Annotated in this window: 57 protein-coding genes, 1 other RNA gene and 9 pseudogenes (1 of these 67 only partly in view); 16 read left to right on the top strand and 51 right to left on the bottom strand. The window is 36.0% G+C overall.

The genetic code is table 11. The annotated features are described in order from the left end of the window. The first annotated feature begins 174 nt into the window (after positions 1-174). Positions 175-1,260, top strand: a complete 1,086-nt coding sequence (locus tag ACYP5M_RS03275; RefSeq protein WP_459734633.1) for an MBL fold metallo-hydrolase — start codon at positions 175-177, stop codon at positions 1,258-1,260. Positions 1,261-1,300: 40 nt separating this feature from the next. Here ACYP5M_RS03275 and ACYP5M_RS03270 read toward each other — a convergent pair whose 3' ends face one another. Then, on the bottom strand, positions 1,301-2,248 hold the full coding sequence (locus ACYP5M_RS03270; RefSeq protein WP_459734632.1) for a DMT family transporter: 948 nt from the start codon (positions 2,246-2,248) through the stop codon (positions 1,301-1,303). A 291-nt stretch (positions 2,249-2,539) separates the two neighbouring features. On the opposite strand from ACYP5M_RS03270, the gene ACYP5M_RS03265 reads away from it, so the two are divergent. After that, positions 2,540-2,866: a YnfA family protein gene (locus tag ACYP5M_RS03265; protein WP_459734631.1), complete on the top strand. Its 327-nt coding sequence runs from the start codon at positions 2,540-2,542 to the stop codon at positions 2,864-2,866. A 263-nt stretch (positions 2,867-3,129) separates the two neighbouring features. After that, the gene (locus tag ACYP5M_RS03260) at positions 3,130-3,642 is read left to right on the top strand and encodes a recombinase family protein (protein WP_459734894.1); all 513 of its coding nucleotides are present in this window, start codon (positions 3,130-3,132) and stop codon (positions 3,640-3,642) included. 139 nt (positions 3,643-3,781) lie between these two features. Here the strand turns inward: ACYP5M_RS03260 and ACYP5M_RS03255 are convergent, their stop codons facing one another. The 8 genes and pseudogenes from ACYP5M_RS03255 to ACYP5M_RS03220 all read right to left on the bottom strand — a co-directional run bounded on the left by ACYP5M_RS03255 (position 3,782) and on the right by ACYP5M_RS03220 (position 12,428). Continuing rightward, a complete protein-coding gene (locus tag ACYP5M_RS03255) occupies positions 3,782-4,288 on the bottom strand; it encodes a hypothetical protein (RefSeq protein ID WP_459734630.1) in 507 nt (168 codons plus the stop codon). 787 nt (positions 4,289-5,075) lie between these two features. After that, positions 5,076-5,399: a hypothetical protein gene (locus ACYP5M_RS03250; protein WP_459734629.1), complete on the bottom strand. Its 324-nt coding sequence runs from the start codon at positions 5,397-5,399 to the stop codon at positions 5,076-5,078. Positions 5,400-5,524: 125 nt separating this feature from the next. After that, positions 5,525-6,289 (bottom strand): hypothetical protein, encoded by a 765-nt coding sequence (locus ACYP5M_RS03245; protein ID WP_459734628.1) that lies wholly within the window; start codon positions 6,287-6,289, stop codon positions 5,525-5,527. 125 nt (positions 6,290-6,414) lie between these two features. After that, complete coding sequence (locus ACYP5M_RS03240; RefSeq protein WP_459734627.1) at positions 6,415-7,782, bottom strand: PIN-like domain-containing protein; 1,368 nt, start codon at positions 7,780-7,782, stop codon at positions 6,415-6,417. A gap of 125 nt (positions 7,783-7,907) precedes the next feature. Next, entirely contained in the window at positions 7,908-8,342 is a 435-nt protein-coding gene (dut, locus tag ACYP5M_RS03235) for a dUTP diphosphatase (RefSeq protein WP_459734626.1), read from the bottom strand. A 563-nt stretch (positions 8,343-8,905) separates the two neighbouring features. Beyond that, a pseudogene (gene comGC, locus ACYP5M_RS03230) lies at positions 8,906-9,049 on the bottom strand (competence type IV pilus major pilin ComGC); the annotation flags it as partial. Positions 9,050-9,140: 91 nt separating this feature from the next. Continuing rightward, on the bottom strand, positions 9,141-9,413 hold the full coding sequence (locus tag ACYP5M_RS03225) for a type II secretion system F family protein (RefSeq protein ID WP_459734625.1): 273 nt from the start codon (positions 9,411-9,413) through the stop codon (positions 9,141-9,143). A gap of 612 nt (positions 9,414-10,025) precedes the next feature. Next, positions 10,026-12,428 carry a zinc-ribbon domain-containing protein gene (locus ACYP5M_RS03220; RefSeq protein ID WP_459734624.1) on the bottom strand — a complete coding sequence of 801 codons (2,403 nt, stop codon included), beginning with the start codon at positions 12,426-12,428 and terminating at the stop codon, positions 10,026-10,028. A gap of 263 nt (positions 12,429-12,691) precedes the next feature. Between ACYP5M_RS03220 and ACYP5M_RS03215 the strand changes: the two genes are divergently transcribed. Together ACYP5M_RS03215 and ACYP5M_RS03210 are read left to right on the top strand one after the other, a co-directional pair. Then, the gene (locus ACYP5M_RS03215) at positions 12,692-14,032 is read left to right on the top strand and encodes a hypothetical protein (protein WP_459734623.1); all 1,341 of its coding nucleotides are present in this window, start codon (positions 12,692-12,694) and stop codon (positions 14,030-14,032) included. Further along, positions 13,980-15,209 carry an SIR2 family protein gene (locus ACYP5M_RS03210; RefSeq protein ID WP_459734622.1) on the top strand — a complete coding sequence of 410 codons (1,230 nt, stop codon included), beginning with the start codon at positions 13,980-13,982 and terminating at the stop codon, positions 15,207-15,209. Before ACYP5M_RS03215 ends, ACYP5M_RS03210 begins: the two co-directional genes overlap by 53 nt. Positions 15,210-15,693: 484 nt before the next feature. Here ACYP5M_RS03210 and ACYP5M_RS03205 read toward each other — a convergent pair. From ACYP5M_RS03205 to ssrS, 5 genes and pseudogenes are all read right to left on the bottom strand, one after another. Further along, positions 15,694-16,255, bottom strand: a pseudogene (locus ACYP5M_RS03205) (class I SAM-dependent methyltransferase). Next, positions 16,252-16,545 (bottom strand): annotated as a pseudogene (locus tag ACYP5M_RS03200) (IS1595 family transposase); the annotation flags it as partial. The pseudogenes ACYP5M_RS03200 and ACYP5M_RS03205, both read right to left, overlap by 4 nt. Before the next feature lie 129 nt (positions 16,546-16,674). Continuing rightward, a complete protein-coding gene (locus tag ACYP5M_RS03195; protein ID WP_063233876.1) occupies positions 16,675-16,863 on the bottom strand; it encodes a hypothetical protein in 189 nt (62 codons plus the stop codon). 311 nt (positions 16,864-17,174) lie between these two features. Further along, positions 17,175-18,542, bottom strand: coding sequence for an MFS transporter (locus ACYP5M_RS03190; RefSeq protein WP_459734621.1), 1,368 nt, complete (start codon positions 18,540-18,542; stop codon positions 17,175-17,177). A 284-nt stretch (positions 18,543-18,826) separates the two neighbouring features. After that, a non-coding RNA gene (ssrS, locus tag ACYP5M_RS03185) (6S RNA) lies at positions 18,827-19,014 on the bottom strand. A gap of 361 nt (positions 19,015-19,375) precedes the next feature. On the opposite strand from ssrS, the gene tatA reads away from it, so the two are divergent. Next, positions 19,376-19,582 carry a twin-arginine translocase TatA/TatE family subunit gene (tatA, locus tag ACYP5M_RS03180; protein ID WP_101222064.1) on the top strand — a complete coding sequence of 69 codons (207 nt, stop codon included), beginning with the start codon at positions 19,376-19,378 and terminating at the stop codon, positions 19,580-19,582. 296 nt (positions 19,583-19,878) lie between these two features. Here tatA and ACYP5M_RS03175 read toward each other — a convergent pair whose 3' ends face one another. Continuing rightward, positions 19,879-21,177, bottom strand: coding sequence for a protoglobin domain-containing protein (locus tag ACYP5M_RS03175; RefSeq protein ID WP_459734620.1), 1,299 nt, complete (start codon positions 21,175-21,177; stop codon positions 19,879-19,881). Between the two features lie 375 nt (positions 21,178-21,552). After that, on the bottom strand, positions 21,553-22,968 hold the full coding sequence (locus ACYP5M_RS03170) for an amino acid permease (protein WP_459734619.1): 1,416 nt from the start codon (positions 22,966-22,968) through the stop codon (positions 21,553-21,555). A 508-nt stretch (positions 22,969-23,476) separates the two neighbouring features. On the opposite strand from ACYP5M_RS03170, the gene ACYP5M_RS03165 reads away from it, so the two are divergent. Continuing rightward, positions 23,477-24,538: a DUF3900 domain-containing protein gene (locus ACYP5M_RS03165; protein WP_452445318.1), complete on the top strand. Its 1,062-nt coding sequence runs from the start codon at positions 23,477-23,479 to the stop codon at positions 24,536-24,538. A 418-nt stretch (positions 24,539-24,956) separates the two neighbouring features. On the opposite strand, the gene ACYP5M_RS03160 is transcribed toward ACYP5M_RS03165, so the two are convergent. The 3 genes from ACYP5M_RS03160 to ACYP5M_RS03150 form a co-directional block, all read right to left on the bottom strand. Beyond that, entirely contained in the window at positions 24,957-25,199 is a 243-nt protein-coding gene (locus ACYP5M_RS03160) for a PepSY domain-containing protein (protein WP_230176337.1), read from the bottom strand. 181 nt (positions 25,200-25,380) lie between these two features. Then, complete coding sequence (locus ACYP5M_RS03155) at positions 25,381-26,259, bottom strand: YitT family protein (RefSeq protein WP_434169660.1); 879 nt, start codon at positions 26,257-26,259, stop codon at positions 25,381-25,383. A gap of 519 nt (positions 26,260-26,778) precedes the next feature. Further along, positions 26,779-27,678 carry a R2-like ligand-binding oxidase gene (locus tag ACYP5M_RS03150; RefSeq protein ID WP_434169520.1) on the bottom strand — a complete coding sequence of 300 codons (900 nt, stop codon included), beginning with the start codon at positions 27,676-27,678 and terminating at the stop codon, positions 26,779-26,781. A gap of 259 nt (positions 27,679-27,937) precedes the next feature. Between ACYP5M_RS03150 and ACYP5M_RS03145 the strand changes: the two are divergent. The 3 genes and pseudogenes from ACYP5M_RS03145 to ACYP5M_RS03135 all read left to right on the top strand — a co-directional run. Then, positions 27,938-28,027 (top strand): annotated as a pseudogene (locus tag ACYP5M_RS03145) (DUF3898 domain-containing protein); the annotation flags it as partial. 306 nt (positions 28,028-28,333) lie between these two features. After that, positions 28,334-29,086, top strand: a complete 753-nt coding sequence (locus ACYP5M_RS03140; protein ID WP_434169519.1) for an alpha/beta fold hydrolase — start codon at positions 28,334-28,336, stop codon at positions 29,084-29,086. Positions 29,087-29,093: 7 nt separating this feature from the next. Next, a pseudogene (locus ACYP5M_RS03135) lies at positions 29,094-29,679 on the top strand (TetR/AcrR family transcriptional regulator). A 263-nt stretch (positions 29,680-29,942) separates the two neighbouring features. On the opposite strand, the gene ACYP5M_RS03130 reads toward ACYP5M_RS03135, so the two are convergent. From ACYP5M_RS03130 to ACYP5M_RS03110, 5 genes and pseudogenes are all read right to left on the bottom strand, one after another. Further along, entirely contained in the window at positions 29,943-31,541 is a 1,599-nt protein-coding gene (locus ACYP5M_RS03130; protein WP_434169518.1) for a phosphodiester glycosidase family protein, read from the bottom strand. Positions 31,542-31,912: 371 nt separating this feature from the next. Beyond that, a complete protein-coding gene (locus ACYP5M_RS03125; RefSeq protein WP_427572529.1) occupies positions 31,913-32,830 on the bottom strand; it encodes an acyltransferase in 918 nt (305 codons plus the stop codon). Between the two features lie 202 nt (positions 32,831-33,032). Further along, positions 33,033-33,098: pseudogene (locus tag ACYP5M_RS03120) on the bottom strand (peptidoglycan-binding domain-containing protein); the annotation flags it as partial. Positions 33,099-33,253: 155 nt separating this feature from the next. Beyond that, complete coding sequence (locus ACYP5M_RS03115) at positions 33,254-34,216, bottom strand: peptidoglycan-binding protein (protein ID WP_434169517.1); 963 nt, start codon at positions 34,214-34,216, stop codon at positions 33,254-33,256. 158 nt (positions 34,217-34,374) lie between these two features. Next, positions 34,375-34,584: a hypothetical protein gene (locus ACYP5M_RS03110; RefSeq protein ID WP_101221994.1), complete on the bottom strand. Its 210-nt coding sequence runs from the start codon at positions 34,582-34,584 to the stop codon at positions 34,375-34,377. A gap of 980 nt (positions 34,585-35,564) precedes the next feature. Between ACYP5M_RS03110 and ACYP5M_RS03105 the strand changes: the two genes are divergently transcribed. The 3 genes from ACYP5M_RS03105 (at position 35,565) to ACYP5M_RS03095 (ending at position 38,116) form a co-directional block, all read left to right on the top strand. After that, positions 35,565-36,386: an alpha/beta fold hydrolase gene (locus tag ACYP5M_RS03105; protein WP_101221993.1), complete on the top strand. Its 822-nt coding sequence runs from the start codon at positions 35,565-35,567 to the stop codon at positions 36,384-36,386. A 22-nt stretch (positions 36,387-36,408) separates the two neighbouring features. Continuing rightward, positions 36,409-37,620 carry a SpoIIE family protein phosphatase gene (locus ACYP5M_RS03100; RefSeq protein ID WP_459734618.1) on the top strand — a complete coding sequence of 404 codons (1,212 nt, stop codon included), beginning with the start codon at positions 36,409-36,411 and terminating at the stop codon, positions 37,618-37,620. 316 nt (positions 37,621-37,936) lie between these two features. Further along, positions 37,937-38,116 (top strand): hypothetical protein, encoded by a 180-nt coding sequence (locus ACYP5M_RS03095; protein WP_434169515.1) that lies wholly within the window; start codon positions 37,937-37,939, stop codon positions 38,114-38,116. 368 nt (positions 38,117-38,484) lie between these two features. Here the strand turns inward: ACYP5M_RS03095 and ACYP5M_RS03090 are convergent, their stop codons facing one another. Continuing rightward, positions 38,485-38,697 carry an MBL fold metallo-hydrolase gene (locus ACYP5M_RS03090; protein ID WP_434169514.1) on the bottom strand — a complete coding sequence of 71 codons (213 nt, stop codon included), beginning with the start codon at positions 38,695-38,697 and terminating at the stop codon, positions 38,485-38,487. 588 nt (positions 38,698-39,285) lie between these two features. Between ACYP5M_RS03090 and ACYP5M_RS03085 the strand changes: the two genes are divergently transcribed. Further along, positions 39,286-40,200, top strand: a complete 915-nt coding sequence (locus ACYP5M_RS03085; RefSeq protein ID WP_459734617.1) for an iron-hydroxamate ABC transporter substrate-binding protein — start codon at positions 39,286-39,288, stop codon at positions 40,198-40,200. A 133-nt stretch (positions 40,201-40,333) separates the two neighbouring features. Here the strand turns inward: ACYP5M_RS03085 and ACYP5M_RS03080 are convergent, their stop codons facing one another. The 13 genes and pseudogenes from ACYP5M_RS03080 to ACYP5M_RS03020 all read right to left on the bottom strand — a co-directional run bounded on the left by ACYP5M_RS03080 (position 40,334) and on the right by ACYP5M_RS03020 (position 48,104). Continuing rightward, positions 40,334-40,828, bottom strand: a complete 495-nt coding sequence (locus ACYP5M_RS03080; RefSeq protein WP_434169512.1) for an immunity protein YezG family protein — start codon at positions 40,826-40,828, stop codon at positions 40,334-40,336. 216 nt (positions 40,829-41,044) lie between these two features. Next, a complete protein-coding gene (locus ACYP5M_RS03075) occupies positions 41,045-41,554 on the bottom strand; it encodes an Imm6 family immunity protein (RefSeq protein ID WP_434169511.1) in 510 nt (169 codons plus the stop codon). 16 nt (positions 41,555-41,570) lie between these two features. Further along, complete coding sequence (locus tag ACYP5M_RS03070) at positions 41,571-42,281, bottom strand: hypothetical protein (RefSeq protein WP_434169510.1); 711 nt, start codon at positions 42,279-42,281, stop codon at positions 41,571-41,573. Positions 42,282-43,020: 739 nt separating this feature from the next. Continuing rightward, positions 43,021-43,490 (bottom strand): annotated as a pseudogene (locus ACYP5M_RS03065) (antitoxin YezG family protein). Further along, positions 43,483-43,776: pseudogene (locus ACYP5M_RS03060) on the bottom strand (DNA/RNA non-specific endonuclease); the annotation flags it as partial. The pseudogenes ACYP5M_RS03060 and ACYP5M_RS03065, both read right to left, overlap by 8 nt. A 99-nt stretch (positions 43,777-43,875) precedes the next feature. Further along, the gene (locus ACYP5M_RS03055) at positions 43,876-44,130 is read right to left on the bottom strand and encodes a hypothetical protein (RefSeq protein WP_434169509.1); all 255 of its coding nucleotides are present in this window, start codon (positions 44,128-44,130) and stop codon (positions 43,876-43,878) included. A gap of 343 nt (positions 44,131-44,473) precedes the next feature. Continuing rightward, the gene (locus tag ACYP5M_RS03050; protein ID WP_434169508.1) at positions 44,474-44,941 is read right to left on the bottom strand and encodes an immunity protein YezG family protein; all 468 of its coding nucleotides are present in this window, start codon (positions 44,939-44,941) and stop codon (positions 44,474-44,476) included. A gap of 306 nt (positions 44,942-45,247) precedes the next feature. Continuing rightward, on the bottom strand, positions 45,248-45,736 hold the full coding sequence (locus ACYP5M_RS03045) for a hypothetical protein (RefSeq protein ID WP_434169506.1): 489 nt from the start codon (positions 45,734-45,736) through the stop codon (positions 45,248-45,250). Continuing rightward, positions 45,736-46,098 (bottom strand): AHH domain-containing protein, encoded by a 363-nt coding sequence (locus tag ACYP5M_RS03040; RefSeq protein ID WP_434169505.1) that lies wholly within the window; start codon positions 46,096-46,098, stop codon positions 45,736-45,738. Before ACYP5M_RS03040 ends, ACYP5M_RS03045 begins: the two co-directional genes overlap by 1 nt. Further along, positions 46,046-46,216: an AHH domain-containing protein gene (locus ACYP5M_RS03035; RefSeq protein ID WP_434169504.1), complete on the bottom strand. Its 171-nt coding sequence runs from the start codon at positions 46,214-46,216 to the stop codon at positions 46,046-46,048. Before ACYP5M_RS03035 ends, ACYP5M_RS03040 begins: the two co-directional genes overlap by 53 nt. Beyond that, complete coding sequence (locus ACYP5M_RS03030; RefSeq protein WP_459734909.1) at positions 46,140-46,454, bottom strand: hypothetical protein; 315 nt, start codon at positions 46,452-46,454, stop codon at positions 46,140-46,142. Before ACYP5M_RS03030 ends, ACYP5M_RS03035 begins: the two co-directional genes overlap by 77 nt. A 307-nt stretch (positions 46,455-46,761) precedes the next feature. Further along, positions 46,762-47,229, bottom strand: coding sequence for an antitoxin YezG family protein (locus ACYP5M_RS03025; protein ID WP_434169503.1), 468 nt, complete (start codon positions 47,227-47,229; stop codon positions 46,762-46,764). A 326-nt stretch (positions 47,230-47,555) separates the two neighbouring features. After that, positions 47,556-48,104 carry a T6SS immunity protein Tdi1 domain-containing protein gene (locus ACYP5M_RS03020; protein WP_459734616.1) on the bottom strand — a complete coding sequence of 183 codons (549 nt, stop codon included), beginning with the start codon at positions 48,102-48,104 and terminating at the stop codon, positions 47,556-47,558. Between the two features lie 70 nt (positions 48,105-48,174). On the opposite strand from ACYP5M_RS03020, the pseudogene ACYP5M_RS03015 reads away from it, so the two are divergent. Then, positions 48,175-48,351: pseudogene (locus tag ACYP5M_RS03015) on the top strand (polymorphic toxin type 15 domain-containing protein); the annotation flags it as partial. Between the two features lie 129 nt (positions 48,352-48,480). On the opposite strand, the gene ACYP5M_RS03010 reads toward ACYP5M_RS03015, so the two are convergent. From ACYP5M_RS03010 to ACYP5M_RS02970, 9 genes are all read right to left on the bottom strand, one after another. Next, positions 48,481-48,579 (bottom strand): polymorphic toxin type 15 domain-containing protein, encoded by a 99-nt coding sequence (locus ACYP5M_RS03010; RefSeq protein WP_459734615.1) that lies wholly within the window; start codon positions 48,577-48,579, stop codon positions 48,481-48,483. Positions 48,580-48,584: 5 nt separating this feature from the next. Further along, positions 48,585-48,761 (bottom strand): hypothetical protein, encoded by a 177-nt coding sequence (locus ACYP5M_RS03005; RefSeq protein WP_459734614.1) that lies wholly within the window; start codon positions 48,759-48,761, stop codon positions 48,585-48,587. 364 nt (positions 48,762-49,125) lie between these two features. Next, complete coding sequence (locus ACYP5M_RS03000; protein WP_283902513.1) at positions 49,126-49,425, bottom strand: contact-dependent growth inhibition system immunity protein; 300 nt, start codon at positions 49,423-49,425, stop codon at positions 49,126-49,128. 17 nt (positions 49,426-49,442) lie between these two features. Continuing rightward, on the bottom strand, positions 49,443-50,006 hold the full coding sequence (locus tag ACYP5M_RS02995) for an RNase A-like domain-containing protein (protein WP_459734613.1): 564 nt from the start codon (positions 50,004-50,006) through the stop codon (positions 49,443-49,445). Positions 50,007-50,391: 385 nt separating this feature from the next. Further along, positions 50,392-50,802: an immunity protein YezG family protein gene (locus ACYP5M_RS02990; protein ID WP_101221985.1), complete on the bottom strand. Its 411-nt coding sequence runs from the start codon at positions 50,800-50,802 to the stop codon at positions 50,392-50,394. Next, positions 50,803-52,839: a T7SS effector LXG polymorphic toxin gene (locus tag ACYP5M_RS02985; RefSeq protein ID WP_459734612.1), complete on the bottom strand. Its 2,037-nt coding sequence runs from the start codon at positions 52,837-52,839 to the stop codon at positions 50,803-50,805. Beyond that, a complete protein-coding gene (locus ACYP5M_RS02980) occupies positions 52,836-53,126 on the bottom strand; it encodes a YwqI/YxiC family protein (protein WP_260357571.1) in 291 nt (96 codons plus the stop codon). Before ACYP5M_RS02980 ends, ACYP5M_RS02985 begins: the two co-directional genes overlap by 4 nt. Then, the gene (locus tag ACYP5M_RS02975; protein WP_459734611.1) at positions 53,126-53,554 is read right to left on the bottom strand and encodes a YwqH-like family protein; all 429 of its coding nucleotides are present in this window, start codon (positions 53,552-53,554) and stop codon (positions 53,126-53,128) included. Before ACYP5M_RS02975 ends, ACYP5M_RS02980 begins: the two co-directional genes overlap by 1 nt. Before the next feature lie 239 nt (positions 53,555-53,793). Beyond that, positions 53,794-54,042: a hypothetical protein gene (locus tag ACYP5M_RS02970; protein WP_260357569.1), complete on the bottom strand. Its 249-nt coding sequence runs from the start codon at positions 54,040-54,042 to the stop codon at positions 53,794-53,796. Positions 54,043-54,399: 357 nt separating this feature from the next. Here ACYP5M_RS02970 and ACYP5M_RS02965 point away from each other — a divergent pair, with 357 nt between their 5' ends. After that, positions 54,400-54,804, top strand: a complete 405-nt coding sequence (locus ACYP5M_RS02965; protein WP_101221979.1) for a hypothetical protein — start codon at positions 54,400-54,402, stop codon at positions 54,802-54,804. A gap of 150 nt (positions 54,805-54,954) precedes the next feature. Here ACYP5M_RS02965 and ACYP5M_RS02960 read toward each other — a convergent pair whose 3' ends face one another. The 4 genes from ACYP5M_RS02960 to ACYP5M_RS02945 form a co-directional block, all read right to left on the bottom strand. Then, positions 54,955-55,248 carry a hypothetical protein gene (locus tag ACYP5M_RS02960; protein WP_459734610.1) on the bottom strand — a complete coding sequence of 98 codons (294 nt, stop codon included), beginning with the start codon at positions 55,246-55,248 and terminating at the stop codon, positions 54,955-54,957. Positions 55,249-55,607: 359 nt separating this feature from the next. Continuing rightward, entirely contained in the window at positions 55,608-56,633 is a 1,026-nt protein-coding gene (locus ACYP5M_RS02955; RefSeq protein ID WP_459734609.1) for a serine hydrolase domain-containing protein, read from the bottom strand. 127 nt (positions 56,634-56,760) lie between these two features. Then, positions 56,761-57,591: an ammonia-dependent NAD(+) synthetase gene (gene nadE, locus ACYP5M_RS02950; RefSeq protein WP_063235995.1), complete on the bottom strand. Its 831-nt coding sequence runs from the start codon at positions 57,589-57,591 to the stop codon at positions 56,761-56,763. 34 nt (positions 57,592-57,625) lie between these two features. After that, positions 57,626-57,671: the end of a nicotinate phosphoribosyltransferase gene (locus ACYP5M_RS02945; protein ID WP_101221977.1), read on the bottom strand. 1,424 nt of this gene lie beyond the right edge of the window; only the last 46 of its 1,470 coding nucleotides appear in the window; the start codon falls outside the window, past its right edge; it ends in the stop codon at positions 57,626-57,628.

The raw sequence follows: 57,671 nt of genomic DNA, 5'->3' as shown, positions 1-57,671 counted from the left end.
CGCTCTCTATATTATTCATTATATATACCACTATTCCCTGCCTAAGACGGGTGAAACTTAAACACTTGCCAGAAGTTTTCACTAGCTGAATGACATCATAGTAAATAACCCTATATATTCTGTGATATGATATGTTTTAATAAAAAGGCATGATTAATATGGGAGGAAACTATCATGATGAAAATTATTAAGATCCTCATTTCTTCTTTTATAATATTATTACTTTTTTTAAACCTCTATCCTCCACTTGGAAGACGGACAAACAAAGAAAAAGTGAGAAGTTTCACTACAAAAGAGAATTTTTCCAAGGGAAAATTCCAAAATCAAATTCCAGCCAGTCAAGCGATGAGTCTTAAGCATACTGGTTCGATTTTACGTGATTTCATAAAACCTAATCCAAAAAGGAGGCCCGACCAGCCAATCGTACTTGGAACAAAAGAACCTGTATCTATGAATTCCAATATAATCACCTGGTTTGGTCATTCTGCATTCATGTTGGAGTTAGATGGGAAAACCATTTTAGTGGATCCCATGTTTGGCAAAGCACCAACCCCCTTTCCTTGGTTCGGGAACAAGCGTTTTAGCGGGGAGCTGCCTATTGATTTGGATATGCTGCCTCCTATCGACGCCGTCCTGCTCTCACATGATCACTACGATCATTTGGATTATTACTCAATAAAGAAACTAAAGGATAAGGTCAGTCAGTTCATTGTTCCACTAGGTGTCGGCGGACACCTTGAAAGATGGGGAGTTAAACAAGAACTGATTCAGGAACATAATTGGTGGGATGAGGTTTCATTCAAGGGTTTGCGATTTGTCTGCACGCCTGCAAGGCATTTTTCTGGAAGAAGTTTACGCGATGGCAATACGACACTTTGGTGCTCTTGGGTAATTAATGGAAAACAAGAAAAGGTATTTTTTAGCGGAGATAGTGGATATGGCAGCCATTTTAAAGAAATAGGCGAAAAATTCGGGCCTTTTGATATAACTTTAATGGAATGCGGCCAATATGATGAACGCTGGTCAACCATCCATATGATTCCAGAAGAAACTGTACAAGCACATATAGATGTACAAGGAAAACGGATGCTCCCCATTCATTGGGCTGGTTTCACATTGTCTTTTCATGACTGGACAGATCCGATAGAACGGGTAACAAAAGCGGCCAATGATCTTGGAGTCCAGGTCTGCACACCTCAAATAGGCGAACCAGTGGTCATTGGTTCAACGGATTTCCCTCAAACAAGATGGTGGAAATGAAAAAGATCCATCCCAAATGGGATGGATCTTTTTCATTCATTCACAGTTTCCCTTCATTATATTCAAGATTCACTTTTATTGAATGCTCTTTCTTCACTCCAAAATAATTCGTTCCTATTACACCTAAAATGATTAGTATCGAACCCAATATATCGTAGATTGTAATCTTTTCATTTAAAATGAGAGCCCCTGCTGCAATCGTGACAACAGTGGAAAGATTTGCAAAAACACTCATTTGGGACGCTTTGATTTTTGATAAGATCGTATTGGATAATAACGAAGTGACCAATGAAGCTAATATTCCCAAATACAAAATGGAACTGATGAATTCCATGCTCGACCATGGTGTAAAGAAATTCGGCATCGTTCCTTGTTTTAAGTGGTTGAAGAGCGCAGCTACGTTAAAAATGACAAAGCCTGTTCCCATCATGAAAAAGGACATCTCACCTGGTGTATAGTCCTTGGCAAGGGAACGGGTCATCGTTGTATAACATGCAGTTGCAATACAGGATAGCAGGATCAACACCATCCCTAGCATGTCGGAAAAATTGATTGTGCTCCCTTTCATCACAAAAATGAATAATACCCCAACTACCGACAAGACAATCGAAAGTTTTTGATATAAAGATGTTTTCTCCTTAAGGAAATATCCAGCTATCATCAATGTTAGAATCGGGGTGACCGCAGACAGAATTCCAGCATCGGTGGATTGCGAATACTTAAGTCCGAAAGTTTGAAAGGCAAAGAAAAGAGTTGGGAATAACAAAGATAACGGAACAAGATTTTTAACCGACTCCCAGGAATAGTTCACCTTAATGACTTTAAAGACGACCAGGAATAAAATGATGACGAAAGAAACGGAGAACCGGAACGCCAAAGTATCCAGCGGATTCGATTCTGCAATCGCCATTTTCGTAAATAAGAAAGATAGGCCGACAATACTTGAATGAATTAGCGCTAACATGTATGCAAATGTTCGGGTTTTCATGGCTGCAACTCCTCAACTAAATTACTATATTCCTATTTAGGTATAGTACCCTTTGCATCTGTATTGCAATCCAAGTTAGAGTCAAAAAATAAATATGGCATTTTTTTAAGCTAAACTGTTCAACTATAAACAAAACCAACCTTTTAAAAATAACTTTTTAAAGATTAAGATCATTTTCATGCATTAATGGAAATGCTCCAGTTAACTTTCAATTATTAAGAACTCTGTAAAGTATGTCATTTGCAGTTTCATATATGATAAAATTTCAACCAGGAAGAGAGGTATACATATATGTTAGTTACTACCGTAATATTCCTTATGGCTGGTCTAGCTGAAATTGGCGGCGGTTACCTTATTTGGCTTTGGTTAAGAGAAGGTAAATCCATTTATCTAGGTTTAGCCGGAGGTTTTTGGTTGGTGTTATACGGCATCATTGCAACTTTCCAAACGTTCCCTACCTTTGGACGTGTTTATGCTGCATATGGCGGGGTTTTCATCGTTTTATCGGTTTTATGGGGATGGGGCATCGATAAGAAAACCCCTGATTTATATGATTGGATTGGAGCTTTAATCTGCTTGGTCGGAGTTTCAGTCATTATATGGGGCCCCAGACAGTAAAAGAATTAAAGGGCATAAGGCCCTTTAATTCTTTTACCAAGATCTCAAATTGTTGTTTTGGCCCCAATGGAATGCCGTAAGAAAGGACTATAAATCAGAGCATTAATGGAGGAGAAATCAAGGTGGTACAAACATCAACAAAGTTAAAGGTAGCTCTTTATGTGAGAAAATCTAGGAGGAAGAAGGAGGAGCAGAGGAAACCCTCCATAACCAAAGGGAAACATTAGTTAGGATAAGCTGAGCAAAAAGAATATAACTATGACCTGTTTCAAGAGGTTGAAAGCTCAATTAATTGGAATAGACCTGAGTTAGCTAAGATGCTTGAGGGTATATTACAAGGTAAATACAGCAGAGTCCTTGTTACTCATACTGACAGATTGTCGCGTGATGAAAGAGATTCAGCAGAGCTAAAGGAAATCTTTATAGAAAATGACATCATTATTGAGACACCAGACAGCACAATAGACCTTTCAGATGAAAATCAGAAGCTAATGTTTGGCTTTACCTCTGCCCTTTCAGCTTATGAATATAAGAGGATTAGACACAGATTAACTAAAGGAAAGTATGATGCTGTTTCAATTAAAAATAGATGGATTGGCTCAACAGCTCCATTAGGTTATACATGGGATAAGAATACAAAGCAATTACTTATTAATGAGGATGAAAAGAAAATATTAAGAAAAATAGTTGAATTAGCTTTGTTAGGATTAGGATACTCCTCAAGACTTATTGCAGATAAGGTAAACAAGTTAGGATACAGGTCTAGAAAAGGTTAGTAATTATAAGCTCTTAGGTTAAGTTGAGAGGCTTTGTACCTGATAAAGCTACTTAGTCTCTCCCTTATCCTTTTTGAGTTAAAACTCCCGTTTGCTGAGTCTGATGGTTTAGCTGTTGCTATTCTGTCAGGCTCTTTTTTTATTCAAGATAAAGTACAACATCAGGATGAGAATCACTAAACAGAGCCTTGAGTTTCATGTTTGTATTCTCAACATCCCTTATTATTCTGTAACAAAGGTTTCCTTGACCATCTCTATTCTCCTCCACAAGAACTGATACTCTCTGGGTTTGATGTATCTTTGTTCCTACTTTTGCTGCATCATTTTTCTGTCCATTAAACATTTTAATACCTTCATGTAAATCCAACTCAATGTACTGACTGTGGGTTATCCTCAATGCCACAAACTTTTGATCTGCATTCTCATTGGGATTTCCAAGAACCCTGAAAATCTCTTTACCAATCCTATCTTTACTTCTCAAAACAATTACAGGACAATTATAAGAGCAAAACATATCTACAGCTAATCTTTTGGCTTTCCACAGTTTGTAATCAGACCATTCTATAAAAACTCTAAAATCATCCATCAATAACCCTCCAATATTATCCATTATAACTGTTATTCTATTAATGTTGTAAAAAATCACATAAAACCAGCCTCCTCCCTGCCAGCCTTTTCAGAAAATAATTTAATAGGTCACAGGAAATAGCATCCTCTTTTCCTTGTCCAGTCTGTATTGAGAAGCTTTCCTGTTGCTCCTCCTCCTCTGATAATATGACAGGAAGGGCTAACAGCTAGAGAACAGGACAGATTAGCCCTATAGATTGTACAATTAATGGTTACTCAGGCTGAGACAGTAAGGGCTATTTAATAAGTATCAGAAACAAAGCTGAGAGACAGAAACATCGGCAATTAGGATGTATGAGCTTTATCCAATTGGTCAAATAAATAATTCATCCTGCTGAATAGAATATACAGCTAATTGTATAGCTCTTGAGACTGTAAGACAGAGCCTGATAATTTATAAGTAATGTGACTGCTGAGAGAGTTAAAAATATGTCTGCTACAATATCTGAATGATACTGTTATAGATGCTAAGCCAATAAGTAAAAAGATTAAAACAAAGCATCCAGTAAAAGAAATTGTAAGAAAGTATTAATGACTGTGAAAGATCTACAGCTTTACTGAGAGGGGGCTACAGAGGGGATTGGGGTAGGCTGGAGAGACAGGTAGCTTCCTTAAATTAAATAACCTATTTTTTGCAGTTTGGGAGGAAATAGATTCAGTATGATGATAACCTATTTCAAAAATGAGAAAGGCAACATTTATTTAATTAAATCTTCTTATCATTAATAAGCAGCTAAGGATATGAAAAAGGAGTAAAGTAACAACTCCACTCCCTGTATCTGTGTTAGTTTAAACTCAAATAAACATTATTCAAAGTAGTCAAATATCCTATTAGGATTGTGGTTTTCAATAAATACTTTTGTAAGATCTATCTCATGTGGATCAACTGTAACTTGCCTTGCTTGAGGCCCAGTTTGCATAGGAACTTCTGTATTTGATTTCATAGCATTTAAAACTTCAGCTTTAAACTCTTCACTAATTTTTGTATCAGTTGTGGTGTGTTCTATTGTCCCATCTGGATTTTCCCATGATGGAGCATGGTTATAGCGGTAATATTTTTGCCCATCTTTATCTTTGCATGTTATATAGTACTTAAAGCCATCAGGAATGACCTTTCTAATTTCTGTCATTGTAAACCCTCCTTGATTTTCCATAATATTCATTCTATATCATTTATTTTTAACTGAAAAGATTAATAGATTAATAAAATGATGACTAATGCCTTACTCTTTTACCTTCAGTAATATTAATAATATTAATCCATATAATAGCTGTAAAGCTCAACAAAACTTATATTAATTCCACCTGCAACAAGTCTTTCTCTCCTACTGTTGAATAGCTTATCTAATATTTCTTTCTTGTCCTCAAATAGCCCAAAATGTATTTTCTTATGACAGACTAAACAGATTGAAACTATATTAGCATGGATGTCTAGGCTACAATCAAACTGTTCCTGATTCTGCATAGGAATAAGATGATGAGCCTCTACATAATTCTTTTCATTAAACTTTGAAATAAAATGCTTATGCTGATTGTCAAATTCACATAAGTAGTCTGCATCATCCACAGCCTCACTTGCATATTTAGGATTTCTACTCCATATCTTTCTATTGTTTTCTGACCTGTAATTAGGTTTGTTCTGTGGGTTGTCAATTATATTAACCTTAACTTCCTCTTTGGCAAAATTTCTAATAATGCTCTTTTCATAGTCCATTTCTTCTTTTAATAACTCAGTTTGATATTCCTTGTCATAAATATATTCAATGTACTTTTTGAAATGCTTTAAAGCTGTGCTATACATTCTATTACCCTTGTCATTCTTCTTTTTAAATTCAGGGTTATTAAGGATTGTATCAATAAATGCAGTATAAGTTAGATTAAATAAATTAATTCTCTGTAATCCATAGTCTCCTAAATCTGATGATATTGTATCAATAGCTTTAGAATATCTCCCTATGGAGTAGGGTTTTATATCTACATAAGTTCTTAACCATTCAGCAAAAGTATCTTTATTCAACATGATCTTTATTATCCTTATATTTGTATTTTGATGATGATTTTTTAGCTATCTAACATTAAAAGTCTATAAAAAAGAGTAGGAGACTCATCACCTACCCCAATAATAATTTAACTATATGCTTTTAATTAGAAATACTCTAGCAGCTCTTTATCCTTTTTCAGGTTTTTTAAATGCTCTAATAGCATTACAGCTCTATCCACAGGGTTTTCAGGTAAATTTGCTAACCTACTATTAGCTTCATGAGCCATTGCAACATCTAATAAAGCTATACTACCTGTTAAATCTGCAACTTCCATTTCAAGTTGGGGAACAGAAACACTAAGTGCCCACTGTATAGTGTTATCAAATTTATGATTTGATTCAGAAATACTTATTCCAAGTGCAAATGCTTGATTAATCTTCTTTTTGAATACCTCATGTTGTTCAGCTGGTATATATGGTAGGATATCATTTACAATTATTTCATTATTCCATACCTCTTTGAAGTATCCATAATATGGTGTATTTTTGTCTCTAAAATCACTAAGTTTTAATACTTTCTCTGTCTCTTCTTTTTCCTCTGATTTTCTGATTTGTTCAATGTCCTTAGTAACATTTTCTACTTGCTCATCTGTTACATCAGCACCCAAATATTCTTTTGCAAATTTTACAAAGTTTTCTGTTCTATACATATAAAAAGCTTGCTTTGTTTTATTATTAAATTCCTGAATTAAATGAGGCTGTGGTCTTTTAATTCTTTTTTGAGTATCTTGTTCCCACCAATCTACTTTCTTTTCTTCTGTAATAAAAATTATTGGAGTTGGCTTTTTCTCATCTTTTGCTCTGTCTATCATTTGATTCCAAATAATTAAATCTCCATATAATTGCTGGTACCTAAAACCTCCATAGGTTCTAAAACCTTGCTTATTCTTATCATCCTTGTCTTTAAAACCTGGGGGAATACCATGCTTGTATCTTTCTTGTCCTTCTTTTTCTATTAAATTAATCCTATCTTGATTGTAAGGCTCACCAACTACTCCATCCAATAAAACCAGTAAATCCTCTTGAATTTTCTTGGAGTCTGGTAAACTTTTAATTTCATTAGCTAATTTTTCTTGTAACTGAGCATTAGATTTCTCCATATTATCTAAATAAAACTGAAACTTTTCAGTAATTATGTATGGATGCTTACTCTTAACAGTGCTTAATGTTTTTTGAGCATCCTCTTTTAACTTTTCTAACTCTTGTCCTAATAAATTATATCCCTCATGTTGTTTATACTTATTGCTTTCATAATTAAAAAAGTATTCAAGAGCTACTTGATGAGGAATCCAAAGCCTTTCATTATCTTTTAATTTTTTTAAAATATCCAATAAACTTTTTGTAGATTCCTTTGATGTATACTTGTAAAAATTCAACAATACATTTGTATCCACTACAAAAAGTGCATTTTCCCATAGCTCTTTAAATTCTTCCTCTATGTAACCTATAAAACCCTTAAAATTATCTAACAAAGATAATCCTCCTTACTCTTTATCCATTTTATTTCCTTATAACCTGTATATGATCCCAAATTAATTAGCAAGTATTTATTTCCCAATAAAAAAGAGGCATAGCTCTTTGCCTCTAATAATATTTATTATTTATTACCAGTTGAACCAAATCCACTTGCTCCTCTATCTGTATCAGAGAGCTCTCCCTCTTCTTCCTCAATGTCCACAGATAAAACAGGTTTTATTACAATTTGAGCAATTTTCATATTTTTTTCTACAACAAAATTTTCTTTTCCATGATTAATGAGGATTACTCCAATCTCCCCTCTGTATTCCTCATCAATAGTACCTGGAGAATTTAATACTGTAATACTGTGTTTTAGTGCTAGACCACTTCTAGGTCTTATTTGTGCCTCTGTATTGGGAGGGAGTTGAATAGAGATACCTGTTTTTATTAGCTTTGTTTCACCTGCTAAAATTTCTTTGCTCTCAATTGAAAACAAATCAAATCCAGCATCAGTTTTATGTGCCTTTTCAGGTAATTTTGCATCTGAATTAAGTTTTTTTATAAGTAATTTCATAATCAAATTCCTCACTTTAGTTTGTTATATAAACCAATTAATATTGTTACTATTATACCTGAGAAGCCCACATTTGCCACAAATGATGAAACAGTATAAAGAAAGCTATTTTCATCTAGAGCAAAATTACCAACAAGAGAGAGGGACAGTATAACAGTTACTGATAGGTATAATAAGATAAGTCTTGAATTAAACAAACTTCTATTCTTTTTAACAAGAATTTCATACTGAGGGTCTGTTTTCATTTTACTCAAAAGATTATTAGGTTGTTTTTTCCATGACTCAACTGCAGAACAAGATAACAGTTCAAGTCTACTAGATTATTTGTATAAAATCATCCCTGATTTTAAAGATGGAGATTACTTTGAGCTCTTGAAATAATTACAGACGGGACACTTTGTAGGTTGTGAATATAAGTTAATCAAGGGAGATATTATTAAACTGTATTTGTTACTAAATAAATTACTTTTCCTTATTCAACTTCTTTCTATTTTTGTTATTAACCTTGACCAATACTCAAAACCCTTGTAAACTCAGCTTTGTAATGAGGATGTACTGTAATTAATCCATTTCACGAATGCTTCACATCCTTTGGACTGAATCGTAGATTGGTTCTTTGTGATATTGGGGATTGTTATAATCAAAAGGATGGAAATTACCAGTAAAACAATAAGCATTTCAATTAGTGTAAACCCACGTTCATTCATCACGTTCTTCAACATATCCATCATGCTCCTGAACCACCTGAATACTAGATGGCTTCGAGCATTTTCACCTCCGGAATACAATAATAAAATCCTATATACTTTCGAGCAGTGAGAACATCGGCAGCAAAACCGCCAAATAAATGGACACGATCAACAGACCTATCAGTGAAAACATGAGAGGCTGAATGATTTTTAAGATTGCATTCATTCTCTCTTCAATTTTTTCCAGTATAAAACGACTGTAATGAAGTAGCTCTGCATCAAGTCTGCCGTATTTTTGACCATTTGCAGCGACCACCGGCAAATTACCATCAAAATATGGAAGCTCCCGAAAAATCAATTCAAGTGATCTGCCCTCGATCAAATCATCCTAAATGATATTGCATAGTTTTGGTAAAAAGTCTGCTGTTGATTTATAGAGAATAATTTAATGCTATCGTTAATAGATTAGCCCTCCGGAGAGTAAGCCACTTAATTGGCTTGCAAAAAAAAAGGTTTCGTATAATTTGATGAAGGTCCCGAATATCGGAATTCCCATCAAAATCCTCCGCTGCCTTACTGGGCACAACCCATTAAACCAAATCGTATAAAGAACAAGTATATGTATTGGTCGTAAGAGACCGAAACTCTTTTAAAGTGTGTAGGTTTATTTAGAGTGCTAACAGAGCAAATTAATACACTCTTACATTACCTCACGTCTAAAGTTGTTGAAATAGCATCCATTTAAGCGCTCCTTGTTTCACTAACCTTACCCGTTAGCGGAATATAAAGGCTTTAATCCTTATTAAAGTAACGCGTCCGTGATTTACATAAGAAAAAGGAGTCTTCATGCTACTTTTATTGAAGTGAGTTCCCAAAATAAAATTGTCGATTGGTTTGATGCACATTCATTAGGTAATCACTATCAATCGCAAGTCATATTCACAATCCAGATATCAAATTCTTTCTCAAATAAACCGTTCTCCTTTTTTTAAAGTTAAATATGAATCTTACTTTTCCGTTTTTCTTTGTAACAATGTGGGCAACCTTGACCCTTGTTTCGATTCTTAATTATAGCTTGCCAATAATGCCCGCATTTTCTGCACTTCCACCATACTTTTTTATGTGAATTCGGGGTGACTTTGGATGGTTCCAAGTTGTTATTTTCATAATCCCATTCTTCTTTCAAAAGTGCATTCTGACTTGCCAAATCATTATATCCAGCTAATACCCTTTTGCTTACACAATATGGACAACCGTTACCATTATAGAACCGAGCACTAATTCTACCGTCCCATTCGTGTCCACAACGACCTTTCCACCAAACCCTTTTTGACGAGTTGTAAACAACACCGGTTGGTTTAAGTTCAAGGTTTTTTGTTGGATGCCATTCATTAGCGATATCTTGGCTTTTCGATTCCAAATCATTAAATCCAACTACAACTTGTTTATTTGCGCACACTGGACAACCGTTTCCTCTACTTCTACTGGAAATGGACGCTTGCCATTCATGACCCAACTCACATTCCCACCAAACTTTTTTACTTGAGCCAATAGATACCATTTCAGGTGTTAACCTACCATTCTTATAGTAATTCCATTCAGCTGATAAAGTATAATTCTTCGTTACCAAATCATTATATCCGGCCAACACGCGTTTTCCCGAACAAATGGGACAGCCACTTCCTGCAACACGGCTAGAAACAACAGCTTGCCATTCATGACCTAACTCGCATTGCCACCAAACTTTTTTTTGGGAACCCGCAGAGATAGACTCCGATGATAAATTAGTATTCCGTTCGTAATTCCATTCCGCTATAAGCATGGGATGTGTTGTTGTTAAATCATTGTAACCCTTTAATACTGATTGTCCGGCACAAATAGGACATCCACTTCCAACAACTCTACTACTAATTACGGCTTGCCATTCATGACCAAACCTACATTGCCACCAAACTTTTTTATCCGAGCCAAAGTTGAAATTTGAAGGCTTCATAATTCCATTTTTTACGGGATTCCACTCTTTTGATAATTCTGGAAATTTCAATTGCAACGAATTTGTTTTTTCATACATATCTATAGACTCATATATCGCGATTCTATCCGATTCTATGTTTATTGCAGGGGAAACCGTCTGAATATGTTTATGCGAAACAATCCAACCTATAAGGTGATCTATGCCCTTTTCAAGTTCTTGTTCCGATAGATCAATAAGGCGGTAGTAATATGTATTAGCAAGCTGCTCCCCAATTGGAATCGGGCATTTAGGTTCCCGAATTCTAATAAGGGTAATCCCGTTTTCGTGGCATAGCTGATCTTTGCGTAAGTCTTTTGCAATACTTTTATGCCAATAATGCCCATCATACTCAATTCCAATATTCAAAAACGGAATGAAGATATCTAATTCCATTTTACCAAGGAAGTCGCATTTGTAATTTTCTTGTGCATCCTTAAACACTTGCTTGATGTAAAAGAATAAACATTTTTCCGGAAAAGAGATTTGTCTCTCTTTTATACAATTAGGACATCCACCTCCTTTAGTTCGAGTGTAAATAACAGCTTTCCACTCATAACTACATTTCCTACATCTCCACCAAGCCTTTCTGTTTGAATTTTCCGTTATTTTATAAGGGCTACAATCTGTGTTTTTTTCATAGTTCCATTCCAGGAGTAAGCCTTCGTGTTTATCACCAAAAGAGCCTCTATCTTGAATCAACTTCCTATAGCGGTTTTCCTGTGCTTTAGTTTTTCCACAAATTGGGCAACCACTTCCTTTGCTTCTGTTTGATATTGCTGCTTCCCATTCATTTCCACATGTTTTACACTTCCACCAAACAATTTGTCCCGACCTACTTGTCATATCGTTTGGAGTTAAATCATTTTTATCTTGATTCCATTCGGAAGCAACTTCGGGAAAGTGTGTAGCGAAAGAACCTCTTTTTTGTAAATATCCTTTTCTTACATCATTACTTCTGTTTAGATTTGCGCAATATGGGCAACCTCGACCTAAACTATTTCTATTACTTATTCTGGCTTCCCACTCATGTCCACTTGTACATACCCACCAAACCTTTTTGTGTGAGTTTGCAGTAACCATTGTTGGTAATAAGGTGCCGCTCTTAGTTGGGTGCCATTCATTTGCTAATTTAGGATTTTGTGATGCTAAATCATTAAAACCTGCCAGAACTCTTTTATTCGAGCAAAATGGACATCCCTCACCATTTACTCTTTTATAAATATTTGTTTCCCATTCATGTCCACATTTGCCTATCCACCAAACTTTTTTTCCACTCCCATAAGTCAAAGTGCTCGTATCAAAGGCTAAATTCTTTTCAAAATTCCACTCCGCCATGAGCCGAGCGTTTTCACACAAATATTTCTTTTCTTTTTTTTCTGTCATAATGCTCCCCCTAGTCACATGATAAAAACTGATTCTTTCCTACAATGGCAGAGATAAAACGTCTTTCCCGTTACGAACTTACTCAAATACGGTATAGATACGAATACCTATCATTAACTTGCTAACCTGGGTTTAACGGGACTGGATTAAGCGCTGTAGTTATGAATGTGGTGGCATAATTAGGATGAAAACTTGTATTCTACCAAAACCACAATAATATTGCTATAATGGATCATAGTAAATTGGTAGAAAGGGTGGTTCCTTTGTCCCAAGCATTAAATAAGGATGAAGAAAAAAATAGTATGTATATATTTCAGGGGCATCAATTTTCAGATTATATAGATGTACCTAAGCTAAAAAGTGCAGTGAAAGAACAAACTGGTTTTGAAGAGGAAAAGGAAGACGAACCTTTTGCTACCTATTATTCGCGTTTTCTAACAGAAAAATATTCTGAGCGGGAGATTTTAGAAAGAGTATTTTTTGAATCTATTTTTTACGGTAGACTAACGAATGTTTTTATTAATAAGATTAAAAACCCAATGATTACTGAAGTAGTTTTTAAGCAATTAGTGAAGCGACTGATTGAAGATATGAACTCCAGAAATAATTTGACGCCAGACGTTAAGCGATTAATGACTGAAAATGGATTTTATATCATGGATCTAGTTTACACAACTGAAAAAAATACATTTTTAGCAGGATATGACTATACTCTGGCTGGTAATCACATTAATAAAGCAAGATTTTTAGTTGTTCAAGTTGTACCGATTCAAAAAGATGGTGGTCAGATATCAATGAGATATCTTGTCTGTGCAATTGAAATTGATTATACTAATCAAACTTTTGTTGTTGCTTTAAAAAACATGCCTAATATCGTTGAAGAAGATGATGACGAAAATTCTGATGAGGAAATACAAAGAACAGTAATGAAGGCATATAAGAAGTTCTCCACTTTGATTATTACACACCTTCAGCTTCAAAAATATATCAAATACAAAAAAGATAGAACATCAATGTTTGAAATGTGTAAGTATCTAGATAACATAATGCTTGATGAGCTTCGACAAGAGGTTGAAACAAAAACATCCGGTACTATAAAAGCTTTAGTTGACACGGCAACTGAAGAGCTTTTCGGAAAGCCCCGTGTTCCCCTAGTGAATAAAGAAAATTTAAAAGTGCGTTTTAACTCGTTATTATTAGCTACTTACCTTGATGTGATGACAGAGGATGATGATTTAATTTACATCGCAAAGCACAACAAGTTAGTCGGATACCCTACAAAGGTTTCTTTTAGGTCTAAGAACTCGTCTAAAGGAGCAACGGGAACCTCTGGTGCAAACGAACCTGTAGCAACATCAGTTATGTTCCATAGTTTATATACTGATTTTCAAGAAGCACTTGAATTGCCTAATTGGTCTTTATCGTGGTTTAAAGATATAAACCATTTGACACACAGCACTGATGTGTGTCAAACCTCAGTTGTGTCTACTAAAGAAAATTTCAAAGTAACATTTATAAATAAAAATCATATTGGTAAGGAGTTATTTCTCCATGTTGTTAGAGAGCTTAGTAAGTATCGTTGCTACAATGATACAAAGGAATGAACAGGAAACCGTAGAAATTATTGATAATTTTGTAAATACATTTGGTTTTACAAAATTTAATGCTGAACAATCTTTTCCGTATTTTTTTGAAATAATTGCGGCTATGAAAGAAAAAAGTTTAGTGAGAGAGCAATACAACTATACATGTTTAAAGTATGATGAATCTGAAAATACGTTTACAATGATGACTTCATGTGTGTATTGCGGAAAAAATATTAACATAGTAAACGGAGAACATGAAATCCAATCAATTTATCAAATCGTAAAAGAAAATAGATTAAAATTACTTTCGGAGCTTGAGTTAAGGAGAGAAAAATATATGCTTGATAAGTACGTAATGGAAGACTTTAAAATACATTTCGAACAATTGGTGAAAAAAAAAGCGAACCTTATACCGTTTATGGGTTCTGGTTTGTCAGTGCCCTTTAGTCTTCCTGATTGGAAGGATATGCTTAAAAGCTTTTCAAAATATATAAAAAAAGGGTATGAGGGCTATTACAATGACAAACTCGATGAAGGGGATTATTTCGAAGCCCTTAGTTATTTAAAAAAATCTTCTTTATTAAATGAGGATCGTCTAATTCAAGGGGAAATTGTAGATTTATTTGAAGGAAAAATAAACATGAACATTGAAAAAGAATATCATAATTATTTGGATGTACTTGATTTACAATCTGATTTTTATTTAACAACTAATTATGACAATATTTTTTCTACCCTTCGGAATGGATTTGTGCCACCTTTAAAGTGGGATGATATTGAAAATATGCAAAAATTCATGGAAAAGAAGCAGCAGTATATCGTCCATTTACATGGAGTGGTACATAAACCAAAATCAATGATTGTTACGAAAGAAAGTTATGATGATTTGTATGGTAACGCCGATTTTATGAGAATATTATATACATTTATGAGTAATAAATCATTTCTTTTTCTAGGTTTTTCGTTTACAGACATTTACTTTAAAGATTTATATAATAAAATTACTTCTAAAATAGAAGGTGATCATTTTATTATCCTTCCCAATATTACATTTACCCAAGCTCAGGAGTTCTCAAAACAAAATCTTAAAGTAATTGGCATCAATGTAACAATTAAACCGGATGGAAAAATAGATGGTCAAGACCTAGTGAACGGAATCAAAACCGTCCTAAATTCTATTAATAAAGCCTGCTAAATAAGAGATCAGATATAATTGGCATTATAGACGCACAACTAGCTAAACAAGTAAGAAATGCCGGTGACTGACAAATATAAAAAAAAGACCACTTAGCGTGGTCTATAGTGTAATAGCTATTCCAGTAATATCTTTAAAAATATAATGGGAAAGTTAGTCACCAAGGTGAACAACTTTCCCCTATTATATTTAATTCAACAGCAACTGCTACCACCAATTAAAACTAACCCTACGCCTTCTTGATTTTCTTCCTTGTCCAAAGTAAATTACTCAGTTCACTCCTAGCCCCTTCTACTTTTAAATAGATTAAATTTTATTGAAATAACCTGCCCCGTTAACCATCCATGCAGCGGAAAAATCATCGCTGCACCTCAGAGAATGAAAATGGTTAGGAAGTGTCAATACTGATACTTACCTTTATCAAGTCACCCCTAATCCATAGACTAACTCTCTCCCCTTTTTTAAACGATTGAGCAGGGTCTTCTTATGTATTGTCATTTTTCCATGCAATAGTAATTATAGTTCTTTCTTTTTGACATCTTACCATTATAAATTTAAATGGATGTATATTTTCCATATTCTTATGTGGCTCAACAATTTCCGAATATTCTATCAGTCCATATTTTCCAAATTCTTGTTTTATCGAGTCAGAATCATAAAAAAACATTTTTACCCCTTTCGTTATCTCAAAATTTCTTTAATAAACGTATCTCTCTCACGATTATTCAATAAGTGAATAAGTGCATAACAAAATATACCATCATAAAGTTTGTTATCAAAAGGCATATCGGTTACTGAACCATGAAAAATACTAATATTAAGCCCATTTTGCCTTGCCAATTCAATTGCTGTTTTTGAAATCTCAATACCTGTTACATTCATTCCGTTGTCAATAAAAACCTTTGCATTTCTACCATATCCAATACCAGGAATCAATACATCCTTAACTTTCTTTTCAAGGAAAAAGTCCTTTGACAAGATTGCGGAGTCTGAAGGTTCAAATCCCCACATCATTATGTTTTTCTTGATTCCCAGATTTCTGTCATACCTTAATCTCCTTTACAATTATTAGCTCACCTTTATTAAATTCTGCTGTTTTTGTATAAGCATAGGCTACTACGTTGAACCCTAAAGTTCTTTACTTTTTTGCTTCTATATTATTTTAAATAGTTCAAGCCATTTTAACCAATACATATAATTACTGATATATATATCTGCAACACCATTAAACCTATTCATCCACTTCGTTAATTTGCTTTGAAAAGCATTTATGTGTTGAACTTTTATGATTATCAGTGCAAAGGAAAGAGTTATCCCCTATATGGTCATTAAAGAGCTTATTCTTGTGTCATTCTGCCCTTCCATAGTTATCCTTGTTTAATTCACCTTTGTCTATCCCATTCCGGACCCCTTTGGACACAAACTAAGCCCTCTTATCAAAGAGGGCTTTTTAATGAAGATAAGATTAAGCGTCCAAGGCTTCTTTACGCTTTCTTTTCCTTGATTCAGTTATAAGATCATAACCCAGATAAAGGATAATGGCTCCGCCTAACAATTTAACATATAACGGAATGTCCGCTACAAAGAAATAAATCATAGAGAATAATGTCCCTATAATGCTTAACCAAAAAATTACATGTTTTAAAATCTTCAAAGTAATGACTCCTCACAAAAGATGAGATTAATTTATAGTTCGCTCCACTTCAAGGAGGAATTAATTATCCATATCATCATTCTAACATTTATTCTTTATATTAAGAGTGACTCATATTGCGAAATTATGAACATTTAAGCAACTTTTCTCAAGGAAAGGTCAAGCGAAACAATTCCCGGAAAATCTTTACACTAATTCTTGTAAATTTGCAGTTTTTATATAGACCCTTTGCTAAGGAAAAAAGGAAGCTAATACAAATATGCATGAAATGACAGCGAGGGTATCCCAGCACTGCATTTCATGCATTTAAATCACAAGACGTTCATTTTATTTGATTCTACGACCATTTCTTCAGTTGGTTCCGAATGATCATGTTTATAATAAGCCATTTTCACTGGAACGAATGATAAGGCAACCGCAGCAATTAGACCAGGTATGGCGAAGGCAATGAAATTCAATTGGATGGGTAGCGAGATGGATAATAAAAATCCGCCGAGTATGGGCCCGAGCATACCGCCAATCCTTCCGATACCAGATGCCACCCCTAGTGCAGTCGATCTTATATTTGGTGGATAGTACTGGGAAACATAGGCTTGTACAAGGTTTTGGGCACCAATGGTACAGGCTCCTGCAACCGCTACCAATGTGTAAATCACGAAGGAGCTTCCGCCCATTCCCAATAACGTCAGACTGACAGCCCCAAGCGCATACATCGGCACAAGCATTTTCTTGGATCCATAACGATCACAAAGTTTAGCGATGATAAGCGTGCCTACGATAGCGCCCCCTTGAAGGACGATCAAGAAACCTAAGCTTGAATTCAGCGCATACCCTGCCTCGATCATTAGCTTTGGAAGCCATGTATTCAATCCATATACCATCAATAGGCACATGAAAAAGGCGATCCAGAACATCAATGTGCTAAGGGCACGGGAATCCTTAAACAATCCAACAATCGGCATATTGGCTTCTGTTTTTTTCACTTCCACAAGTTCGTCATTGATGTCGAATTTACTTTCCGGACTTACCTTTGATAGTATTCTGATCAGTTCCTCCTTTTTATTACTTCTGATCAGATGCGTCGAAGCCTCTGGTAAACGCTTCATCATGAAGGGTAAAAATAACAATGGTATTCCTGCAAACCAGAATATTGATTCCCAACCTAGTGCCGGCATAACCAGGATACCCAGTATCGGAGCAAGCATCCCTCCGAATGAGTAACCGCATAATACGATTGAAACGACCATGCTCCGCATCGTTTTCGGTGCATAATCCGTCAATAAGGCAATGACGTTCGGCATGATGCCCCCAAGCCCTAATCCCGCTAGAAATCGGAAAGTTGAAAACATCGTAGGCGTATCCGCAAATCCACATAAAAGCGTAAATAAACTAAATAAAATGAGTGTAATCGCGATTACGTTTTTTCTGCCAATCCGATCTGCTAATGTACCAAAGAAGATCGCCCCAAACAACATTCCAAATAGACCGTAGCTGCCCATAGCCCCTGCTTCCACGGAAGTAAGGTTCCATTCCTCCGTCAATAACGGGACGACCGTACCGTAAACGACAAGGTCATAGCCGTCAAAAAGGATAATGATAAAACACCATGCCAGCAATCCAAAATGAAAGCGGTTAAATTTACTGTTGCTAATTACCTCGGTCGTATTAATTTTAGCCATAAAATTTTCTCCTCTCTAGGTGACTGCAGTAATTCCATCCAAATGATAGCGCTTACGTAATCATGTAAAAAATATTCGACTCACATATTTTATACAAATAGTGAACCGAGTTATCTAATTGTTATTATAAATGCTAATTATCTGATATTTCAATAAAAACTTTCGCATATTTTTCATAAAATCTTAATATGTTTTCTGATGCTATCGTTAATTACAAGTTTTGAACATGCGTAAAAACAACAAAAAACCAGTCCCTTATCGGAACTGGTTTCTAATTAGTGAAGTAGGAAGCCGCCATTGCCGTATTCAAGTAAGAAAGTTTTAAACCACCACTCCTCAAAGTGGGTGTTTGCAGAAGCAATCCTGTTGTCCAAGTCAGTGACGAGGCATAACATTCCTGTTTCAATATAAAACTCCCTATTACAGCTTAAAGGTTAAAACTTAATTATCATTACGAACAACGCAGCTTGTATAGTTATAATACCGAAATATCTTCATTCTTGCAAGTTAAATCATTCCCAGACAACAAAAAAATTTCATATTACACATTAAATAGGTGGAGCCAGATTATTCATGCCCAAACGGCAAAACTAACGGCTGCACTCTGATTTATGTTACCGTCCCCCACGTTCATTGATAAATTATTATGTAATAGCATACTTGGGTAAGTAATTTTTAGATAGAATGTGCAAGATAAAATTGGACGGAATTGAAAGTGTTGTCTTGTGAGAATCATCGGTTGCTGAACTCTATAATATATCCTAAATAACATTGGCAAATACATGGAAGGAGTCTATAATATTAACTAACAGATTTGATTGGAGTGACTAGTTATGCTTTCAAACATTGGTTTTCCCGGTTTAATTTTAATACTTCTTTTAGCTTTAATTGTTTTTGGACCGAACAAGCTACCTCAAATCGGACGGGCAGTCGGCACCTCGCTTAGGGAGTTTAAGGATGCAACCAAGGGAATAACAGAAGAAATACAAGAGGAATTCAAGGATGACGTACAAGCTGCAAGAAAAGAATCGATAAAATGAAAAAGACGCCTGCACGCAGCAGGCGTCTTTGATGCGTTTGTGGCGCAGAACCGTCAGGCCACATCCCGACGTTTAGCTAAAAGCATGTTCTTCGACTTACACAAATTAGCTCATCGCTTTATTAATATAACATTAAACTTATTTTATATCAAGTGATTTATTGGACAGCTTGTTAACGGCATCCTTATTACTATTCTATAAACCGCTTGGGGTTTGATCAGAAATATTCTATCGAGTTGTTTATTAAAATACGAATGAGCACCATTAAGCTGTTCTTATAAAAATGTTGAACTTCATTACAAGTTCATCGTCATTTGAGTCAATTGATCCGAGGAAACCGCCACTTGATTGAATGCTTCATTAATTTCGGCGAATATATCATTCAGCTCTGTCATTTCCTTGGTGATTTTAATATTCTGCTTTTTTACAGAAAGCATGTCCTTTGCTATGTCAGTAAAAAATATGCCAGTTTCTTTTCCTTGTTTCGTTCCTTTAGTAATTTCCCCGCTAACCATGGAAATTGATGTGTTCATGACATTGGTAAAATGAGCAATTCCATTAACCAGTTTCACTACTTCCGAAACTGAGTCCTTGGTATTTTCCGACAGCTTCCTTACCTCACCAGCCACAACCGCAAATCCTTTACCATTTTCACCAGCTCTTGCCGCTTCAATCGCTGCGTTCAACGCCAACAAATTCGTTTGCTCTGCAATTGAAGTGATGATCGTGACAATTCGTTCAATTTCCTTTGAAGTATTGGATAGCTGTTCCATATCTTTTGAGATGATCGTCATTTGCTCCTGCGTTTTTACCAATCTTTTCTCTAATCCCTGTAACAGTTCGACTCCCTCTTTTGATTTTCCCTCTGCATGTATCGCAATCTCTGAGCCCTTTTTAGTGAAATCATGAATTTCGACTACCTTATTTGCCATTAATTGAGTTGCTGAACTAGTCTCTTCACTGATTGCTGCCAATTCCTCTGCATTATGATTGACCTGCAGTTTAATCGTTTCTTTTTCTGCTTGGTTTTTTTGGCGAATCTTCTCATTTTCAAGTTCATATGCCTCTAAAACTATTTGCTGCTCCAGATTAAAAATTTTAGTGACAGCCAGAATGTTTTCTTGATATTGCTCAATATTTTTCATATTGGAAATCACATGAATGATTAATGACTGCAATAAATCCTGAAAAGCACTCATATACCATTTTGGCTGCAATCCAATTCGCACATGTACTTGTGCGATAATATAACGTTGTTTAATATACGCATCATCAATGTTCCCGCTAAACATTTCGTACATATGACGATGAAGTGTCTTTTTCAACCTATCAACAGAACTATTGTCTGATATGATTTTCATTAATGAGGGTTCATTTTCTAGATTTTTATAGAAATTTCCTACTATTTGGGTCAAATGTTTCTTCACTTCTTCCTGTAAAGAACGAATTATGCACAAATCCCCCATCGTCAAATGAATCATTTCCACTTGATTCAATACGCTCGGATATTCCCTGATTTTGATACCGACGTGTTCCTTATATTGCATATAGTCCATCGAATCTATCTTTTGTTTACTTCTCCATATACTTTTCATGATTGAATTGCCTCCAATTTTTTCTACCCATATATACTATTTCGACATAAAGTCTGTTAATCTTAATTCACTTTGATAAATTTTCTTCTTACACACAAGACTTATGAACTATTTATGTCCAAATAAAAAAAGACACTCCCAAAGAGTATCTACAGTTTTTTGCTTTTACAAATTTGGACGTTGATTGGAACGTAGGGCACTCGCTTTCCGCGGGCGGTCCGGGAGCCTCCTCGGCGCACTTGCGCCTGTGTGGGGTCTCCCTTGGACTCGCTATTCCCGCAGGAGTCTCGCACACCCGCTCCAATCAACTATGTTTAAAAATTCAGATAGAGCTCCTTTTGTCTACAAACTGAAACACTCCAGAGAGTGTCTTTTTCAATGTTCATTTTCCTGCTGCTGGTTAAGATTCGAGTGTTTACGGGAATAAGTGAAGTAAATGACTACTCCGATAGCCATCCAGATCAAGAACCTCATCCATGTATGACTCCCTAGCTGAACCATCAAGAATATGCAAAAAACGATTGCCAGGCCTGGAACGAGCGGTACAGCCGGACAATAAAAAGCACGTTTCATATCAGGCCTTGTTTTCCGTAACACGATGACCGCAATGGAAATCATCGTAAACGCAGTCAATGTTCCAATGTTGACCAGCTCAGCCAATTCACCAAGCGGTATGAATGCCCCCAATAAGGCCGCTAATAAACCGAATATCCATGAAGCCGCATAAGGTGTTTTATATTTTTTATGAAGTTTTGATAAGGATTTAGGCATCAGACCATCACGTGACATCGCAAACATGATTCGGGTTTGTCCATACAACATAACCAAGATTACCGTTGTCATTCCGAGGAAGGCACCTAGATCGATGATACCTGCAATCCAATTTTGTCCTGCGCTTTGCAATACCAAAGAAATCGGATGGTCAAGAGCCTGGCTGAATTGTGCATACGGTACCACACCAGTCATGATCAAACTTACCGCCATATAAAGCACTACACAAATGACTAATGAACCAAGAATTCCCCGTGGTAAATTCCTACCTGGATTTTTTGTTTCTTCAGCCGCAGATGCAACTGCATCAAAGCCGATGAAGGCAAAGAACATTAATGCGGCAGTTGAAAATACCCCATCGATTCCAAATGGCATGAACGGCTGCCAGTTTTCCGGTTTCACATAATATATAGAAGAAACGATGAACAACAAGACTACCAACACTTTAATAACGACCATTATATTATTGATTCTAGTCGTTTGTTTCGTACCTATGGAAATCAAAAAGGTAATCGCCATGACTATCAAAAAGGCTGGTAAGTTCATATAAGTCGTGACTCCTTCGACCGAACCCGGTGCTGCCGTCAATTTCTCCGGAAAGTTAATTCCGAATCCACTTAAAAATGATTGGAAATAGCCCGACCACCCCGCCGATACGGCACTGACAGCCAATAAGTATTCAAGGATTAAATCCCAGCCGATTATCCAAGCGGCGAATTCACCTAAAGTTGCATAAGCATACGTATAAGTCGAACCGGATACCGGCACGGAAGCTGCAAATTCTGCATAAGAAAGTGCAGCGAATAAACAGGCAAGACCAGCAATGACGAACGATAATGAAAGTGCAGGACCAGCATTCACTGCACCAGTGCCTGTTAGAACGAAAATGCCAGTCCCAATAATCGCTCCAATTCCTAGCATCGTTAAATCCCAAGCTCCCAGTTCTCGTTTCAATCCCTTACCGCCGGAACCTGCGTTTTTCAACAAGTCCTCAATGGACTTCTTTCTAAAAATACTCATGTTCTCTCCTCCATAATTTTATAATTATTCTGAAAACTATAGACAAATAATTTCACTTACCATTTATATCGGAGAAATTTCGACAAATTTCTGCAATTCCTGAATTATCTGACTTTTAAATTATACGTATTAACCTTTTTAACGTCAATGATTTATTATTTTAAAATTCTGTTTTTTTATTTCCTTTGGAAGGCAGGCTTTAACATTCAACAGGTTTATCCATAATTAACAAATAATGATTAACAATTCATTATTTTAATATTAATAAAGTGAGCTATTGGTGTATGTACTGTATTCCATTAATTAATTTTGCAAGAGTTCTAATATTTTTAATCCTATAAAGAATCATTATTTATTTTTCTCTATGTATTATTATGAAATAACACTTCAATATTATTCTGATCATTCATGTACCAATAGTTTGACGGAATCAAAGTACATCACTATACTTATTAAGTCTTAAAAAAAGTACGGGAATTATGCTTAATATTTGAAGAAGGTGACATTCATGGATTTTGAGATTACCTATCTGTCTTTTTATTTAATCCAAGTCGAAGGAAAAGGCGATCAGGCTGATAAACGTTTTAAACATTTCCAAACTCTTGATACTGAAGAATACGAAGAAAGTCCTCTAAAGGATTTTTTGGATGGGGAATTGATGAAGATTTCCAAACGGAAAGTCGACCGTCATCCAAAAACTGAACAAATACCGACGAAAATTGGTTCTTTTATTGTCGAAGAAGGACATGCACTTGATTCCAACCCTAATTACAATGTATTTAACCGTGTTCGATATGCTAAAACAAAACAGGAATTCCAGGAGGAAAATGAACAATTCACTCGGTCTTATATCGATACAAGTGCCGTCCGTGGCGGAGTCTTCATAATCGCATCGGCAAAATTAACGAAATATCTTGATGAACCATTCGTTTTCTTATTAAAATGTGATTTCGAGCCGAAAGTTGCTTCCATATCGGATGAACGGACTTTGATTAGGCACGTTGAAATGGCAATCACCACTAAAAATATGAAATCCATTCAATACCCCTACATGCCCGAAGAAGGTATGGTCGAAGAAGGCGAACTGAAGATCCACCAGGCTTCACATGCCCGCTACTTCGAGGACTTCTTGAAATTCGTCGAATATGGCGAATCGATGCCTGAAATCATGAAAAACCAGGTCATCCACATGGTCCATGAGCATGTCTCCGCACAATTCGAAGAAAACAGTGACGAACTGCAGAAATTCGAACAAGACCTGGAAATCTGGGAAACGAGTGAAAAGCGGGAAATTCAGGAACGCCTTGAAACCCACCAGGTCGTCGAAGCCACAGCCCAGATTGTCGAGCATACACCTGAAGCTGAATTACGAATGAAGCTTGGCAGTACATCCATCAAAGGACTGTTAGCCGATTTTGGCGAAAGCATCCATTTAGGAAAAATTAACGGGAAGTATGTATTAATGATAGAATCCAATACAATAGAGTTCGATAAAGGCGTTTCGCCGATTGAATTTCATAGGCCGGATGATTTACAAGTACTAATTGAAAAAATCATAAATAAAAGTTGATGAAAACCGAGTCACAAGAAAATTTGATGATTTGTGACTCGTAACGTGACTCTAGAGTCACACTGTACATGTGTTGTATCCCGATTATGGCGGTCTTTGTGACTGCCTATTTTTTATTTTTCTTCTATTATTACTCCTCCTGGTTTTTATTGGGGGAACTGTATTTCACACCTAATGTAAATTAAGATTTATTAATCACCCTGTTATCACCAAAATAATCCTCAGCAGCTTCGTAATCTTTTGACTCTGAAACCACTGAACTACCCCCTCGGATGTTTCAACGTTGTATGTAAAATATTCACCTGAAGCGGATCCCTCCTTTCATTGCATAATAAAAAGCCGTTCCCTCATTAAGAGACGGCTTGTATTTTGTTGATTTATCGCAAGTTTTCAAGCATTTTTCAACGCATTAACTTCCCTAATCCAAATCTTCTTCTTCTACTTTCAGAATCTTTCCTGTCTTTGCATTTATCTCAACCTCATAAATTCTGTTTTGGTTTGTCAAAATAAAGAATTCGTATACTAAAACACCATGTTCCATATCCATATCAACATGTAGAACTTGGCCAGGCACTCTCTGAAGTGCGATTTCTTGTGCCTGTTGCATGGTTAATCTTTGTCTATATAAAGGCGTTTGATTATTGTAGTAATTATCATACATTGGGAACATTCCCCTCTTTAATAATATATTCAATTTACACTATGCATTTGACCCAAGTTCTGTGAATATATGTTTAGGAACTACAGAAGATTCCCATGTAGTAGTCTTACTACAGATTAAAAAACATAAACAAAAGCCAGCATCAAAATGTTGGCCCTGTTAATAAGTATTATTTTATAAATTAATGAATATCTCTCTTTTTGAACCGTCCTCCACGTACTTCCGCAATATTTGCTATTGCTAAGAAAGATGAAGGGTCAATCTCTTCAACAATAGTAGTTAACTTAGATTCTTCAAGTCTGGTAATTATACAGAAAATAACCTTCTTGTCCTCTCCAGAAAAGGCACCTTCACCATGTAAGTATGTCACACCCCGTCCTAAGCGACTATTGATTGCATCACCTATCTCTCTTGCTTCATCGCTAATTATCCATACTGACTTTGTTTCTTCCATTCCAGTAATAACAATGTCAATGGCTTTAGCAGCTATTACATAAGCTAAGATTGAATACATAGCTCTATCCCATGTGTAAACGAATCCGGCAGAACCAAGTATAAATAGATTGATGAACATAACAATTTCGCCAACAGAAAAAGGCACTTTTTTACTTATTACAATCGAAAGTATTTCTGTACCATCAAGTGCACCACCATTACGAATTACTATTCCTACACCTACACCTAAAAAAATGCCGCCAAAAATTGTAGCAAGAAGGATATCTTCAGTGAAGGGTGGAATAGGATGAAAATATGTTGCAAAAATGGAAAGCATTATAATTCCATATATAGTAGATATAGCAAAAGTTTTTCCGAACTGTTTATATCCCAGGTATACAAATGGTAGATTCAATAGAAAAAGAAAGATTCCTAGTTTTATCCCAGTAATGTGAGAAAGCATAATTGAAATACCTGTAATGCCACCATCAATTACATGGTTGGGAATTAAAAAGATTTCCAATCCCGTGGCCATTAGCAAAGCACCAATTGTAATAAGAATGGTCCGTTGGATAATTATCAAACTAGATAACTTTCTATGCTGCTTTTTTAGTGCTTCCGTCAGAAAAATCACACCTTTTATTCATTTTTTTCTATTATATCCTAATATCAAATCAGGAAAAATAAATTTAAATAAAAGAAGTTCTAACCTACCGCACAGTTTGTTCCTGCTTTAACATTTCATGGATGAATTTTTATGTATACTCATTTTCAAGTGAGGGTAAATAAATGAAAAACAGTTTTAAGTTACTTGTTACACCTGATGAACCCTTTCCAATGCTACTCAGGGAAATAGGAACTCATTATATAACAGATATAAGCATGCCGTACCTAGAAGCATTAATAACACTTAGAAGGCGAGCAACATATCACCAAAAGAGATTGAATAAATGTCTAGATGATCCGTTAATCGATTCCTTAAAATTATTAAGGAATTTTGATGCTGAATCTGTGTCTGTTTATTAGGATAGGATGTTGCCACTAAAGGATATAATAATGTTTATGTATTTTTTCATTAAAAGTAAAAAAAGATAATTTTATTAAAAAAATCACCAATCATATTGACTGGTGAATTCTAAATCTGTCATTCTGAACCTTTTTTTAGTTTTGAGTTTCCTCCAGTAGATCGATAAATTTCTTCGATTGTCTGTCCCTTCGCCCGTGCAAGGATTTCAATTCTTGCCATTAACTGTTTTTCTGAGTATTTCTTAATATCAGAATGGTATTCCTTTACTTTTTCCCCTTCTCCAATAACGCCCTCTGCATTTAAGGAGATAGAAATTGGTGCCAATTCCTCAAGCTTCTTAACCACCCTGTCAAAAAGATGAGGATGTTCACAAATCAAGCGCTGAAGAAGATATGTTCCATATGCAATATGCCTTGATTCATCTTTTTTTAAGTGGTCAATGCCCTCTAAAAGTCCGGGCATTTTACCCATCTTTTTAAGTCCATCGTAAAATGATTTATATCCAGTTTCCGCCAACACTCCTTCTGCAAACATATTGTACACTGTAGCTGCGTCAGCTATTACCTCAGGGGTTTGTTCATGCCATAGCCGTTCCATTGTTTCGGGGAGAATTTCATAAAATAACTTACGATAGGTTTCAGAATGCAAGTGGGAAAGATCGCCTTTTTCACCAATAGCATTTAACACCAGTCGAAAGAATTCAGTATGTTTAGCTTCATCACATAAAAAGGTTGTAAGGAACATCTCTTCTTCCAATCTACCTTCTTTCGCAATCACCCTAAGCAATGGGAGTAAGTCAAGAGTAACCGCCTCTTCCCCTCCTTGAAATTGAGCGAGAAGTTTCAGCACCCAGTCTTTTTCTTTAACAGATAGTGTTTTCCAGTCCTCTTGATCCTGTGAGAAATTGATATCCTGGGGATTCCAAATTCCAAACTTTTTTGCCTTTTGATACAACTGGTAGGGATATGAATCTTCCATCAAACCCTCCGAGCTCGTCGTTAAGAGTTTCTTTCTCAAGTATAGTCCTCCTTCGAATTATACATTTACCATTTTATGCAAAAAGGGAATCATACGTATGGACAAATTCAGGACTGATGCAAAAATTAAAATAAAAGAGAATAACGGGCTCTGCACTAATGGGTATTGCACTCTATAAGAAGTAATAAAACTAATTAATAAATCAATAGTCGCCTCTCATACCACTTTTTCAAATTGTTAAAAATGTGTTCATTATGCAATATTTTTTGCTCAACACAAAGATCGTATAAGAAAACCTGAGGAGATGGAAATTCAGGAACGCTTTTAGACCCACCAAGTCACCGAAGCCACGGCCCAGTTAGTCGAGCATACACCTGAAGCAGAATTGGCATGAAGCTTGGCAGTTTTAATCACTGTAACGTAAGATTAAGATATAGAAAAATGAAATAAACAAATTAGGAACCGATTAGAATTGGCTTTTGCAAAGGTAATGGAGAGATTCCGAAGCTCTCCTTCCCTGCTTGTTCAATAATAGGGCAATAATTATTTTTGCTTTTTCTATTGGTTAACGCCATTATGCGGAATGGAAATAGTATCTAAGATCATAAGGAATTAAATTACATTTTCTATTGACTAAACATTCATTCAATAATAAAACAAAACTGAAAATTCAGTGAAAAATGGAGGGGTTGCATTGGATTTACATTTCGAGATTACTGGCAAGGGTCGTCCTGTTGTTCTTATTCATGGTGGTGGGACTGATTTGAGGCAATGGACATTTTTAGCATCTCTTTTATCTAAGGATTACAAAGTTATTGCTTTTGATGGCCGTGGTGCCGGTAAATCACCATCCCCTATAAAACATGTAAACTATGTAGACGAAGTACTGGCACTAATGAATTACCTGGAACTTCATCAGGCAACGATTATTGGCCATTCCATGGGCGGGCAGATTGCAACTGATTTCGCTCTTAATTTCCCTGAAAGAGTATCGAAACTTTTGTTAATTGCTCCTTCTTTAACTGGTTTTCCCTATTCAAAGGAGTTTGAACAATATCATGACAGAATATTGGAAAGTGCACCCAATATAGATAAGATGTTAGAGCTTGCCCTTCAATCACCAACATATCAGGTGGTAATCGATAGTCCGCACAAAGATCTCATTGTTCAAATGCTCAGGCATCATTTTGAGCGCATGCTTAAGTGGCCCGCTGATTTCTGCATGAAATGGCCACAGCCGCCAGCAATAGGACGATTAGAAGCATTGAACGCCGAAACCTTATTTTTTATCGGCAAAAAGGACTTGGCAGATAACTTCCGAGTTGCCGATCGTTTCCGTAAGGTTCCAAACATCGGATTCATCGAAATAAAGGATGCGGATCATATGCTGCCCCTCACCCATTCTGAAGTTTTATATGAAGAATTCACTGCTTTTATGGAGGATTGAAAATAAAATGCCACGTACAACCTGAAGAAAATGACCGTATTCGCCAAGCATCAAAAGAAAATATTCGTACTGCAGCCATGGAGTTATTTATGAAACAAGGATATTACGCTACTTCCATAAGCGAGATAGCCAATCAGGCGGGCATTTCGAAAGGGTTACTCTATAACTATTACAAAGGAAAAGAAGAACTGCTTTCTGAAATGGTTGAAGCCAGAATCAGGGAAGTGGTGGAAGTCATGAAAGTAGCGTTCGCCTTAAATACACCTCGTGAACAGCTTGAATATATAATCAATGGTGCCATTGATAATATCCACCAAAAACCGGAAATCCATCGCTTCTATCTACACCTTCAAACTCAGCCAGAGTCAGATGAAGAGCTGATAAAATACAGTCATCTCATTATTGAAGAAAATGCTAGACAATTTGAGTTTCAATGTAAAATATTTGAAAGTATGGGTGAAAAGGAACCAAGGAAACGATCGTTATATTTTTCATCTGTGCTACAAGGTATTATGTTGATGATATCCACCTATCAACAAGGGTTTCCGGTAGAAGAAATAAAGAACCAGATTATAAGGGAGTTTTGTAGCTAGTCTACCGTTTTAATAGGTCATATCCTGAATAAAGATTAAATGAGGAACTTCCACAATCGAGCGCTTAAAATATAGTAAAAAGGTTCTTCAACAAAAAAAAATCCCCATGATTATCTTTAGACCTTATATTATGCCTGAAGTTCAAACAATTAATAGCTGACTTCTTTGTGATCATCGGATGATTCCGTTAAAAATCTCTTCAGAAACCTATCTGAAGAGATTTTAAGTTTATTTGATAATTGAAGTCGTTAATCTCTGCCCATCTATTCTACTAACATTATACCGTCGGCAATCGGGCGTTCACCTGCTGCATCAGAGGGTCTTGTGACTCGCCCATCCCCAACTGTCATGGTCGTCGATCCGCCGCCGTCTAGATTGATGGCATCGATTGCCCCAAATGATTTCATGATTTTCGCACTTTCTTCAAAATTAGCTCCCACACTCCATCCGGGTGCGCGTCCATCGATGGTGACAAATAATAGATTGCCATTTTCTTTGATTCCTGCAAGCGTTCTAGGATTACGGCGCTCCCCAAAACGATAATAAAACCCAGGGTCTTCTTCCCAGTGAAAGCCTTCCTCTACGGCATTAATGGAAATTTCCCCTTTTTCCATTAAACGAGGACCTCCATTAATCATGCTGGTGGTTTGGTCTAATTTTAATAGCTTTGCATCCCCGATGATTTCACTCTTCACCTGAATCTTCATCCCTTGTCGGGCATGGTCACGAAGCCACTCTGCTGCCTCCCCTGTTCCCGCTAGAACAGAACCACTGCCCGGAATGACTCCTCCGCGATGGTTACGAATTACCGTCACTTCTCCGGCATGATTTACGACTACTTCCACACCGTCGCCCGATTCTGTCTTTCCTCCAAATACGGACGTATATTGGATAAGCTCACTTTCATCATTACAAGTAAAATCATGTTTCGCCCGTTCTGTTGTCGTATCTCCTCCAACACCGCCACAATTGCGGATTAATCCTGGCTTCCGATTTACCCCATCCACTTCCCTGACCGCACCATCAGATGACGTAGCCTGAATTGACGTTGAAACGGACGCAATGTTTGCCTTCTCTTCAACAGAAGATAAAATTAGAGCTGAACGGCCATTTATAGCCTCACTGACAAGCTGACCTTTGCTGACGAATATACCGGCAAGATCGCCTGGTGTTCCATCCTTCTCTCCTACAACAAAGTATCCGGCATTAACTCCTGCAATGGCATCATTTCTGTCAGCGATTTTGGTCAATGTTTCTTTCCCTGTCACTGTATCATTTGCCAATTCAGGTTCCACATGCCCTTGAAATCGATCCTGATCCACTTCAAGGACGTTCACTACCCATGGTCCTGTTGTTTTCTCTCCGTCTTCTCCCGTATACACAGTCCGTAGACCCGAATATCCCTTTTCCGATAACTTGTTTCTCATTTCGGCTGCATCCGCTTCCAGCTGATATTGGCCGATGCGGACAATGTATCCAAGTGGACCTTTTTCCCCATCATCCATGGCCCGATCCGCTTCTCTTATGATACGAGCTTTTTTGAAACCATCTCTCTTTAAATTCCCCAACAATATCTTTGCCTGCTTCTTTGTTTTTACAAATGCCACATCCACTGTGAAGTAGTCTTTAGAAGATGCTTCACCACGATGGATATTGGTATACGTCACTCCTGGTGCTGGATTCATGGAAGTTCTTTGCTCAATCAAATTGGGTGTTCCTAACGGAAGCACATGATTCTTCACATGTAATTGAGCATTCAATTCTGCATGAACTGGAGTTTCTGGAATGGCATTTACAATCATCACAGATGCTAGACTAATAGTGGCGATAGGCAAAATGGGCTTTTTCCATAATTTTTTCATTTTTTCCTCCAATAAAGTTATGTCCTGCTTTAACTTTATTGGAGGAATATGATGGAAAATTAAAAAGACTATTATATTTCAGTCAATTTTAAGTGAACAAAAATGAGCATAAATACTCGATAAATATTACAATTCATATTTGTGAAAGGATAACTTTTAGGACATCTTTACTTTGATAACTTAAATAACAATGTTTCCTTTGAAGAAAAATGTAATAGATGTACGAAGAGCCTTTCGGGCTTTCCATTTAGGTAGAGTTGTCTGTAATAAGTTAAGTGTATCAATGACCAAAAAATTTTCCTGTGGTTAACGAAAACAACTCAGAGTTTTGATTTATTTTTTGAGATAAATTCATTCATTTACTTCTTGCCTCATTTGCGAAAGATTCGATCGAAAAATGTTTTCTTTTTCTCAGGAGGCACAGGAAGATAGAAACGATTCTTATTTGTTACTTTAAGATAAGGCGTTAAGATGTCAGTCTTCTCCTCTACAGAAATTGCGGTATTAAGCTGTTCTTCAATTTTCGCAAAATGTTTCGCTGTCGAGCCTTTTGGCGTATAGACAAAACGGCCATCTGGGAAATTTTGTGATTCAACTGTTTCTTTTTCAGTATATGCATGTACAGATGGTCGTGCCCAAAAAACACTTTTCCGCACCACACGTGCAGGACTTCCTGCAGCTGCTACATTTGATGGGATGGATTTTGCCACTAGTGACTTTGCACCTAAAATTGAACCTGTACCTACTTCTACTCCTTTTAGAATCATGACGTCCTGTCCAATCCAAATGTGGTCACCTAAGTACACACTCTTTGTTGGATTTATCCGTTTTTGAGTTGTTACATCGTAGATCAAATGTGGATCTGCCAAACGAACGACTACACCACTTGAAAACATATTATCATCACCGATGAATAGATTCTTTTGCTCAGAGAGAATAAATCTCGCTAAACCATTAAATGAATAGTTGCGACCAAGGAAAAATGTATTATCATTCCAAACACTGACGCTCATTGTTGCATTGCGATTTGATTTCCCAATGATTATGAGCGAGTTGTTGCCATTAAAATTTAGCGTTGCATTTTTAAATTCAGCTCCGCGTTCAATGATTAACCGATTTCCTTTACCCCAAAATTTGATTTTACTATTCACAAACGAAATCTCATCTTCGGTATTTCCTATAAAGTGTATTTCATTATTTGTTTCCGGTTTATGCAAGATGTTAGAAATGCTTTCCATGCTGTCCATACCCACTTTCAAAGTGTTAAAAACGCTTTCATTATACATCATTTTTAGCTCACCACAAAGACCGCATAAGAAAATCTGAGGAACTGTGAAGTTGAAGCCTTCGGATTTCCGAAAAAGGGTAATTGAATTAAGGGTTGTAAATCACCATGAACAATTGCTGGTAGATAGTCGTGAAGTTACAGAAATGGTTGGGAAACGTCATGACTATTTAAATTGAGATATTAAAGGATACGTAAAGGTTTTTTTAGAGTTGTCCGTCAACAACTAACCTTTTTCGCTTCTGATAAGCTTTCACAGCTGCTTTCGTTTCCTCACCTTAAATCTATCATCAGCTCGATATTTAAATTATTGGAGTATTCACTTTTAATGAATGCTATTATTCATACAAAAAAAGCCCTCATTTTAAGGGCTTTTTTGCTAAGCTAATTGCATTTAAGCATTATATTCTATTACATTTCATATATTTTATCCAAATAATTTTGCAAAGGTATTTTCACCGGCGATCCCGTCTGCAGATAATCCATTAGCCCTTTGAAATGCCTTCACCGCTATTTCCGTTCCGATTCCAAAGATACCATCTATTCCATGTGGATTATGCCCTTCCAAATAAAGTGCAGCTTGAAGGATATAAGTGATATTCCCTTCCGCCCCTTCCCTAACATTAGGTGAAGCTGCTTTTGTTAGGGGCCCCCATATTCCATCAACATTAACCTTTGCACCATATTGTTTATTCAATTCGGTTTGAAAACCCTTGATCAGCGCTTTTTTAGTATTGGGACCATAATAACCATCAACATCTATTTTTGCATTATACCTGCTATTTAATGTCCTTTGAATCGACTTGATAGTTTGATTGCCGCTGTCCTTTGCTGGCGTATCTTTTACTATGACTTCGGATTCGACTTGTGTAGCTGGTGGAATGGTTCCATTCACTTTTGATACCAGTCTAGGCTTCACTCCGGCATTTAACTGCGAATAAGTCAGTCCGCCCGTCATATCCAAGTGCGGATAGTCTTTAAAGCTTGACCAATCCCCTCCCCATGAAAAGCCCAAGGATTTACCAATTGCCGCTACCCGTTTCCATTTTGTATCAACCGTCCATATTGCATTCTTTCCATCATCGCTGACGATGAAATAATCAATGGCTAGTCCAAAGTTATGGTAAGATTGACCTGGCTTCGCGTTGGTCACTCTCGGTTTCGATAAATCACTATAGTTTTTACCATCGTAGAAATATCCTAGGCGACCTTGACCATATAGCTTTGCTTGCTCATCCATAGATCGATAACCTGCGCTGATTTGCACGAAAATTCCTTCTTGGTATGCCCGTTTAACCATTTCCAATGCTGATTCTTTTACGACTGGATGAATTCCGCTGCCCATATTCTTTTCTGAACGATCCAATAAAGTTTCTAATTTAACTGTCAATTTTATCACCTCCTAATATGTTATGGTGCCAATTAGGAAATGCTTGTACACCTACCTTGACGTTACAAAAATAACGCCCTTTTATGAGGACCTAGTATAGGTTCATGGTTCTTAAATAAAAAAAGCACAACCCTAAATGGGGCTGTGCTTTTAATCTATTATAAAGGCATATTTTGATCTTCTTTATCTTTACCGATTACCCTTATCAACTCATCCAGCTTTTCATTTCTTTCTTGGTCTAATCTTGTCTTTGCATTGATGAATTTAATTATCTTAATTATGAAATAAACACTTAATACAATAAGTCCCAAATAGAACAAAATCGGTATGATTGCAAAAAGCCCTATTAAACTACTGGCTTGATCCATAAATAATTCCTCCCAAATGTAAAATATAGTATTATTATACAGGAAAAATAAAGAAGGCGTCCGATATTGATTTATTATTTAAATAATTATTTTGCGAAAAAAAACTGAAGATAGCCACATTTTAATGATCTCCAAATAGGCATCAGAAATTTCTTAAAGATGGGGTGAATCCATATTGAAGGATTTGAATCAGAAAAAGGGAGAAGTTTAAATTACCATTATAAAAACCCCCATCTTATCTATTCAAATATAGACATAAATTAGGGTTATATATTTTTTGTAGCGTTTCTATCACGATTATAAAATAGATAAATTGAATTAAAGAACTTCATATGATCAGTACATACTTCTCTAACCCCCACTTATCTTTGCTCTCTACATAATGTTTTCTAAAAAGAAGTTACACTCTAGAACAGTGGAATGAATCACATCATGGCCATATATTTCGTTCTAATTAAAAAAATCCCTTGTGGATTCCCTATACATAACCCTTTTATAATTAGGCTTTGCAAAGGCTAATTATAAAGGAACGTTGTCGGCCTTTTCCGGGTATAAGAAGTTCGTGTATACGTAAATTTAAGAGTTTCCTAAAGTATTGGAACTCCACGAAGTGTATCAATCTCCCCCCGATTCCAAGTCATTTTAAGCAAGTAAATTTATCTTACTGCCTTTGTAAATCAGTAGATTAATGTTTATTTCATGCTTATTAATAGATCTTATATGATGGTTTGAGGAGATAATGGGTTCCCTCATACTCACTGACCAGCAAATGTGAGTCTATGAAAACCGATCATTACTTACAATGGTACAAGGATGACAGAACTTTTAAGGTAAATAGATGCTTAGACAATTCAGTTCAAGTAAATCCTGGTGAAGTTAAAGATAAGTTCCTCCGATTTAGTACTAAAGTGTAATTCTTTAATTCGAATAAGGTTAGTGTTAACATATAGTAAGTATATCTTCTAATGAAGGAGCTAATTATGAATCCCAATATTTTATTGCGTAATAATGTAAAGTTTAAAGGAAGTGGTACACGACCAATGATATTTGCTCCAGGTTTTGGTTGTGATCAAAATGTCTGGCAATCAGTTGCAAAAGACTTTGAAGATGAATACCAAATTATCCTATTTGACTATGTTGGGTCAGGTAATTCAGATATACAGGCATATAACGTGGAAAGATACAGTACTCTTGAAGGGTATGCACAAGACGTACTTGATGTTTGTTCCGCATTAGACCTAAAAGATGCTATATTTGTCGGACACTCTGTTGGATGTGTGATTGGCATGCTGGCGTCAATTAAACATCCTGAATATTTTTCTAAACTTGTTCTGGTTGGTCCTTCTCCTTGCTACCTGAATCTGCCTAATGATTATTACGGGGGATTCGAAAAAGAACAACTTTTAGGATTGATTGATATGATGGACAAAAATTATATAGGCTGGGCAACCGCCTTTGCTGGAACGGTAATGAATAATCCAGATCGGCCAGAGCTTAAACGGGATCTAGAGAATCGTTTTTGCTCTACTGATCCTATTATCGCTCGACAATTTGCGGAGGTTACCTTTTTTGCAGACAACCGTAAAGACTTACCAAAAGTAAAAGTACCATCACTCATTTTGCAATGTTCAGAAGATGTTATTGCTCCGTCAGCAGTAGGAGAATATATTCATAAGCATCTTCCTGATAGTACATTGAAAGTGATGAAAGCAACAGGACACTGTCCACATATGAGTCATCCTGAAGAGACGATATTCTTAATTAGACAGTTTTTGGATGAATTTCCGACAAACGATTTATAGATAGAGATGGGTGTGAATTTTTGTGAATGAACAACTGAATGAGGCACCCTGCGGATATTTAACTTTATCAGAAGAAGATGATATTATATCCGTTAATCAAACCTTACTTAAATTATTGGGGTATAATCTCGATCAATTGCAAGGGCAGCATATTAATTTTATCCTTTCGGCTTCTGCTATACTCTTTCATCAGCTTTATCTGGTTCCTCTGATCAAGTTAGAAAATCACATTGAGGAAATATACATATCCTTAAAGTCTGAAGACGATGAAGAAATACCTGTGTTACTAAACGCTGTTCAAAGAGAGCGTGATGGAAGAACTATTATTGAGTGTGTGGTGATTCCAATGCGAAAAAGAAACGAATTAGAAAATGAGCTTCTTATAGCGAAAAAAGAGGCAGTGACAGCTCTAAATTCTATGAATAAGGCTTATTCTGATTTAGAGAATGCTCATGAAACGATGAAAGTTCAAAAGGATAAACTTAGTGAATTAAACGAAAAAAACGAAAAATACAAAGTAGATACAGAAAGAGAAATGGATCTTGCTAAAAAAATCCAAGAGACACTATTAACTGTTCCTATTAGTAATGAACATCTTGAAATTCAAGCGTATTATAAAGGTTCCAATCAATTATCAGGTGATCTATATGGATTTTATCAAATTGACGCCCAACGGTATGGACTTATCCTACTTGATGTGATGGGGCACGGTCTTTCTTCAGCTCTCATAACCATGTCACTTCATTCCATATTTCAGAGATTAATTTTAAAAGGTTCTGAAGTGAAAACTGTGATGAAGGAATTAGATGATCACCTTCATTCTTTATTCAAAAACACAAGTGAAACTTGGCATTACTGCACAGCCGTCTACCTTCTAATCGATACTGATAAGAGAGAAATTAATTATATCAATGCAGGCCATCCTTCCGTTCTTTTACAGGATATAAACGGAAAACAATATCAGTTGCGTTCTAATCGGCCTCCACTCGGGATGTTTGAAGAAATTATTTTTAAAACAAATACCCTTACATACAATAAGGACAGTAAGTTGTGCCTTTATACAGATGGAGTAGAAGAACCTCTAGGTTCAGACCGTTTATGCTCATTGTTAAAGACCTATTCGGCTGCCCCTTTATCTACACTTAAGGAGGAAATTATACAATCGCTTAGAAATGAAGAGGACACTGACCAACGTAAAGATGACCAAAGTCTTATTTTGGTTAAACTAAAATAAGACTTTCGGGTTGTGCTATCCGTTACATAAACTGCTGTTCAATTTCTTGGGACTTCAGGTAGTAGATACTAATTTAGTTGGTTCGAAAACCGAGAGTCTTAATGGACCAGTTTTGTAATTGTCATAAAATAAAACAAATGAGGAGCTATTTATTTTGGGTAGCTTCTATTTTTTATGCAAAATAACTATCAAAAACCAATCCAAAAATCATCCAGCTACCAGCACACTTTCAATTTGATCTAACCAGCTTTTCATTAATTTTGTAGATCCATTCGTTTCTTCACTCGCTTCTCATTTAAACATGCGGCTCACTCGTTTGGCAGAAGAAAGGGAAATCCCACTGGAAAGATTATTGGATAAATCCGTCGAACTGTTACTTGAATATATGGAAGACAATGAATTGATCAATGACCATGTTAAATTAAACAATGTTGAAGCGATTAATAAAAATAATGAAATCATTCAGCAAAGCAGGCAGATCCTTAAGAAAGACTAGCTTAAAAACACTCAGCCAACATGGTTGAGTGTTTTTTTCATCTTTATATATTTCAGCGCAATTCCACTAATATATACCACGCATGTCCAAATAAAAAAGGCAGCCACTAGGCCTGCCTCTGTTGAACAACTTATGTCCAGGCATTCATTTAGTGATTAATAAAAACGGCGCCTGTTTTTTTTGCATTTGCACTTACATTTACAACGCTTTCCAGGAAACCATACTGTACTTGGGTCATTGTTCTCAAAACATTTTTCTTCATAACAACAATTTATCTCCATCCTAACACCCTCCTTACTATTGTATATGCATGGACTGATGGAAGGTGTGGACAAGTTGCTAAAAGTTTAGACTGAATGCAAATCAATTCATTTTCCATGATTCTGGACAATTTCCAATGTATGTGGAAGCAAACTGAAATCTCCCCAAGTTTTATGGCCAGGAATAACAATCTTCGCATCATTATAAACATACATTAAATTCTTCATCGCATTTGGCAAAGCTTCCATGTTAGCTTCATCAATGATTCCAGAATTCTTTTGTTCAAGCGCGAATATCATATCACCAAATAATAAGGCCATTCGCACCGACCTTATTACCTTGGATTTCCGTATGTTGTATGAACCCATACATCCTTTTTTATTTGAGTTAATATTATTGATCCATCTTCACTCGTTAATACCGTTTTTTTTGATTTGGTCACATGAGCTGAAGCCGGTGTCGAAATGTTTAGTAATAAAAGACAAAAACTTGCTAACACGATTATTAAAAATCCTTTTTTTAACTTTCATATAATTCTTCTTTTCTATACTATATTTATAGAATTATATACACTTCCAAATTTTAGTTTAAATATATATGACCTCTCAACGATTAGACCATAATATAGTTATGTAAACAATTACTTATCAAATTGAATATTATAGATTAATCAAAATTTAACGGAAGACTTCAACATCAAGTATTTAACGACGCAGGCAGAAAATGATGATTGCGAACACCGCAATTTTGTAGTTCACAGAGTTTAGCCATCTGGCGAAAGTTATTGACAATGATTATCATTACCATTAATATATTGATGTAGTCACTGAAAATGAATATCATTATTAATTAGACATTTTTTGGTATGTTTTTAACCTACTCTATAATTAATAAGGAGCAAAATCAGAATGAAAAAGCTATTCATCCCCTTCCTACTCTTGTTCGTACTTATTCTTAGTGCTTGCGGGAACAAAGAGACAGCGAACGATAATAATGCATCCAAGACTAAAAAAGAAACAGTTACATATCAATCAGAAACTGGCCCTATTGAGATTCCTAAAAAACCAAAAAGAATAATTGCTCTCTCTAATGGACCTAATGTATTGGCTTTAGAAGGTAATGTCGTTGGGATAGACCAATGGACTAATATGAATCCCCTTTTTAAAGAAAGACTAAAGGGAGTGGAAGTCGTATCAGAAGATAACCTCGAGAAAATCATTGAACTGGAACCGGATCTAATCATAGCGGGATCCGAAATGAAAAATATTGGAAAGCTAAATGAAATTGCCCCAACTGTAGTATTCACTTGGGGAAAATTAGATTATTTATCACAGCAAATAGAAATCGGAAAACTCTTAAATAAAGAAAAGGAAGCAAAAGAATGGGTTAATGATTTCGAAACGCGTGCAGAATCCGCAGGAAAAGCGATACGTGCAAAAATTGGTGAAGATGCAACCGTTTCTGTGATTGAAAATGATGCTAAGGAGTTTTATGTATTTGGAAATAATTATGCCCGCGGAACTGAAATATTGTATCAAGCAATGGATTTGAAAATGCCTGAAAAAGTAAAAGAAAAGGCACTTAAATCCGGCATTTATGTACTCTCATCTGAAGTGCTTCCTGAGTATACTGGAGATTATATTATCTTTAGTAAAAACCCAGATGTGGTTAACTCATTTGTGGAGACCGAAACGTGGAAAAATATACCTGCTGTTAAAAACGATCGTATATTTGAAATAAATAGTAAAGCATCCACCTACAGTGATCCAATCACTTTAGAGCATCTTCTGAAATTTTTCGAAAAATCATTTCTTGACAAATAATATGCAAAAAGGAATTCTTTAAATGAGAATTCCTTTTTTAATGTGTTTTAAACTTGTATCTTCGAAAAAACAAAAAGCACTTTTGCCTAAAAGGCAATCAAGTGCTAAATATAAATTCTAGCTAATCTTCATATCAACAATGTAAAGACCATTGCGTTAAGGTCATACTCTTAAGGTATTCTTCTAAAATGCTCTTATCATATTCAGATTCAGGTAAAATACCAAAACGAGTATATTCCCAATTAACCCTTCTTTCGTGATCATCTGCATCCGATAGATCATCATAATCATAGTCAACCTTAAATTTCCCTGTACTTTCTAAAGTAAAAGTTAAATTAGTCCATTGTTCTTGATTATTATTTTTAAATTCATCTGATAAATCTTTTAAAACCTTTATTAACCTCCGCCATGTATCTCTATACTCCCTTCTACTAATACTATGTAATTCAGGGATATCATGGCTATATATGAGTGTATCATTAATATTAGAGCGATAGAAAAAGAACGCAGTCCCTGTCCCCTCAGTAATTTCTCCATACAAAATTACTTTACTCCATTCTTCTGGAATCATCTCATTTACAGTTTGAGCTATATTCTGATAATAATCATTTAGTTTTGATTCATTCAATTTTTTATCCCCCTGCTCTATTTTCAAATGTTCTTAGTAGTTTTTAACAACAGCCCGTACCAAAAGTTATAATCTGTATACGTAGGAATAAAGAAGGTGATAACTGGTTTTACCAGTTATCACCTTCATAAACAAACGAAATTATTAATATGCTAAAAGTTCTATTGTAAATCTTGAAGTACGTAACACAGACAAATCCATAGGTTTATTACATGTTTAAAATAATTTTATAAATTCTTCTCTATTTATTAGGATTTTATTATCTGTACACAGATAATCATGAAGAACTGATTCCATTCTCTCAATTTCATCTACTTTGAGAAAACTGGTTTCAACTGCACTATTTAAAAAGATTGTGATACTATCTGCATGAATACCTTCCAGTGATTGTGGTAAATATTTTACTTTTTCTAAATTAAAAGCTTCCCAAGATGTATAAGCAACAGCATCAACTAGTAGTGACCATAGTCTAGCAATATTCATTTCTTCTTCTTCCTCAGCAAATTCTGAGATTCCTGTATAGTCTGCATTATCAATAAGCTCATACAGTTCATCCCCAGTTACAGCATGGGATTCTACCCATAACCAACATTTATCCAATGCTTCTCTCCCTTCTGGATATCTTTCATCGTCTTTACTGATAACAGAAAATACTCTTTCAGCAACAGTTAATACAAAGCCCACTTTTACTTCACTTTGTATATTATCAAATAATTTATTTTCCATAAGTTCCTCCTTATATTTATTCGATTTTCCCATCTTTTAAAACAAAAGAGAGCAAACCATTGGTTTTAACACTGTCATTAATCTCCAAAGTTACGACTATTGTTAGGTTGGGATATTTCTTGCTAGCTTGATAAAATATACCACTTTTTTCAATTGGATAGGGTTTCAGTAATCCTTTACTGCACTTATTACAAACACCTCTCGGATTAGATTGGTGAATTCTTAAAGTTCCTGTAATATCGCTTGGTTCGATTCCTGCTTTTTTGACGACAGAATCAAATTCATTTAAAACTCCTTCTTCAGCATGTCTTGTGAACTGTGCTAATTTAGGGTTTTTTAAATGATCATACGGGGCCCTAATATCCCTATTAGGTAAGATTTCTTCTAATGAAGGTAACCCTGCTTCTTTACTTACTTCTGGAGATCCTCCTTTAAAAGTTAAATCTTCAAGTCCTTTGATATCTGTTCTACCCACAGCTATTGTATTACTCTCAGGAACATTCCACTTTTTCCTTAATTCATCCAAATCAACTTTGCCAACCTCTATCCTATTTCCAGTACTACTAAGGTTCTTTGTTTCACCCGTACCCTTAGAAATACTCTCCCCTGAAGCAGCCTCTACTTTGCTATCCTTAACCGTAAATTTCTGATAGGCTTCCTTAATTGTCTGCTTTTCCATTACAACTTGGGGAAGGTTTGGTCCTCCTGCGAGGGAAACTTGTTCCACACTTATGCGTTTAGGAATTTCCTTTTTACCTAGTTCTTCACCTATATTTTTTAACGTGGTTTTTCCGGATCTCGCTATGTTTGTTATTGTTGCTTGAACCTTCTGAACCTGCTTTTGCGCAAATTCCTTGCTGTAAGGGACGAACTTTGTACCACTTTCTACTTAATCAGCGACCTTCCTGAGGTCAGTAAATCCATATTTTTATCTATAGAAATATTTTTTAGACCTAACGGCCTTTTATCTGAGTAACCCGATATAGCTTAAGATGATACATATTCATATCTAAGACCTTAACTTTTCCGTTAAAGTCATATAAAAGAAAAACAGGTTGCACCTTATTCGGTAATCTCTCATTTAGCTAATTAAACTGCACATCCAGCCATGTGAATGTCGTCTCGTCTAATTATCGTTCTTTCCTCACTATCCAAGTATTAAAACAAAACTTCATAGACAACCTTCATGAGCTGCGAACTTCAGTAAATCGTCATTCATGTCGTCCAAAATTTAAGTATCTCATAAAAAACAAAAACACCTGTTGCCTATAAGGATAAGGCATTCAAGTGCTTTATAGTTAACTTAATAAGTATTTCTTGACGAATATTATGCTTAATCCAACGATCTTGTTTAATTTCGTGAGTTTATAGCTTAATCCCGTGATAATACTTCATAATTTAAACTGTCAAATCTTCTATTTATCGTTCTTTTCACCCTTAACTTGCTTTAAATATTTATTATTACTTTATTCCAGTCTGGAAAGATATTTTTCTAAATACTTTTTTCCAGAATTGCTTTTAGGCATAATACCAAGATTCCTATACTTCCAAATAGTTTTTCTTTCAAGAGGGTCTATATTTGAAAGATCATCATAATTAAAATCAATCTTAAACTTTCCTATCTTATCTAAAACCATAGTAAAATTTGTCCAAGACTCTTGACCATTATCTTTAGACTTTCTCCAAAGTTCTTGAATAAAGTCTACTAATTGATGCCATTTTTCTGCGTATTCAAGCTCACTTATTGTAAATAGTTCAGTTAACTCATGGCTGTATATCGGTTTATCACTACCTTCAGGGTAATAATAAAAATAAGCTTCTGAGCTCCTTCAACTACCTCACCGTATAAATAAAACTTAGACCATTCTTCTGGAATAGTTTCTACAACGACTTCTGCTATATGTTGATATAATCTATCTAATTGTTCTTCATTCATCTATCTTTCCCCCCGGTACATTATCAAATCGTCTAATTTCCCATTCATCATCACCAATTTTATACTTAATATCAAAACTTACTGGACGTTGTGAGTCCCCCTTATAGTTTGGGGTTATCTTTACCTTCACTTCATCACCTTGTTTAAGTGCATCTGCCCATGTATTCTCAAGTTTCTTCCATTCACCTTTATTTAAATTCCCATTCATTGGAACAAGATTATCAAGATTACCTGAACCTTCGAAAATACTTGCAATTAAATGACCACCATCATCATCTGGCAATCTATTTTCTCTTCCTACAACCTTTTAGGCATAGTTATTTCTTTTGCCATCTCCTAACTTGAGAGTTCCATCAGCACTAGAAATACGACCTTGACCATCTGTTTAATAATTGTAACCTTCCTTACTTGTGTACTCAACATCTGGTTTTAATACTTTTTTACGACCATTCTTAGTATAATGTTCCCCGTATTTAACTTTAGTAACGGATTTATCGGTACCCTTAGAAACACTCTCCCCTGAAACAGCCTCTACTTTGCTATCCTTCACCGTGAATTTCTGATAGGCTTCCTTAATTGTCTGCTTTTCCATTACAACTTGGGGAAGGCTTGGTCCTCCTGCGAGGGAAACTTGTTCCATACTTATCCGTTTAGGTATTTCTTTTTTACCTAGTTCGTCACCTATATTTTTTAACGTGGTTTTTCCTGATCTCGCTATGTCTGTTATTGTAGCTTGAACCTTCTGAACCTGCTTTTGCGCAAATTCCTTGCTGTAAGGGATGAACTTTGTACCACTTGTATTTAATCACGATGTCTGAGGTCAGTAAATCCATATTCTTATCTATAAATATTCTTAGACCTAACGGCCTTTTATCTGAGAAGACCGATATAACTTAAAACGATACATATTCTATTTCTACAATGAAAAGACCTTAACTTTACCGTTAAGGTCATACAAAAAAACAAGCTTTTTTTATCCTCCATTATTCTTTCTTGAGGTATTCTTCTAAAATACTCTTATCATATTCAGTTTCAGGTAAAAGGCCCAAACGAGTATATTCCCAAATAACCCTTCTTTCGTGATCATCTGCATCTGATAAATCTTCATAATCATAGTCAACCTTAAATTTTCCTGTACTTTCTAAAGTAAAAGTTAAATTGGTCCATTGTTCTTGATTATTATCTTTAAATTCATCTGATAATTCTTTTAAAACCTTTATTAACCTCCGCCATGTATCTCTATACTCTATTCTACTAATACTATGTAATTCAGGGATATCGTGACTATATATGAGTTTATCATTAATATTAGACTGATAGAAAAAGAACGCAGTCCCTGTCCCCTCATTAACTTCTCCATACAAAATTACTTTACTCCATCCTTCTGGAATCATCTCATTTACAGTTTGAGCTATTTTCTGATAATATTCATTTAGTTTTGATTCATTCATTTTTTATCCCCCTGCTCTATTTTCAATTTTTCTTAACATTCTCAGGTTCACCTAATAAGTATTGTTAAGTAAAAAAAACTTCTCCCTTAGGAAGAAGGTCTATTTTATGTTGTTAGAACAACGGTAAACTACCCCTTTTTATATAATTATAGTTTTCAATATTATCGTTTAATGAGTAGTTTTCCAATAAGTATTTTTTTACATTATTTAGACTTTCAATATTAAAATAACCAGATTCAATTGCATTTTCACCTAATATTCTTAACGTTTCGTCATCAATCACTTCAACCACTTGAAATACTCAATTCATTTTTTCAATTTATACGCAACAATTTTCCCATCTGGATAATCACCATTCCAACCGCAAGGAAAAGCACCAAATTGATATATGTCAAATAATTCTTCAAAAAAGGAACTATTCTTTCCATTTATTGCTCTATTGATAGCACAATTAGTAAGATCAGCCACAACATCGTTATAAAATAAATTATATTCAAAAGGGCTTTCTCTTACATTCTTAGAGATTATTTCTAAGAATGCTTCCAATCCCTCCGGCTTTTCATCTTCTGGCATTGCATAATAACTACCCCAAACTTCACTCATTTCTAATTCCCTGATATCTTTCCAATTATATTCGTCTTCACCAAATATTTCATCATAAGCTAAGTGCTCTGCTGTTTTTATATCATTAATAAAAACAATTTTATCTGAAATATTATTAGAAAGTTTTCCTTGAAAGTTTTTCGAAAATTGTATCACTTCTTCAACAAAATTATTATATATACCATAATTCATTACTTATTATACCACCTTTCCCATAGGTCGACTGTTGCTCCCCCTCCTCTTTTCCATACAGGGGTTCCAATCTCCTTTTCCATTCTTTCAATTTTATACTGTTCCAACCCAATTTCTTTTATCCTCTTAAGCTCAATTTCAAGATAAGCATCTTTCATGTATAATGGTAATCCCTTTTCTTGAAGTGTTCTTAACTTTTGTTGCAATTCAAAAACTTGCATTTCTATTTTAGATATATCTTGACTAGCATCTATTTCGTCTAATTTTTTTCTTACAAAATTACTATAAACTGGGTGATATCCTTTATGTCTAGAAGTTGTACTCAGCATCAGGTACTCGAAGAAAAAATCCATTTGAGGCATCGTCCATATCCATTCCTATTTTTATTAATACAGGATGACTTCTAAATTCCTTTGGAATAATATGTTGTGCTTGATAGGGGCGTTCTTTTTGTAGTTTTAGGTAGACCCATTTCTTCAAACATATTTTCCCCTAATTTTGTAGAACTACCTCCTGTCACCTTTCCAGGACTACCAGGAATAAGCCTTTTAACTTTACCCGTACCCTTAGGAACACTCTCCCCTGAAACACCCTCTACTTTTTTATCCTTCACCGTGAATTTCTGATAGGCTTCCTTAATTGTCTGTTTTTCCATTACAATTTGGGGAAGGGTTGGTCCTCCTGCAAGGGAATGTTCCAAACTTATCCGTTTAGGCATTTCTTTTTTGCCTAGTTCTTCACCTATATTTTTTAACGTGTTTTTTCCTGATCTCGCTATGTCTGTTATTGTAGCTTGAACCTTCTGAACCTGCTTTTGTGCAAATTCCTTGCTGTAAGGGATGAACTTTGTACCACTTGCTAATTTTTTCCTATGCCACCTTACCTGAAGTAATTCTATATGATTTTAAGTCCTCACGGCCTATTATCTGAGGAACCGATAGATGATACATATTCTATTTCAACAATGAAAAGACCTTAACTTTTGCGTTAAGGTCATAAAAAGAACAAGCTTTACTTATCCTCCATTATTCTTTCTTGAGGTATTCTTCTAAAATACTCTTATCATATTCAGATTCGGGTAAAAGGCCTAAACGAGTATATTCCCAAATAACCCTTCTTTCGTGATCATCTGCATTGGATAAATCCTCATAATCATAGTCAACCTTAAATTTACCGGTACTTTCTAAAGTAAAAGTTAAATTGGTCCATTGTTCTTGATTATTATTTTTAAATTCATCTGATAATAATTTTAATTCATCTAATAATTGATACCATAATTTATCATATTCTTCTTCGTTTAAACTATATATTTCAGGTGTATCATGACTATAAATAGGCAATTCACTATTAGGATTATAATAAAAAAAGAAAGCCGTACCGGTACCGTCAGCAATTTCACCGTACATTAATACCTTTGACCATTCCTCTGGTATAGTTTCATTAATAGTTTGAGCTATTTGTTGATAAATACTATTAAGTTTAATTTCATTCATACTTACCCACCTCCTGATCTATTTTCAAATGTCCTTATCTCCAATATTCCTTACTGGTAGGGGAGGATTTTAGTTTCTTTGTTACTATATCTGTCTTATCCTTGGGTTGTTACTTGGGGATTAATATTTCTTTTCTACTTTCTCATATAACCAGTTTCTAGTATTTAGGATTCTTTTTTCATCAAATTAAAAGAGCTTATCGAAAAAAACGATAAGCCCCTGAGTTTTAGGCTTTTTGACTTAACCCCAAAAAAGACCCTGGATTCATTTACTTTTGATAGTCACTTGTAATCATCAACCATCTTTACAACTTCATTGACTCTCCCTTATTCGATTGGTCCCATGAATTGAGTAATTAGATAAATATGCTCAATAAGTTTCACCTTTTTCAAGTTTTCCACATTCTCAGGTCCACCTAATCCAAGGAGAGGGGTATAACCAAAGCATTCATCAAAATCTGGTTCTCCATATTTATCAACTGCTTCAGGATAAGGATTCCAATCTAAAATTTCTTTGTAAAATGATTCATCTTCTAAATCAGGAAAGAAATATTTAAAACCGGACGATATCCCTTTAATTTCACCCTTTCTAAAATTAAGTAAAATTAAATATTTATTATCTTCCCAAACAACAAGATCCCCCATTGATGTAGTAAACAATACTAGAGCATCCTCGTTTCTTACATATACATCCTTTAATAGTTCCTGATATTTTTCTGGGTTAACAATATTTAAATACCCGTTTAAAATACTACCAAAACCAAATTTATTCCACACTTCTAATACTTGTTCAGGTATGGAACCATTGAAATTATTAATAGTTTCTGCTTGTTCTTTTTCAAATAATTTAAAGTTATCAAAAATATTAGTTGACATTTTTATAATCACCACTATTTCATTGTATTAATTTCACATTTAAGTATATTGATTTTTTATCCACCTTGAACAGGCTGCTTTACATAATCCAGATCAAATTGCGGGTGGCAATCCACTTGACATTGGTGGAATGGGAGATAAAAAGGTTAATTCATCCCTTGGTTCGCAATGGAGATATAGAATTGATGTTATAGATGAACAAATAAAATCTATTGCAGCTTATCCATACCGTAGCCTGCTTTTCTGATTCTTTTCTAGATAAGCCTGTCTCCCTTAACTCATCAACTTTATCTAAATAAGCTTTTACTCTTGCAGCCTTTTGAACTGCATTCCCTTCTATAGCACTTCCTTCTTCTATATATCTTTCTCTATTTTTTTAATACTCATCAATAGTTAAATCATTCAACCCTTTTTCTTGGTCTTTTAACTGTCTAGCGAATTCTTCTGCATTGTGTTTTGGATTTTGCTTGAACATAACCTCTATTTCTGAGATTCTTTGGACATGTATAACATGCCTGTACCCATACCACCATCACTCTTCACCGCAAACTTCTGCACGATATCATTAATCGTCGTTTTATCAAATGTGACATGTTTATAGTTGTTTCCATACGCCGTAGCTAATTCTTCGACCCTAATCCGGAGAGGTACTTCCACCTTGCCGATTTCCCTGCTGAAGGCTTGAACCTTCTGAACCTGCTTTTGCGCAAATTCCTTACTCTAAGGGATGAACTTTGTACCACTCGCTACTTTATCGGCGACTTTGGCCGCACCTGCCACACCGCCAATCCCGAGTGCCATCAACAGGACGTTCTGGCGCTGTTCCTCGGTCAGCTGGATGCCGAACATGTCTTTGCCGGTGACTGCTTCACCGAGGCCGTTGGCTGCGAGGAGTCCGTATATCCCGTATTCGGTTTTCTGGAGGAGGCTAAAGTCCTTCAGTTATTTATAATAAAAGGACCCTAACATAAGTTGTTAAGGTCCTTTTATTTTCCACCCAAGGTTTTCTATGAAAAACATTCTATTTTGAATTCACAGCTTCTTTTATTTGTTCTACGACTTTATTAAGCCACTGTGTAGGAGTTAATCCAATTGCGGGAAAATAAATTTCAGCATTAGTTTGGATATAGTTTTCCTTTTCTTGTTTTGTTCTATTACTAGTTAAAAATTCGTCACAATACTTTATTGTAAAAAGCAAACATTCTTTATTAGCTTCGTTTATAAACTCATCTAATGCTTGTTCAGGCGAACTAATATCCTGGTGGAATGTTCCACCTAAAAAATCTTCTAACTCTTCTAAGTAATCATAACTTTCGTCCATTTAAATTCCTCGCTTCTTTATTTTTCTGGATATCCTGTTAGTATAAAATTGCCGTTTAAATCCTTTTTAAGTACAATTTTTGCGTTTGTAACATTCTCTACAACTTCGGAGTTTCTTGATACACTTCTACCAATTATCTCTCCATCACCCTTGTATCTTAATGGTAATGTAGGTCTACTATTAGGATCAGAAAGCCATTTTTGTATTTTCTCAATATTTTTGGGATTGTTTAAGACAGTATAAGCAACTTTCTCAGCTGTTGCCCTATCTATAAAAGTAGAAGAACCAGTAATTCTTGGATTACTTCTTATTCTTTCTAATAATTCTTCATCAGTTTTCCCAACATGTCTTTCAATCAAATGCCCACCTCTTGACTCATGTACAGCCAGTCCACCACCAGGTGCAAGAGAACTCTTATCTCTTGGTTTAACATTATCTATACCATTAGAAATGCTCTCCCCTGAAACTCCCTCCTTTTTGCTATCCTTCACCGTGAATTTCTGATAGGCTTCCTTAATTGTCTGCTTTTCCATCATAATTTGGGGGAGGATTGGTCCTCCTGCAAGGGAAACTTGTTCCACACTTATACGTTTAGGGATTTCTTTCTTACCTATTTCATTACCTATATTTTTTTACGTGGTTTTTCCTGATCTAGCTATGTCTGTTATTGTAGCTTGAACCTTCTGAACCTGCTTTTGCGCAAATTCCTTACTGTAAGGGATGAACTTTGTACCACTTTAGACCTGACGGCCTTTTATCTGAGGTACCCATAGGGCTTAAATAGGGTACCTGTTTTTAAAGTTGTTTTTATGTACGATAAATTTTTGTCAATCATTATTTATAACTAATAAGTGTTATCTCTACTCTCTTAGTACCAAACTATTTATTCGGCACTAGGTAGCTCCCAAAAAAAAGAAACCTTGAAAGGTGTTTAGCCAATCAAGGGGTTTCATTCTATATAATGTTTTACTTTAGATATTCAGCTTCCCATTTATCTTGTTTTTCTACTGGGCTAAGTTCTGAAATATCCTCATATCCATAATTAATTTTCATTTTTCCTGTGTTATCTAAAATGAAAGTTAGGTTTGTCCATAGTTCCTGTTCTTGCTCCTTAAATTCTTCACGCAATCTTGAAAAATAATTATACAAATCATCATCAAGCCCATCAAACTCTTCCTCATCAACATTAAATAAATCTGTTATATCCAGACTATATACTGGTTCCCCTCCAGTTTCAGGGTAATAATAGAAAAAAACTTTTTTATAACCTTCTCTAAATTCAGCGTATAAAAAGATTTGTTTCCAATCCTCTGGAATTATATTAATTAATGTATTCGCAATTTGTTGATATGTCTGCTCCATTATTTTGGTTTCCATCTACTTACCTCCTAAATAATTAGTTAATCTATCTGAATATTTTTTACCATCTATTACATAGTTGATTTTAAACTCACTTGGTCTAGCTGATTGTGCCTCATATATGGGTTTTACTTTAATGGTTACTTCTTTACCCTCTACTAAAGCCTTCTTCCATGTATTCTCTAGAGTCTTATATTCACTCCTATTTAAAGTAGCATTCATTGGTACTAAGTTATCTATTTCACCAGAACCTTTAAAGATACTTGCAATTAAATGTCCACCATCATCGTTTGATAGTCTATCGTCTCCTCCAACCTTTCTTTGGGCATAAGGATTTCGTTTTGCTTTACCCAATTCTAATTTAGCTTCAGCAATCGCAATACGTCCGTTATCATCAGTGGTATATTTATATCCTTCTTTTGTTGTATACTCTACATTGGGTTTTAAGGTCTTCTTACGATTTACTTTCGTGTATTGTTCACCATATCTAACGTTATCTATACCCTTAGGAACACTCTTCCCTGAAGCAGCCTCTACTTTGCTATCCTTCATCGCAAATTTCTGATAGGCTTCCTTAATTGTCTGCTTTTCCATCATAACTTGGCGAAGGGTTGGTCCTCCTGCGAGGGATACTTGTTCCATACTTATCCGTTTAGGGATTTCTTTTTTACCGATTGCTTCACCTATATTTTTTAACGTGGTTTTTCCTGATCTCGCTATGTCTGTTATTGTAGCTTGAACCTTTTGAACCTGCTTTTGCGCAAATTCCTTGCTGTAAGGGACGAACTTTGTTCCACTAGCTACTTTATCAGCTACTTTATCAGCTACTTTATCAGCTACTTTATCAGCGACTTTAGCAGCACCTGCCACACCGCCGATTCCGAGTGCCATCAACAGCCCGTTCTGGCGCTGTTCCTCGGTCAGTTGGTTGCCGAACATGTCTTTGCCTGTGGCCGCTTCGCCGAGGCCGTTGGCTGCGAGGAGTCCGTATATCCCGTATTCGGTTTTCTGGAGGAGGCTAAAGCCTTTTGTCGTTTTATAGGCATCGAGCGCGTGGTTCGCTGCGTTGAGTCCTTTGGCCGTTTTGTAGATGGCGCTGCCGCCTTTAATGGCCCGGCCGGCCCAGCCGACGACGGGGATGAATCCAGCGGCGGCCATGGCGCCTGCGGCGATTCGTTCGGCATCGGACAGCTTGCGCCCCGTTACTGGATCGACTCCGGTTGAGGCCCTGATAGAATCATAATATCCCGTGAATTCCCCTGTAAAGGTTTTTGTCGTATCCCAGGCTTTTTCATACCATGGCCGGTTTTCGAGTTCTTCCATTTCCTGTTCGATTTTCCGGGCTTCGGCTTGCTGCTTTTTGAAGGTTTGATAGTCTTTCACCTGACCGGCGACTTCATCCTTCACTTGATAGACGTCACTGCTCTTGAATGCTGATTGATCGAACGTCATCGGCGATACATTGCCGTCCTGGTTGGTGGCATCAAGCAAGGCACGGAAGAGGCCAACGGCCACGTTTTCCTGCCCGACGGACACATCATATTCCTCGACCAGTTGCCGGTCGACATTCTCGACCTTTGTCACGGTGTCATCCAGCCTATGCCCGGCCAGCGTGATTTTTTCATTAAAGTCCTTTTGATCGAATATATCAAGAGGCAGGATATCGTCAATGCTGTTCATGATCCTTTGGAGATCGTTCGCTTGTTCATCGACAAGCGACTTCGCTTGGTTGATGCCGTTAGAGACTTCACCATCTAAAAAGGGAACCTCGACCACCGTATTTCCGGAGAGGTCCGCCTCTTCCAGACTGGCCGGTATGCCTTCCAAAAAACTGATTTGGGTCGTGAATAGTTCCATCCAGGCATCCGCCACCTCGATTTGCGCTTCATAGAAGCTTTTGATGGCGGCAGCACCGGCTCCCTGAAACTCGTTATCCAGGCCGACGATGCCCTGAAATTCCTTTTTCAGGGCTGCGACTTCCTTCTTTAGTTCTTCATATTGCTTGGCTCGCGACTTGGTTGCGGCCGTCAATGTCTCGGCTTCATATATTTTCATTTCACAGGATACCCATGTGAAGACGTATGGGCGATGGCTTCATCCTGTTCTTTTAATAAGTCAATGTTGGCACGGGTATCTTCCACATTTTTCTGGACGATTTTGATATATTGCTCGAAGACCTTCTCCAGGTTCGTTTCGCGATCGATCCATTTCGAAGTGAATTCCAATTTATTGCTGCCCAGCTCGCCTGCCGGCAAATTTCCAAGCGTGACTGTACCAAGTGCCGTCTTCACCTGATCGACTTGCTTCGTTACGGCAGGATGATTCAGTTTGATTGTCGTCATTAAAACAACCGCCTTTTTAAATCCGATATTTTACTTTCCAGCTGCTCAAATGCCTCTTCGCCTTTGTTCAAAAGGAAGTCGGCTTCTTGGGCTATATTACCCGCTATGCTCAGAAGTGTATTCTCGGCATTCAGCTTTGTAATCATCGCCTCGATTTTCCATTGGTAATCATCATAATCGTCATGAATGATATTGAACATCACATTATAGGCATCATGACGGGCTTCCTGAAAGTGATCCGAACGGTTCCCTGTCCAGCTGCCACCAAGCTCAGGGTCTTTTATTTTCCTAATCTCGTTAAGACACATGCTTTGCTCTTTTATAATATCGTTTTTCGCATTTTCTAATCGATCAATTTTCACATTTAAATCAGCTTTTTTACTGGAGATAGCAGAGTGTATATTACTCAAAATGTCTGCATATACCATGAAACTCACCTCAGAAACAGTATAATCCTACACTAAATGTCATATTTTCCTATTTAATATTATAAGGATTATAGTCCGAGAGTTAAATAGGGAGAAATATGCTATTTTGTCAGTTAAAAGAGAAGATTGGCATAAAAAAGTTCCTACATACCATATTCTTTATACCCGGCATTTTACCAATTTTAAACAAGTTAGCAGAATGTCATCTTATTAGATTCTCTATAAAAATTTCCGACACTTCATTCAAACTGCCCTTGACTGTATCTGCGCAGTAAGTCATCCCGAACAAATTCCCTGCAAGAGGAAGATAAATGTGACCGCTCGGGATGTATCAAATCGCCAAAAGGCAAATCACCGACAAATTTAACTTCACCTTCAAAATCCTGTCCTGATTCAGCATCAAAACCGATGACCTTCACAAAACAAGTTTTGTGTCCGGTTTTCATAAAATCAATTACTGTTAACACATGATTATGTACATCATTCATCCTTTTTTCCTCCAACTCTAAGCATTAAGTTTTACTTACTTTATAAATAAAGAAACCGATCAAACAATCATGGCTAAGGTTGCTAAAGGCAAACATTGGAAATAGGTACTCCTGCTTTCCATGAATTACTTTATTTTTCTATGTATTTTGTTCAATCTCCCCTAATTTAACTGAACTTGCATGTCCTGACTTCTTCATTCACATATGCTTTTATACGTTTCCCAGAATATACTTCTCTTAGCATGTGTATGATTTCACATTACTTCCACCAAAGGTCGGTCTGGCAACCCCGAGGACCTTCCCTCTTCTATATAGATTTATAACCTGCTATAATCTAAGGATTGGAGGTGTGAAAAAATGAAAGAAATCATCCAGATATTAGCTGAAATCGTCAATAATCTTCACGATTTCATCCTATTCTTTGTAAGTGACACATTAAATTCAAATGCAACGGACAAAGATTTGCATTTTTGGATAATGGGAATCATCGGTATCATCATATTTTTGTTCGTGTTATTTTTATCTAATTTAATTGCCCGGATGCGTTTTGGGATAACGATACTCTCTTTCCTTTATACCTTTACAGTCATGGTTGTTTTAGTATTTGCCATTGAGATACAGCAAGCCCTTACCAGCAGGGGAAATATGGAGTTTCAAGATGCGGCGATAGGCCTATGGGGGTTCATCGTATTTTTCATGGTTTTTGCTGTACTATCATCCATATTCCTATTGGTGAAGAATTTATTCAAGCAATCAAAATAAAGGTAACGATAGGTCACCCTGCTTAAAACATTCCTAATGCCTTTCAATAACAGGAAATTCGGATTTTGTATTGGCGGGAATGATAAATTCTCTGTAGCAGCATCTTAAATGGAAAGGAAGGTTACAGAGAAGCAAATTTGATTCGGGGAATTACTTCGATTCATTTTCATTGAATAAATCAATGCTGAACAGATTAAAAGAATCGTCGTCATTAATACGTACCTGGTCATTTCCTGTTATATCAGGACTATTTTCCCTGCGACGGCGATTTACTTCCCTTAATTCCGCTTCCAGAAATTCCGCTTGTTCGTGGGAAAGCTTGATCGTGATTTCATTATTTTGATCATCTGCAGCTTTCAAGAGGACATAGCTATCCGCAGCATTACGTAAAGTCACATTGCTTACTGTTAAGTTCATATTCGCGAGTTCATATCTTGCCTTCATAAAGTAAAAAGAACCTCCATCGGAAAATACCGGTTAAAATAATGTATATTAAATATACTCTACTTCAAGATATTTAAATATACAAATTCTTTGTTTGGAAAAGCCTTGAAACCTAAAGAAATCTACCTCCTTAACGAGCTTCCCAAGACCATATATGGAAAAGTGATGAACCATATCATTAAAGCCGCGTTCTTGAATAAAGGTCCAGGTGAAGTTTCATCCCTTTTAAAATCCAGAAGTTTTGGAACCAATGGAGCAATTGAATGCTAATTCGTCCCTTTCTTAAAAAATACTTGAATGAATTCACATTGACTGTAAATAAATAGAACCCTTCATTGGTGGAAAGGTTCCATTTGTTTTTACAATTCTTTCTCAATCGCTCTAGTAATATGGTATGGACCCATGCTTTTATTTGAAGTAATGACGGTTCTCAATCGATTTGCCTGATATATCGCAGAATTGAAACTTACACCCGGGTCATACCCCATAAGATGATATTTGAAAATCCCGTCATTTTTTTTACGGATCCATATACCATATCCATAGTATTCCCCTTCATCTCCAGTTGCAATATGGGCTTTCAATAAGAGAGTGGTATATTCTTGATTCAGTAACTGATTGGAAAATAACCCATCCCAAAACCTGAACATATCTGATGCGGTAATATACGCTCCTCCATCCGAACCGCCTTTGATGGGAAGGGAATAAACGTTAGTTCTCCATTCTCCATTTTCTTCGTCAATGTACCCTAATGCAGTATTTTCAGGAAGCTGGTCCATGGAAAAATAACCGGAATTTATCATTTCACAAGGAAGAAAGATGTTCTTGTCGATATATTCAGAAAATTGGAGTCCGGTTAGTTCCTCAACAATCAATCCTAATAAAATATAGCCTGCATTATTGTAATGAAATCTTTCCCCGGGTTCAAACATCATCACATCATCTTGAAACATTGGGAGGAAATCTTTTAATCTTTTTATATGGTACATCGGATTTTTCTGCCAAAGCTCTTCAAAATCTTCCATCACTTCTTCATCAAAGTAATCAGGAATGCCCGAAGTGTGTGTTAAGAGGTGATGTATGGTTACATTTTGGTTAAAATCAGGAAACACGATTGGAAGACAGTCTTTAAGCTTAGAATCAAGCCTAATTTTTCCATTTTGTATTAACTGGCAAATGGCTATCGCCGTAAACAGTTTACAACCGGAAGCAATTCCGAATCTTGTTTCGGTCGTATTCATGATTTCATCCGCTCGATTGGAATAGCCATGTGCTGAGCTATGAATCAGGTCATCTCCCGCTTTCACACCTATAACACCCGAGAATTCAATTTCTTTGCTCGTTTCCTCAATAATCCTGGATATATCCATATGTAGAGTCGACATTTCGTTTTCCCCCTTGCCGGTAAAATTTTCATAACCGATGTGTTGGCCAAGGTACTCATTAGGACTTGCCAAAAAACCCGCATCTTATGTGATGCGGGATAACTTATTTCAGATTTCACTCGTTCTTTTATTTCCACCAAGTATCATAAACATTAATGGCTTCATTGCGTTTATGTTCGGTTTTAGTATACCATCCTTCGATGATTTCGGCAGCTTCCGTTCTGATTTCCTTGCCTTCAAGATAATCATCGATTTCATCGTAGCTAACGCCTAAAGCCACTTCATCAGGAAGTAACGGTTTGTCATCTTCTAAATCTGCCGTTGGTATTTTCGTATAAAGACGCTCAGGAGCACCGACGAATTTGAGGATTTCTTTTCCTTGCCTTTTATTTAAGCGATATAAAGGAAGGATATCCGCTGCACCATCACCATGTTTCGTAAAGAAACCTGTGATCGCTTCAGCTGCATGGTCCGTACCAAGCACAACGCCTTTATACAGTCCGGCTAAATCATATTGTACCTTCATTCGCTCACGTGCTTTGACATTTCCCCTTAAGAAATTCGATAGCTTTTCAGAAACCGCTACTTCCACAGCTTTTACTGAAGCATCCACCGCTTCCTTGATGTTAACAGTAACCGTTTGGCTTGGCTTGATGAATTTTAAAGCCAGCTGCCTGTCATCTTCATCAGCCTGTACTCCATATGGCAAGCTTACAGCAACAAACTTATAGTCGCTGCCATTTTTTTCTTCATTCAATTCATTAACAGCGGTTTGAGCAATATACCCCGCCAGTGTTGAATCTTGACCTCCGGATATCCCAAGTACAAAACTTTTCAGAAACGTATTTTTCTTCATATACCCTTTTAAAAGATCAACACTTTTCCTGAATTCGGCTTCAGGATTGATCGTTGGTTGGACAAGTAATTTTTTTACGATTTCTTTTTGTAATGGACGCATTGGCATAGCCCCGCTTTCTAATAAAATAGATTGGTCATTTCGTTAGCATTCTTTCTACATTTGCTTTAACTTCATCTATA

Source organism: Peribacillus sp. N1 (genome assembly GCF_054600815.1).
The sequence above is the reverse complement of the archived record's forward strand: the minus strand, read 5'-3'. Positions and strand labels throughout refer to the sequence as shown.

What these genes read in the sequence shown, in the direction of transcription:
- dut (WP_459734626.1), bottom strand. Translation starts at nt 8,342, where the DNA reads ATGAAATTACTTATAAAAAAACTTAATTCAGATGCAAAATTACCTGAA.
- ACYP5M_RS03165 (WP_452445318.1), top strand. Translation starts at nt 23,477, where the DNA reads ATGGATTTTGAGATTACCTATCTGTCTTTTTATTTAATCCAAGTCGAA.
- ACYP5M_RS02955 (WP_459734609.1), bottom strand. Translation starts at nt 56,633, where the DNA reads ATGTCGACTCTACATATGGATATATCCAGGATTATTGAGGAAACGAGC.
- ACYP5M_RS02975 (WP_459734611.1), bottom strand. Translation starts at nt 53,554, where the DNA reads ATGGTATATGCAGACATTTTGAGTAATATACACTCTGCTATCTCCAGT.
- ACYP5M_RS02960 (WP_459734610.1), bottom strand. Translation starts at nt 55,248, where the DNA reads ATGAAGGCAAGATATGAACTCGCGAATATGAACTTAACAGTAAGCAAT.
- tatA (WP_101222064.1), top strand. Translation starts at nt 19,376, where the DNA reads ATGCTTTCAAACATTGGTTTTCCCGGTTTAATTTTAATACTTCTTTTA.
- ACYP5M_RS03000 (WP_283902513.1), bottom strand. Translation starts at nt 49,425, where the DNA reads ATGGACGAAAGTTATGATTACTTAGAAGAGTTAGAAGATTTTTTAGGT.
- ACYP5M_RS03045 (WP_434169506.1), bottom strand. Translation starts at nt 45,736, where the DNA reads ATGAATTATGGTATATATAATAATTTTGTTGAAGAAGTGATACAATTT.
- ACYP5M_RS02965 (WP_101221979.1), top strand. Translation starts at nt 54,400, where the DNA reads ATGAAAGAAATCATCCAGATATTAGCTGAAATCGTCAATAATCTTCAC.
- ACYP5M_RS03160 (WP_230176337.1), bottom strand. Translation starts at nt 25,199, where the DNA reads ATGTATGATAATTACTACAATAATCAAACGCCTTTATATAGACAAAGA.
- ACYP5M_RS03245 (WP_459734628.1), bottom strand. Translation starts at nt 6,289, where the DNA reads ATGTTGAATAAAGATACTTTTGCTGAATGGTTAAGAACTTATGTAGAT.
- ACYP5M_RS03020 (WP_459734616.1), bottom strand. Translation starts at nt 48,104, where the DNA reads ATGTCAACTAATATTTTTGATAACTTTAAATTATTTGAAAAAGAACAA.
- ACYP5M_RS03010 (WP_459734615.1), bottom strand. Translation starts at nt 48,579, where the DNA reads ATGTTCAAGCAAAATCCAAAACACAATGCAGAAGAATTCGCTAGACAG.
- ACYP5M_RS03055 (WP_434169509.1), bottom strand. Translation starts at nt 44,130, where the DNA reads ATGGAACAAGTTTCCCTCGCAGGAGGACCAAGCCTTCCCCAAGTTGTA.
- ACYP5M_RS03050 (WP_434169508.1), bottom strand. Translation starts at nt 44,941, where the DNA reads ATGAATGAATCAAAACTAAATGAATATTATCAGAAAATAGCTCAAACT.
- ACYP5M_RS03170 (WP_459734619.1), bottom strand. Translation starts at nt 22,968, where the DNA reads ATGAGTATTTTTAGAAAGAAGTCCATTGAGGACTTGTTGAAAAACGCA.
- ACYP5M_RS03175 (WP_459734620.1), bottom strand. Translation starts at nt 21,177, where the DNA reads ATGAAAAGTATATGGAGAAGTAAACAAAAGATAGATTCGATGGACTAT.
- ACYP5M_RS03090 (WP_434169514.1), bottom strand. Translation starts at nt 38,697, where the DNA reads ATGGCCTTATTATTTGGTGATATGATATTCGCGCTTGAACAAAAGAAT.
- ACYP5M_RS03130 (WP_434169518.1), bottom strand. Translation starts at nt 31,541, where the DNA reads ATGAAAAAATTATGGAAAAAGCCCATTTTGCCTATCGCCACTATTAGT.
- ACYP5M_RS03125 (WP_427572529.1), bottom strand. Translation starts at nt 32,830, where the DNA reads ATGATGTATAATGAAAGCGTTTTTAACACTTTGAAAGTGGGTATGGAC.
- ACYP5M_RS02990 (WP_101221985.1), bottom strand. Translation starts at nt 50,802, where the DNA reads ATGGAAACCAAAATAATGGAGCAGACATATCAACAAATTGCGAATACA.
- ACYP5M_RS03270 (WP_459734632.1), bottom strand. Translation starts at nt 2,248, where the DNA reads ATGAAAACCCGAACATTTGCATACATGTTAGCGCTAATTCATTCAAGT.
- ACYP5M_RS03210 (WP_459734622.1), top strand. Translation starts at nt 13,980, where the DNA reads ATGTTGTTAGAGAGCTTAGTAAGTATCGTTGCTACAATGATACAAAGG.
- ACYP5M_RS02980 (WP_260357571.1), bottom strand. Translation starts at nt 53,126, where the DNA reads ATGACGACAATCAAACTGAATCATCCTGCCGTAACGAAGCAAGTCGAT.
- ACYP5M_RS03105 (WP_101221993.1), top strand. Translation starts at nt 35,565, where the DNA reads ATGAATCCCAATATTTTATTGCGTAATAATGTAAAGTTTAAAGGAAGT.
- ACYP5M_RS03085 (WP_459734617.1), top strand. Translation starts at nt 39,286, where the DNA reads ATGAAAAAGCTATTCATCCCCTTCCTACTCTTGTTCGTACTTATTCTT.
- ACYP5M_RS03075 (WP_434169511.1), bottom strand. Translation starts at nt 41,554, where the DNA reads ATGGAAAATAAATTATTTGATAATATACAAAGTGAAGTAAAAGTGGGC.
- ACYP5M_RS03275 (WP_459734633.1), top strand. Translation starts at nt 175, where the DNA reads ATGATGAAAATTATTAAGATCCTCATTTCTTCTTTTATAATATTATTA.
- ACYP5M_RS03040 (WP_434169505.1), bottom strand. Translation starts at nt 46,098, where the DNA reads ATGCCTCAAATGGATTTTTTCTTCGAGTACCTGATGCTGAGTACAACT.
- ACYP5M_RS03030 (WP_459734909.1), bottom strand. Translation starts at nt 46,454, where the DNA reads ATGCCTAAACGGATAAGTTTGGAACATTCCCTTGCAGGAGGACCAACC.
- ACYP5M_RS03220 (WP_459734624.1), bottom strand. Translation starts at nt 12,428, where the DNA reads ATGACAGAAAAAAAAGAAAAGAAATATTTGTGTGAAAACGCTCGGCTC.
- ACYP5M_RS03110 (WP_101221994.1), bottom strand. Translation starts at nt 34,584, where the DNA reads ATGGATCAAGCCAGTAGTTTAATAGGGCTTTTTGCAATCATACCGATT.
- ACYP5M_RS03265 (WP_459734631.1), top strand. Translation starts at nt 2,540, where the DNA reads ATGTTAGTTACTACCGTAATATTCCTTATGGCTGGTCTAGCTGAAATT.
- ACYP5M_RS02970 (WP_260357569.1), bottom strand. Translation starts at nt 54,042, where the DNA reads ATGAATGATGTACATAATCATGTGTTAACAGTAATTGATTTTATGAAA.
- ACYP5M_RS03250 (WP_459734629.1), bottom strand. Translation starts at nt 5,399, where the DNA reads ATGACAGAAATTAGAAAGGTCATTCCTGATGGCTTTAAGTACTATATA.
- nadE (WP_063235995.1), bottom strand. Translation starts at nt 57,591, where the DNA reads ATGCGTCCATTACAAAAAGAAATCGTAAAAAAATTACTTGTCCAACCA.
- ACYP5M_RS03190 (WP_459734621.1), bottom strand. Translation starts at nt 18,542, where the DNA reads ATGGCTAAAATTAATACGACCGAGGTAATTAGCAACAGTAAATTTAAC.
- ACYP5M_RS02985 (WP_459734612.1), bottom strand. Translation starts at nt 52,839, where the DNA reads ATGAAAATATATGAAGCCGAGACATTGACGGCCGCAACCAAGTCGCGA.
- ACYP5M_RS03025 (WP_434169503.1), bottom strand. Translation starts at nt 47,229, where the DNA reads ATGAATGAAATTAAACTTAATAGTATTTATCAACAAATAGCTCAAACT.